This is a genomic window from Brevibacterium sp. Lmc1, from assembly GCF_057654315.1.
Map to the genome: position 1 here is coordinate 516,400 of NZ_CM172803.1, position 57,671 is coordinate 574,070.

Sequence of the window (57,671 nt, forward strand, 5' to 3'; positions counted from 1 at the left end):
CGTGCGACTCTCGAGCTCGGAGTCCGCCTCTATCGGGCGGTCGTCGGAGGCGATGGGGCTGCCGACGTCGATGACGCCGGTGGCGCTGGAGGCACCGATGGCGCTGGTGGCTCCGATGGCACCAACGGTGAGGTCGCAACTGCGTGGGCGATGCGGATGATCGCCTTGGGCAAGGGGTTGGCTCAGGAGGTCATGCTCGATGAGCGCAGCGCCGCCTCGGCGAAGGCGATCCTCGAAGCGGAACTGGCACCACTGGTCGCACCCTGACCTCACATTCTGGAAACGGCCCGGCGCCGTACCGTCGGAGGAGATTGTTGAGGCGATTGTTGGGTCGATCCACGGTGTTCTGGAGGTCGAAAACACCGTGGATCGACCCAGCAATTCAGTCGGAAGGTACGGCGGGGCAGTCTTCGGCTGTCACGTCGCCGCCGGGCGCTATTCGCCGTCGACGACCTCGAGCTGGGTGAAGGTCAGTCCGGGGGAGTGGACATCGGCTGCGCGGCGGATGCGTTCGGCGGTGAGTTCGCTGATCGTAGGGAATTCGACTCCGCCACCAGCTGCCGTCACCACGGCCCGGGCCGTCTTCGACCGCAGCGGTTCCGGGGTCTGCACGAGCACGAACGACCGCGACCCCTGATCCCGTTCGTTCGCGGCCATCACGGCCTGTGCCGTGGTCCCGGACCCGGCGAAGAAGTCGAGGACTATGGCATCGGAGTCGAAGAATGTCTGCGAGGCTACGAGCGCCTTCACCAGCTCGACCGGCTTCGGATAGCTGAACACTCCCGCCAGGCCCAGCGGCTCCAGATCGTTCTGCCCGCCGAGCGCCTTGATGATCGAGTACAGCTTCGAACTCGCCTTCTCCGCCGGGGTCACCCGCACCACCGCATGCTTGCCCTCTGTGCCCCAGGGCCGCAGGATGTACTCGCCCGATGCCAACTTCGCATCCACCTCGGCGAGTTTCCCCTCACCCTTGACGGCGACGATGTCCTCGTACATCAGCCGCCGCTCGGACCCGCGGGCATAGCGGCCGAAGCCGGCGCGCAGCACATCGGTCTCCACGAGCATCCGCCTGCCGTTGATGACCTCGAGCTTCGCCGGTGACTTCTTCTCCGTGAGGAACGGCCCGACCCGGCTCGCATCGCGGGCCCACACGTGCACATAGTCGTGCCCGCGCACGAAGGAGCGGGCGTTGCCGCCGCCCTTCGCGCGCTGATGGATGAGCGTGCCCAGCGAATTGTCCTCACCGAAGATCTCGTGCCCGAGCAGCTGAGCCCACGCGCTCTCCTTGTCGTCGAGATGGAGGAAAAGCACCCCGTCCTCACGCATGAGCTCACGGGCGAGCAGTAGTCGCGGGGTCATGAATGACAGCCAACTGGCGTGATCGTGCCCGTGATCTTTGTAGGTGTGCGCGTTGCCCGTGTTGTACGGCGGATCGATGTAGACGACCTTGACCTGCCGGCGGTGCGTGGCCAGCAGGGCGGTCAGCGCGGGCAGATTGTCCCCGACGACGAGCAGATTCTCGTGTGGATCGGGAACGTGAGCGGTGCCGTCGACGTCCCACAGATGCGGACGACCATCACCGAGGTGGCCCTCCCGTTCAGGGGCACCGTCCACGAGGCGGCGACCGAGGTCGAAGGCGGCGGCCTTGCCGGTCCACTCCAAGACGGTCGTCATCCTTCTCCTTCATCCCGAACGGTGCCAAGATTGCTGTATGAGTATTTCACGAGTGGCCGTGGTCGGTGCCGGTATCCTCGGTGTCGCCGCCGCCCGCGAAGTCATCAAGCGGTTCCCCGACGCCGAGATCACCGTCTTCGACAAAGCTGAGAACGTCGCTGCACATCAGAGCGGTCACACCTCCGGAATCGTCGACTCCGGGCTCGGCCAGAAGCCCGGCTCGGCGGAGGCGAAGCTCACCCGCCGCGGCCTCGAGCTGCTCATTCCCTATATGGCTGAGGCAGGCGTTCCCTACCGGGAATGCGGGCAGCTGCTCATCGCCCAGAACACCGATGAGGCCGAACGCCTCGAAGAGATCTTCGCCCGCGCCAAAGACAACGAGGTTCCAGGCGCCAGACTGCTCGAGCGTCACGAGATCGGAGCCGTCGAACCGGCCGTCAGGGGAGTCCTCGGGCTCTTCTCACCCCATGCGGCCATCGCCGACTTCTCGGCGCTCACCGCAGCGCTCGCCTCCGATGTGCGCGCCGCCGGAGGGACATTCCGCTTCGGAACCGAGGTCACCGGATTCGACACCATGAGCAACGAAGTCCGCCTGCGTGGGCGCCCGGTTCCGAAGGACGACCCACCGGCAGGGGATGGGACCGCAGCCGGAGAGTCCGATGAGGACGACCGTGGTGTGAGCGCGGCCGGCGAACGGGGCGGGTCGGGCAAGGATGCTGTCGATGACCGAGGCAGCCGCGACGATCAGGTCCATGACCGTGACCATCGCGACGATCAGGTCCACGACCGGCCGCGGACATATCGCGGTGAGGAGGGCCGCGAACCTGTCATCGGCATTGCAGATGAGCTGCGCGATCGCTTCGGACAGCAGGACTGGTTCAAACAGGCCGAATCGACGCTCGGCGAGTGGACGCAGAAGGTCTCTGACGCGTGGGCGAACCGCGACGGCTCGCGCAGCGGCGACTCTGGCTCACGCACTGGTGGCGCAGGATCGCGCGCTGGTGACGCTCCCGGCGGCAGCGCGCGCAGCGAAGCGCCAGTTGAGGAAGTGCTCGGCACCTTCGACATCGTCATCGTCTGCGCTGGTCTCCAGGCCGATCGCCTCGCCGTCTCTGCGGGACTCGACGCCGAACCGAGGATCGTACCCTTCACCAGCGACTTCTACCGAAGCCCGGCCACCGACACCGAGGTGGTCCGCGGCATCATCGGGTCCGTTCCCGACCCGCAGTCCCCGTTCGCCGAAACCTCGATCGTCCGAGGACTCGACGACGGACTCATCCTCGGACCGAACACCTTCGTCGCCCTCGGCCGCGAGTCCTATGATCGGCACGGATTCGACCTGGCCGACATCACATCGACCGCCCGGTCCAAGGGGTTCTGGAAGTTCGCCGCACAGACTGCGAAGACAGCGGCCCGCGGAGTGAAGCCTATTGTGAGCAAGACTGCTTTCGTCGACGGAATCCGCCGCTTCGTTCCCGAGCTCGACCAGAACGACGTGGCGCCCGGGGCCCGCGGTGTCCGAGCTCAGGCGATGACCGCCGAAGGCGAACTCATCGATGAACTCACCATGACCAGGCGCGGCAGGCTGACCGTGGTCAGGTCCGTGCCGAAGTGGGCGGCCACCTCGGCGCTGGCGATTGCCGAAACGATCGTCGATCGGGCCTTCGAGAACGCGGCCCGCTGAGATCGCCCCGCCGCGGACCGTGCCGCGCTGACGTTCCCAGCTGACCTGCACCGCCGCTCTGGGACGCAGACAGCTGCTATGGTAATTTAGCTTAGGCTAACCAAACTATGAGCGAAAGTGACGATGCCCGTGCCCGCGATTCGACCCGCCTCCACCTCGACGTCTCCGACATTGGCGGTCCGCCGGCGCCGATTGCCGGCACTGACCTTCGCGTTCGCCCTCGCGCTCACCGGGTGCGGGGGAGGCTCCGCCGACGGGACCGATGCAGAACGGGCGAGTGCAGGCAGCGTCGACGACGCCTTCGGCTCCGTTGACATCCGGAAGGCCGAACGCGTGGTCGCTCTCTCCGTCTCCGATGCGGACGTTGCTCTTTCCGTAGGTGTGGTCCCCGTGGCGATGACCGAAGCTCCGGTCGAACCCGTGATGCCGTGGGCGGAGGAGACGATCGATGAGCTCGGCGGCGACGATCCGGAGCTCTTCCACTGGTCGACCGAAGACACGATCCCATTCGAGGACATCGCAGCGTGGGAACCCGATCTGATCCTGGCGACCGGGACCATCATCGGCAAGGATACCCACGACCAGCTCAGCGAAATCGCGCCGACCCTGGGCACGGCCAAGGAGAATACCCCCGACAGCTGGCAGTCACAGGCCGAACGGGTCTCGACCGTTCTCGACGCGAAGGACCAGGGCGACAAAGCGATCGACACGGCGCAGACAGCGATCGACGATGCGGCAAAGGATCACCCGGACCTCACCGACAGGTCCTTCCTCGTCGCGCTCTTCCACAGCCCCGACGAGGTGGGAGTGCTGACCGATCGGGACTCGGCCACCGTCCAATTCTTCAGCGAACTCGGGCTGACGCTCGACCCCGTGGCTGACAAGATGGCCGACGGGTCGGTCCCCGACAGCCTGTCCCTGGAGAAGCTCGACGTCCTGCAGAGCGATATCCTCGTCGGTTACTTCCCCGATCCGGAGCTGCGGAAGAAGTACGACGGAGTCCCCACGTTCTCGAGCCTGCCAGCCGTTGAAGGCGGCCACTTCTACCAGCCGACCGATGAGGAATGGCGCGGGCTGCGCTCCGTCTCCGCGCTCGCGCTGCCCGAGATCGTCGGCCCCATCGCAGAGAAGCTCGACACGGCGGCGGTCGGATCATGACCGGGACCAGCGCGATCAATTCGTCGGCGGAGCAGACCGGTTCGGCCTCTGCCCTGTGCACCTGGACAGAGATCGGCCCGGACGAGAGCTGGAGGCTGCAGGTGGAACTTCCGGCCACAGCCATCCCCGCCGAGGCGGCTCCCGGAGACGAGCAGGAGATCTTCGTCGACCTCAACGGAGTCACCGACCGACGGAATGTGCCCGGCGGGATCATGACCCGGCGCCCTGCCCGGGACGAGGGCGGCGACAGTGCCGACGGTGCCGACGCGACGAGGTATTCGATCGAGCTGCCGGTTCCGCGAGGGTATCGCGGGGCGCTTCGCTTCCTGCCCGTGCCACGAGGACTCCAAGTTGCCGACCGTCCGACATGGCTCGATGTCCTCGAACGGGGGTTCGTCCCCGCCGGTGACCATGATCTGCTCACGATCACGGACATGCGCAGGAAACAGGTCCTCGAGCTCGCCGCACCCGATGCCCGGCCCCTGATCTGGACCGGTGGGGACCGGCCGGCGACCGACTCCCGCAGCGGGGCAGGCGAAGGTCGGACCGACGTCGACGAACAGGTCATCACCCTCGGTTCCGCGCCGAGGCGGATCTGGACCCACCGGCCGCAGCGAGGTCCCGCCTCGGCGCCGGTGCTCGTCGTCTTCGACGGGGAGAGGTTCATCCGCGGGGGACTGCTCGCAGCGATCGACGAGCTGGTGTCCCCGCCGTCAGCGGTCATCGCCATCGACCATGCACCCGTCGTGGACGCCGGCCCCGACGAGGACGCGGCCGTCGGCCAGCGCGCCGACGACCTCGTGATGAACTCTCGGTTCTGCGACGACGTGCTCGCGCTAGTTCGTCAGATGGCGCCGGAGGTCTCGGCCCGCACGATCGTCGCGGGCGCCTCCTACGGCGGACTGGCCGCGGCGTACTTCTCCCTGCGGCACCCGGAAGCGTTCCGCGGGATCTGCCTTTCGCCGTCGTTCTGGGAATCCGACGATCAGGGGCGCAGGATCTGGGATCTCGCGCCGAGCAGCACCGACGACGGTCCGGACGGACGCGCAGGGGCGCCGGAGTCTCGGACGGTGGAAACCCGGCCGGCGACCGCCGCAGATCCGACGTTCAGTGTCGACCACGGGATCCTCGAGACTGTCATTGCGGACTCTGTCGCCGAGGCGACCGAGGAGTTCGCGGCTCGCGGCATCGACTTCGTGCCCCGACCGTTCGTGGGCGGGCACGAGTATCTGTGGTGGCGCGAACTCATGCTCGTCCGCCTGGCCGAAGTCCTGGCGGAATGACCCAAACGTCAGTCAACGTGGGTCGGGGAGCACCCGAAGTGGGGGAGCCGCCTCGGCGAGGGTCTTCTGCACCGTCGATCGATGTCGACGATCAGTCGGAATGGCGTTCGAGGAACTCGTAGACCTCGGTGTCGTCGACGCCGGGAACCGCTCCGGGCGGGACCGCGGCGAGTAGGGAGGCGTGCATGCGGGCCGACGGCAGCGCCTGATCCTCCCATTTCTCGGCCAGGTCATCCGGGGCCTGCCGGCAGCAGGACGGATCCGGGCATCCGGACTGCGAGCGGATCGGTGACTCCCGTCCTTCGAACCAGCGGACGTGGGAGAACGGGACGCCGACGCTGATGGCGTAGTCGCCGCCGGGCAGCACTCGGGCGGTGCACCAGAACGATCCGTGCGGGGTATCGGTGTACTGGTAGTAAGGGCTGAATCGGTCGGCGACACGGAAGACGGTGCGCGACGTGAAGCGCTTGCACGCGAACTGTCCCTCGATCGCGCCGAGCGGATCGGTGGGGAACGGCAGCCCGTCGTTCGAGTACGCCTTGTGGATCGTGCCGGAATTGTGGACCTTCATGAAGTGCACAGGCAGTCCGAGGTGCTCGGTGGCGAGGTTCGTGAACCGGTGGGCGGCCATCTCGTAGCCGACGCCGAACATATCGCGCAGATGCTCGACGGAGAGCACCCGCTTCTTCTTCTCCTCCTCGAGCATCGGCACGGCCGCGGACTCGGGCAGCAGGATCGCGGCCGCCAGATAGTTCGCCTCGACGCGCTGCTGGAGGAATTCGTGGAAGTCCTTCGGGGAGTCATAGCCGAGCACATGCGGAGCCAGGCTCATGAGCAGGTGCGACCGCGGATCGAAGGCGGCGTCGGCGTTGGGCAGATACAGCCGCTTGTTCGCAGTGTCCGAGATCGACCGGGTCGATTCGGGCAGGTCGGAGACGTAATGGAGACTGAAGCCGAGCTTCTCGGCGATGAGCGCCGTCTGCCGCTGTGACACCGTTCCGGATTCGTAGCCGACGAGGTCGAGCAGCTCGGCAGCAGTGGCCTCGAGGTCGGCGAAGTAGTTGTTCTTCTCCTTCATCCGATCCCGCAGCTCACGGTTGGCCCGCCTGGCCTCCTCCGGTGTGGCCGCACGCCGTTCCAGGGCTTCGCCGAGCTGGCGCTGGAGGCCCACGATCGCCTCGAGGGCATCGGCCGGCAGCGACTTGATCCGCACCTGCGGCAGGCCGAGGGCCGAGTACATGGGCGAGGCCTGATTGCGTTCGGCCTCCAACTCGAGGGCCTGTCGTTCGTCGATCGGAGCGGGGTCGATGAGCTCGGAGACATCCGTCTTCAGCGCCTTGGCAATCGCGGCCAGGAGCGTGACAGAAGTTTCTCGCTTGCCGTTCTCGATCGTCGAGATCTGCGAGGCCGCACGCCCTACTTCCTGCCCCAGCTCGTTGAGGGTCAAACCGCGCTTCTTTCGAAAAAAGCGGATTCTTCTGCCGATGCTGAGCGGGTCGGTCTGCTGCTCTTCGCTCTCAACTTCCGCGCCAACGCTGTTCAAGGCGCCTCCCTCGGTTTCTGTGTGCTGGTTCACATGGTTGAAAAACAGTATGACAGAACCGCGAAATTTCTGAAACCGGAAATATCGAGATTATTCATCCAGAAATTCAGTGCGAGAGCCCTTGCAGCCCCCGCAGACTGGATACATCAACAACCCCGAGAGATCGAGAAAGAGAAGGACAATGACTGAGAACACCACGCAGAACAGCTTGCACGATGCTGAAGCCATCCGCCGCGACTGGGCGACCAACGCCCGCTGGTCGGGAATCGCTCGCGACTACGAGCCCGAGGATGTCGTCAAACTGCGCGGTTCGCTGATCGAGGAGCACACGCTGGCCCGTCACGGAGCCGAGCGCCTCTGGAACCAGATCACCGCCGGCGACATCCACTCCGGTGACTACGTCAACGCCCTCGGTGCGCTGACCGGCAACCAGGCAGTCGAGCAGGTCAAGGCCGGCCTCAACGCCATCTACCTCTCCGGTTGGCAGGTCGCCGCCGACGCGAACGCCGCCGGCCAGACCTACCCCGACCAGTCGATCTACCCGGCCAACTCGGTGCCGCAGGTCGTCCGCCGCATCAACAACGCTCTGATGCGCGCCGACCAGATCGAGACCTCGGAAGGCAACAAGCAGGTCGATGACTGGTTCGCTCCGATCGTCGCTGACGCGGAAGCAGGCTTCGGCGGCACGATCAACGTCTACGAGCTCATGCGCTCGATGATCGCTGCCGGCGCAGCCGGTGTGCACTTCGAGGATCAGCTCGGATCCGAGAAGAAGTGCGGCCACCTCGGCGGCAAGGTCCTCGTTCCGACCTCGCAGCACATCCGCACCCTCAACGCCGCCCGCCTCGCGGCCGACGTCGAGAACGTGCCCAGCCTCGTCATCGCCCGCACCGACGCCGAGGCAGCCACGCTGATGACCTCGGACATCGACGAGCGCGACCAGCAGTTCGTCACCGGTGAGCGCACCGCCGAAGGCTTCTACAAGATCACGAACGGACTCGAAGCCGGCATCGCCCGCGGCCTGTCCTACGCTCCCTACGCGGATCTGCTGTGGATGGAGACCTCGACGCCCGACCTCGAAGCTGCGAAGAAGTTCGCCGAGGCGATCCACGCCGAGTACCCGGACCAGATGCTGTCCTACAACTGCTCGCCGTCGTTCAACTGGCGCAAGCACCTCGACGATGCGACCATCGCGAAGTTCCAGCGCGAGCTCGGAGCCATGGGCTACAAGTTCCAGTTCATCACCCTGGCCGGCTTCCACGCGCTCAACTACTCGATGTTCGATCTGGCTCACGGCTACGCCCGCGAACAGATGAAGGCATACGTCGACCTGCAGGAACGCGAGTTCGCAGCCGAAGAACGCGGATACACCGCGACCCGCCACCAGCGCGAGGTCGGCACCGGATACTTCGACCTGGTTTCGACCGCGGTCAACCCGGAGTCCTCGACCACCGCGCTGGCCGGCTCCACCGAAACCGCTCAGTTCCACTGAGCCGCACCGGGTTCACGCCCCACTGACCAGCGGGGATGAACCCACCTAGAACCCGGGGCGGATCGGCAGTGTTTTCACGGGGTTTACATTGTCGATCCGCTCCGTCACACCACAGACGAATCGAAACCCCGCCACGATCCCACGGGAACGCTCACGCTCACGGCAGAGCCGCCTCGGCGAGGATCACCCACAGAACCAGCCACACATTCCAGGCACACACTACGACGGGTGAGGAGAAGCCCATGTCTTACATCAAGATCAACGCGCCGCTCGAAACCGGCTTCGGCACCGTCCTTTCGGAGCCTGCTCTGACGTTCATCGCCAAGCTGCACGACGAGTTCGCCGGCACCATCTGCGACGTGCTGCGCACGCGCCGGGCCCGCGCGGCCGAGATGAACGGCGGAACCCTCCCCCGTTTCAAGCCCGAGACCGCGCGCATCCGCGCCGACCGCTCCTGGTCGGTCGCCGGATCCGCCGGCGCCCCCGGCCTCGAAGACCGCCGCGTGGAGCTCACCGGCCCGGTCACCGAGGATGAGGTCGTGGCGGCGCTGAACTCGCAGGCGAAGGTGTGGCTGGCCGATCTCGAAGACGCCACGAGCCCCACCTGGGCCAATGTCATCGGCGGGCAGGTCAACCTCTTCCGCGCCATCCGCGGACAGCTGCCCGGCGTCAACAACGACAACCAGCCGACCATCGGACTGCGCCCCCGCGGTTGGCACCTGCCCGAGAAGCACCTGATCTACGTCGATGACAACGGCCAGGAGTTCTCGACCTCCGGTGCTCTCGTCGACTTCGGTCTGTACTTCTTCCACAACGCCCGCCACCTCATCGACAACGGCTCCGGCCCGTACTTCTACCTGCCGAAGCTCGAGTCCTCGCAGGAAGCACGCCTGTGGAACAAGGTGTTCGTCCTGGCGCAGAACATGCTGGGCATCCCGCACGGCACCATCCGGGCCACCGCTCACATCGAGACGATCACCGCGGTGTTCCAGATGGAAGAGATCCTCTTCGAGCTGCGCGAGCACTGCGCAGGCCTCGAGGCCGCCGGTTGGGACTACCTGTTCTCCGTGGTGAAGAACCTGCGCAACACCACCGACTACGTTCTGCCCGACCGTGAGCGTCTGACGATGGACCTGCCGCTGATGAAGGCGTTCACCGACCGCCTCGTGGCCACCTGCCACCGTCGCGGAGCACACGCGATCGGCACGATGTCCAACCTCATGGCCGATCACCCGGACCAGGAGTTCGTGGCCGCCGAGTTCGAGCGCATGCGAGAGGACAAGGCCCGCGAGGCCTGGCAGGGCTTCGACGGCACCTGGGTGGCCGACCCGGCTCTGGTTCCGGCGGCTCTGGCCGTGTTCGACGCCGCCCTGGGTTCGCAGCCGCACCAGCTGGAGAACAAGCGCCCCGATGTGCAGGTGACCAGCGAGAACATCCTCGACATCACCGGCCTCGAACCGGTCGTGACCGAAGAGGGTGTGCGGGTGAACATCCGCGTGGCCATCGGGTACATCAACGTTTGGCTCGGCGGCAACGGGCACGTGGCTCTGGAGAACCAGCTCGAAGACGTGTCGACGGCTGAGATCTGCCGCTCGCAGATCTGGCAGTGGATCCGCCACGAGGTGACTCTGGACAACGGGCAGCAGCTGACCTCGCGTCTGGTGGAGCGCTACCTCGGCGAGGAGCTGGCTCTGATGGAGCGCACCGCCGACGATCACTTCGATGAGGCCGTGGAGATCTTCCGCGAGACGGCACTGGGCGAGGAGTTCGCCGAGTTCCTCACCATGCCGGCCTACACCGACCACCTGGTCGACCGGGTGTCCAAGGCCAGCGAAGCCTTCGTCGCCTAACAATTGCTACCTGACGGCGGCCCAGCAACCTCGCGCGAGGTTGCTGGGCCGCCGTCAGGTAGTTTTGGGCGGGATCGTGTGGGGACTCAGCTCCAGTCCATGCCCTCGGGCGGCCACGGTTCGCCGTCCGCCTGAGCGTTGAGCTGGTAGGCGATCGCGCCGTCGATCGATTCGCGGATGATGTCAGCGTGGCCGGCGTGGCGGGCGATCTCGGTGGCCAGGTGCCACAGGATCCACCGCACGGTCATAGTGAAATCGTTGGGCATCCACGGGTTGTACGGCATCGGAACTTCGGTGCCGAGGTCGGTCCCCGCGTCGTCGACTGCGGCCCTCGCGTCCTCGATCCCGTCGATGACCTTGTCGAAGATTGCGACCGCCTCGGTGATGTCGAGGTCGGGGAGAGCGGACCCGTCGAACATCGCTGTCAGCCCCAACTTCTCGTTGACCATCCGGTAGTCATCCTCGCCGACCTCTCGCGTCGGGTCCTTGACTTGAATGAGCCAGTTATTGACCACCTGGGCTCCGTGAACGATGAGGCCGGCGATACTCAAACCACTGGCCGTCGGCGTGCTGCGGGCCTGCTCATCGGTCAGGTCCAGAGCTGTGAGCTTGAGCTGGGTGCACTGCTGGGTGAGGTAGGTGAACGCGGCGTCGGCTTCGCTCGTGACGGAAGGGGTGAAGAACGGCATGATCTCTCCTTTGCAATGTCCGCCGCGGCCGGATGGCTGAAGCGGTGATCCTATCGTCAGGTGCTATGCGGACATATACTGTCCGCATCAATAAGTCGGGCGAAAGTTTCTCATTCGGAGGTGGAATGCGGTCGGAGACGCGACTCTTGAGCCTGCTCGGACTGTTCGCATCCGGCAGGAGCTGCACTGCCCTCGAGCTCGCCGCCCGCTTCGACGTCACCCCACGTACCATCCGTCGAGATATCGCCGAGTTGCGCGATCTCGGCTACATCATCTCCTCGGCACCGGGCCTGACCGGGGGCTATCGCGCCGAATCCCGGACGATGCTTCCGCCTCTGCAGCTCGAGGCAGGCGAGGCGCTGGCCACCGCGGTCGGCCTGGCACTCCTGCGTGGGGCCGGCCTGGACACCGAACACGCGGAATCGGCGACGACGAAGCTGCAGACGATGCTCCCGGCCGCGATGCGCGCGACCGTCGCCGAAATCTCGACGGCTGTGTCTGTGTCCGAAGGCCACGCACCCGGAGTCGACATCAGCGCGGTCATCACGCTCGCCTCGGCGATCAATGCGTCGACGATCGCGACTTTCGACTATCGGAAGATGCAGCGCCCTGCCGTCGACGACCCCACCGTCACGGGCCCGGCCGGCGCCCTGACCACCGACGCGTCCGGCACTGCGATTGCCGAAGCGTCCCCCGGCCCGGCCGGCGACCACCCCTCGACGGCCCGCCGCGTTGAACCAATCCGTCTCGTCGTCTTCGGCGCGCACTGGTACCTCTTCGCGTTCGACCTCGACCGCGATGACCATCGGGTCTTCCGCCTCGACCGGATGAGCCGGGTTCACGCGACGACATTGAGCATCACCCCACGTGAGCACCCCGACGCCGAGGCGGCTGTGTCCGCAGCCGTGACCACCACCGCGTATCCGCACACCGTCGTTCTGCGCACTGCCGCCTCGGCGCGGGAAGCGAAGGAATGGTTCCCCACCCGGAGCGCCACAATCACCGAGGCGGCCGATGGGGTGCGCATCACCTGCGGATTCTGGGACCTCAGATGGGTCGCGGCCACCCTTGCGTCCATCCCCGCCGAGATCGAAGTGCTCGACCCACCTGAGCTCATCGACGCCCTGCGCGACCACGCAGAGAGGGCGCAAGCGGTCGTCGAAGCATCAATTACTACCTGACGGCGGCCCAGCAACCTCGCGCTGGAGTGGTCCCCAATAGTTGGACTGCTGTGGGGTCAGCATGAAGCAGTTGCCGGCTGTTCGGCTGTGGCGGTCTTGGTCCGATACTCCATCGGGGCAAGGCCGCCTAGTCGCATCGAGATCCTCTCAAAGTTATACCAATGAATGTACTCATCGATCGCTTTCTTCAGGTCCTCGACCGAGTCGAATTTCTGCAGATAGAACATCTCGGACTTCAACTGCCCGAAGAAGTTCTCCGCCATCGCGTTATCCCAACAGTTTCCCTTCCGCGACATCGACGGGGTAGCACCGTGTTTGGCCAGGATCGCCGCCCACGACACGTGCTGGTACTGAAACCCTGGTCCGTGTGCACCAACGGTTTCTGTCCCGGCCGCAGCCCCTGACACGCATTCGTCAGTGACTCGTTCGTCAATGCCGTGTTTGGTGACATCGACATCGAGTACGACACCACACTGGTATCGAAGAGATCAATGATCGGCGACAGGTACAGTTTCTGATCCGCCACAGGAAATTCCGTGACGTCAGAAACCCATTTCTCATTCGGTTCATCTGCGGTGAATTCCCGGTTGAGGACGTTGCTGGCAACGCGGCCGATCGTGCCGCGGTGGGAGTTGTACCGCTTCCTGCGCACCTTGGTCTTGATGCCCATGTCCTGCATCAACCGCAGCACAGTCTTCTTCGCGATCGTGATGCCTTCTTTGACCAAGACTGCCCAAATCTTGCGGTGCCCGTAGCATTCGCGGCTGCCGGTGAAGATCTCCCGGATCCGGCCTCTCACCTGCACATACGGGTCAGGCTTCTGACCGAAGCGTTTCTGGTGATAGAAGAACGTCGACCGGGCCAAACCCGCAATTTGCAGCAACACGGGCAGGGGGTAGTTCGCCTTGAGACTGGCAACAATGCGTGCTTTTACAGCTGCCCGTTCTGCCTCAAGGCCTTCAGTTTTTTTAAGTACGCGTTCTCCGCTTCGGCCCGCAGCAGTCGGTCTTGTAACTGGCGGTACTCGGCCAGGCTGATGTCCTCGACACGCGTTTTCTTCGCCAGCACGTCCGGTTTCGCCTGTGCTGGGTCGGCGTCTGGGTCCTGCCCTTTATCGATCGCCCGCATCCGAGTTGTCTTGCCCTTGCCCGTCGCCTGGTGTGGTGTGAAAGCGTCCTCGCCTTTGTTCCGGTATTCCTTCGCCCAGTCCAGGATGGGACGTGACGAGGCTAGACCGAGTTCCTTGGCGAGTTCGACTTTGTGTTCGCCGTTTAGGTACCGTTTCGCGGTCGCGATCTTCGTCTCTTTGGGGATGCGGCGGCGTTGATGCGGTTCCATGACCGATATTGTTCCACGCACTAACCATCGGTCGTGGAGGAGTTTGAGTGTGGGTTTATGGACGTCGAGCTTGGTCGCTGTCGCGGCGTAACCCAGGCCTTGGTTAAAGAGTTCGATCGCGGCTTGAGCTTGATCGTTCGTGATCAGACAGTCCTGACGCATGGAGTGGTCCCTTCAAGTTGGTTTGTGTTGATCACAGTCCAACTTTCGGGGACCACTCCACGCGAGGTTGCTGGGCCGCCGTCAGGTAGCAATTGGGGCAATGGGGGTTGCGGGGTGCTGACCGAAGCGTGATCCCGAAGTGAACGAATCATGGATGAGTCCATATACTGGGGGCCATGACGATTCTCATTGGCTACCTACCCGCTCCCGAGGGTGAGGCTGCTCTGCGTGCGGGATTAGCAGAGGCCAAACTGCGGTCGAGCGCTGCCGTCGTGATCAACTCACAGCGACGAGGTGCCAGTGGAGCTCCGACCGAGATCGGGGAAGACGAGATCAAGCGGATCGTCGACCTCGGCAAGGAATCGGACGTCGACGTCGAGGTGCTCCAACCCGATCACGAAGACGATCTGCCCGGCACACTCAACGACCTCGCCGAGGAGTACGAAGCCCAGCTCATCGTCATCGGCCTGCGCAAACGCTCAGCGATCGGGAAGTTCATCCTCGGCTCGCAGGCACAGCGTATCCTCCTCGAAGCCGAGGTCCCGGTGCTGACGGCCAAGGCCTGAAACCTCGCCGAGGCGGCCCTGACCTCGGCATCATCGCCGCGGTTGGAGCCCCCATCCCCAGGCGAGGAGCTCGGCCAACGACACGCCCTCGGTGTCGCTGAGATCCGTGATCTGCGTGCGGCACGAATACCCGTCGGCAAGAACGACCTGCAACCGGTCGTCCGCACCCGTATCCGTCGCCTGATTCGGCGACACATCTGTACCGGACTCAGTCGCACGATTCGGCGACGCACCTGTACCGGAGCTGGTCCGAGGCTCCGCGCCGGCGGCCCGTCCCCGCTTGCGCAGCGCCGGCAGCAGAGCCACCTCGGCGACGGCGACCGAGGTCTCGAAATGGCCGTCTTCGACGCCGAAGTTCCCGGCCAGACCGCAGCACCCGCCGAGGAACTCCGTGTCCGCTCCCGCCCTGGCCAGCAGCTCCTTATCGGCCGCGTTGCCGAAGATCGCCGACTGGTGACAATGCGGCTGCACGAGCGCCTCGACGCCGGACAGGTCCGGCAGCTCGGCGCCGATGCTCAGCAGATACTGGGCCAGCGTCTGCACCCGGTCGGCCACTCGGTGCGACGCCTCGTCGGCGACGAGTTTGAGCGAATCGTCCTTCAGCGTCGCCAAGCACGAGGGTTCGACTCCGATGATCGGCACATCGTCGGTGGCGTCGAGAGCCGTGATCGTCTCCGAGAGATTCACCTTCGCGGCATCGAGCTGACCGGTGGAGATGAGCGGCAGCCCGCAGCACACGGTCTGATCGATCACCCGCACACGCACACCGGCCTGCTCGAGCACCGCGACGGCCGCGGCGAGGATGCGCGGAGCGAAATGGTTCGACCAGGAATCGGCGAACAGCACGACTTCTGCATTCGGCCGCAGCGAAGCCGCGGCCGGTGACTCGTCGTTCGCACGCGACCGCGGTGCCGCCTCGGCGGTGGTGGTCCACCATTTCCTGAACGTCGTGGACGCGAACTGCGGGATCGAGCGACGAACGTCGATGCCGGCCACCTTCTTCGCCAGGGTCGTCAGCCCCGGCAGCCCCGATACCCGGTTGACGACCGGCGCGAGCGGGGTGACCAGGCGAGCGAGCTGTGGAAGGAACCCGAGCGAATAGTGCTTCATCGGCCGCAGCCGTCCCTGATAGGTCTGGTGCAGGACCTCGGCCTTGTACGTGGACATGTCCGTGCCGGTCGGGCACTCGGTCCCGCAGGCCTTGCACGACAGGCACAGGTCGAGGGCTTCGTGCACCTCGGGGGAGTCCCAACGAGGCTCGAGCAGATCCCCGGACACCATCTCCTGCAGCACGCGTGCCCGACCCCGCGTCGAATGCCGCTCGTCCCGGGTGGCCTGATACGACGGGCACATGATGCCGCCGCCGGCCGCCGAATCCGCGCGGCACTTGCCGACTCCGGTGCACCGGTGCACGGCCGAGGCGAAACCGGCAGACTCGCCTTCATAGGCCATCGCCAGAGTGCCGGGCAGCTCCTGACGCAGAGGCAGCTGAGTCAGACGGATCGATTCGTCAAGAGCGTCGGGGTCGACGATGACACCCGGATTGAGCAGATGCTGAGGATCGAAGAGGCGTTTGACCTGGGCGAACAGATCGAGCGCTGCCGGGGCGTACATGAGCCGCAGCAGTTCGGAGCGTGCCCGACCGTCCCCGTGCTCCCCGGAGACCGACCCGCCGTAGCGGGCGACGAGCTTCGTGGCCGCGACCATGAAATCGCGCATCACCTGCCCGCCGTTCGGATCCTCGAGCGGGAAGTCCACACGCATGTGCAGGCAGCCATCACCGAAGTGGCCATAGGGAATGGCCCACAGTCCGTGCTCCTCGAGCAGCTCCATGAGGTCGTGCAGATAATCGCCGAGGTGGTCCACCGGAACCGCCGAATCCTCCCACCCTGCGTGGGCGTCGCGCCCATCGGGTGTGCGTGAGACCAGGCCGGCGCCATCGGCGCGGATCGCCCACACCTCGGCGGCCGCCTGGGCGTCGAGGACCGCGGAGTCGAGTGACTTCGATTCGGAGATGAGGCGCTGGGTCTCGGCCTCGAGCTTTGCCTCGTCCTCGCCGGTGAGCTCGACGACGAGCCAGCCCGCGCCCTCCGGCAGGGGAGGGACCGCCTCGGCGCCCTTGGTGTCGATGACCCGGTCGAGCATGCGCGAATCGAGCCCCTCGCAGGCGGCGACGGGGAAGTCCTTCAGCAGCGGCGCATCGTGGGCGGCGGCGACCATGTCCGCGTAGCCGAGGACGACCGCCGAGGTGAAGCTCGGATCCTTGACCAGGCGCATCTTCGCCGCCAGGATGACACCCCAGGTGCCCTCGGTGCCGGCGAAGGCGCGCCGGACGTCGAAGCCGTTCTCCGGGAGGAGTGACTCGAGCCCGTACCCGGAGACCTGGCGGGAGAATGTGCCGAAGTTCGTGCGGATGGTGCCGAGGTTCTGTGCCACGAGTTCGTGCAGCCGCGGGAACGTCGTGGAAGCGTCCGAGTCATCGAGGGTGACGACGGTGCCGTCGATGAGCATGATCTTCAGTGCCAGGATATTGTCGCCCGTGCGGCCGTAGCCCAAAGCTCGCGGGCCGCAGGCATTGTTGCCGATCATCCCGCCGATCGTGCAGCGGGTGTGGGTGGACGGGTCCGGGCCGAAGCGCAGACCGTGTGGTTTGGCCTGTTTCTGGAGATGAGCGTGGACGCAGCCGGACTGCACCCAGGCCGACTGTTCCTCCGGGTCGAGGTCGAGAACCGCGTTCATATGGAGAGAGAAGTCGAGGACGATGCCGCGGCCGATGGCATTGCCGGCGATCGATGTGCCGGCGCCACGGCTGGTGATCGGCACGCCGAGGCGGCGGGCAACGGAGAGGACCCGCGCCACTTCGTCTTCGTCGTGAGGAAAGACGATGGCGGCAGGGACGAGCCGGAAGAGCGAAGCGTCGGAGGAGTATGCGGCGCGATCGGTGTCGTCGATGCTGAAATCACGGATGCCCGCGGTGCGGAACTGTTCGGCGAGTGCGGTGGGAAGCGCTGTCTGGGACTCGTCTTCGTCGACGGTCGCCCGATTCGCTCCAGTGGGATGGGCCATAGTCGTCATGTCCGCATTGTGCCACTTGGGTTGCCGGAACACCGATATCTTCCACGGCGGGGATGGCGAGCGAGAGTCATCGTCCAGGATCAGGGAAAGTTATGCGTTCGTTATCTCACGTGCTCAGAACGGTGCTACTCAGTAGCCTGAGTTCCTATATTCGGGAATTCTTGGCGTCTTGACATATTCGTGGTATCTAATGGGACTACACCAATTCGTGGCAACGGGCCACTACATGAATGCAAGGGAAGAAACCATGTCTCGTCGAGCTCGTGAATTGACAGTTGATCAGACTGCATTAGTCGGAGTCGTCCGAAAGGTCGCACGGCAGCGTTCGAAAATCAACACCGACTATGTGATGGCGATTCTGCGCGCCCGCGAAGAAGGCGCGACCTTCGGTGCGATCGCCGAGGCGGCCGGCACCTCCTCGCAGGCCGTTCAGGAGATCGTGCGCAGGCACGGACCGGTCAAGCGCAGCGAGCCGAAAGCCGGAGTCGCCGACCCCGCCTGACCCCAGAGAACACAGGGGCAGAACGACATTTGCCGGTCCCCTCTGTGCTCGCACTTCCCTCGCAGATACCAGGGCGGTGATCCATGCTCGATATGGATCACCGCCCTTGTGCGATTCATGGACGTTTTCTGACGATTCCGTGACCGAATCTTCGCGGAGCCGGAAGCAGGGAATTGCATGAACGGAGGCAACAGGGCTGATGGGCTGAGAAAGCCTTCAGAAAGATTCTGCCCTGCGTGCGGAAATCGCATCACGATTCGACTCTTCGACTGTTTCTGAAATATCAGATGCCGAAGTTCCCTGGCGACAACCTCAGGTGCGTTTCCAGTTCGGCGGAAAAGCCGTGCAATCGGAGTTCCCGACCCCCTCGGACAGCTTAGATACAAGAAGTACATATTCGCCGGTGTATTGCAGTCTTGTTACACGTGTCGCGGATCTGAGTGGTTCCCGGCCGGCGGCGGACACTCGGGCGAGATGCGGAGAGGGTTGTCTAGAGTGGCCGTATGAACTCCGAGCTCGAATCGCTGCCCGCTGAGATCGCCGACCATTCTCTGATCCGCATCGCCTCCGACCTCTCACTCATCGCGTGGGAACAGATGCTCGCCTGGAGGCCGCTGCTCGGCGCGAGCCTCGACGCCAGTGTCGTCGACACGAAGACCTCGCCGAATGACCTCGTCACTCGCGCCGATGCGCAGATCGAGGCGCTTGTGCGCGGCTACCTCAACCGAGTCAGGCCCCATGACCTCATGGTCGGCGAAGAGGGTTCGGACGCCCTCGATCCGGTCGAATTCTTCCCGGCGGACTTCCTGCTCAAACTCAACGCTTTCGATTCGGAGGTCGGTGCACTCAACGAGGCTGCTGACGAGGGTCCGCGTCTGGAATGGCATGTCGACCCGATCGACGGCACCGTCAACTATGTCCGCAACATCGAACACCACGCGTTCTCCGTCGGAGTCTGTGCGGCCGCAGCTGAGGCAGCTGCCGGCCGCGGACTCGGCGACTGGCAGATCGGACTCGTCGCCTCGCCGGGATTGGATGCCACATGGCTGGCAGCTGCCGGTCGCGGTGCCTTTCGGGTCGACGGACGCTTGGCCGACCACCGCAAGGCCGGCTCCGCCGTTCCGGCGCGACGACTGCACGGGACTCCGCCCGGGCTGTCCGGCAGGCTCCTGGCCACCGGATTCGCCTATGCCCTGAGCAACCGCGGCGCCCAACTGGCCAAGCTCGACGACCTCATGAACGGCTACGACGACATCCGCCGCTGCGGATCGGCGGCACTCGACCTGTGCATGGTCGCCGAAGGCCGGGTCAACGGCTACGCCGAACGCGGACTGGGCATCTACGACTACGCCGGTGGGGCGGTCATCGTCGAAGAGGCCGGACTCAAGGTCAGTCGCGGAGGATCCGGCGGACCGACCGCCGCCGCCGACACTCAGGAAGAGGTCGACCGCCTCATCGCCGCCATCTGATCTGAGGCCTACCGCGCGACCACCCCATCACACGCCCACCCGACCTCACTTCAGATGTGATGCAGATAACGTCATACTTTTTTGACTTTATTTTCAAAGCATAGGCTAAGCTTACTTTCAGTGTGCGCACACGTTTTTCTCATACGTACATTCCTGAAAGTGGGACCCCATGGTTTCGACTCGCCTTCAACTGAGCGCCCTGGCAGGCGTTGTCGCTCTGACTCTGGCCGGCTGCGGCTCGGCAGACTCCGATTCGGCTCAGGCCGAAGACTCCGGATCCACGATCGAGGTGGAGGACAACAACGGCAAGCAGACCGTCGCCTCCCCGCCGAAGTCCGTTGTCGCCACCGATAACCGCACGTTCCAGACGCTCAGCGACTGGGGCATCGAACTCAGCGGCGGCGCCGTCTCCCTGATGAGCGACGACCTCGACTACACGCAGGATGATTCCATCCTCGACCTCGGCAGCCACCGCGAACCCGACCTCGAGAAGGTCGTCGAGGCCAAGCCTGATCTCATCGTCAACGGCCAGCGCTTCGCCCAGTTCCATGACGACCTGGCCAAGCTTGCCCCCGACGCAACCGTGCTCGAACTCGATCCCCGCGACGAAGAGGACTTCGACGCCGAGCTGCGCCGCCAGACCGAGGTCCTCGGCGAAGTCTTCGGAAAGCAGGATGAAGCGAAGAAGCTCGTCGACGACTTCGACGCCTCCATCGAGCGCGCCCAGAAGGCCTACGACGACAACGACACGGCCATGGGCCTGATCACCTCGGCCGGCGACATCGGCTATGCCGCACCGTCGGTCGGCCGCACCGTCGGACCGGTCTTCGACATCCTCGACCTCGACCCGGCCCTCGAGGTCGAAGAGGGCAGCGAAGACCACCAGGGCGACGACGTCTCCGTCGAAGCCATCGCGAAGTCGAACCCCGACCTCATGATCGTCCTCGACCGCGACGCCTCCTTCGCCCCTGAAGAACGCGACGAAGGTTCGGCCCCGGCCGCCGAAGTCCTCGAAGACTCCGAAGCGCTCAAGGACGTTCCTGCGATCACGGACGACAAGATCGTCTACTTCCCCGAGGACACCTACCTCAACGAAGGCATCCAGACGTACACCGAGTTCTTCAACGACTTCGCAGACAAGCTCGAAGCTCAGAAGTGATGACCCTCGCCGAGGCGGCCCGACGTCGGAACGAAGCCCGACGCAACCGGACGGCTGAGTCCCGGCAGGGAACGGTCGATCCGTCCCCCAGCGGGACGGCAGTCTCGTCCGTACGTGGGGCCGCCTCGGCGAAGGCACCTCTGTTCGGATGGCCCCTGCTGTTGGGCATCGTCGGGGTCGCCATCCTCCTCGCGCTCTCGCTGCTCACCGGCGTCTACGACATCTTCGGCGGTGTGGGCGGGGCCGAGATGTTCCAGATCACGCGGATCCCGCGCACGATCGCCCTCGTCCTGGCGGGCGCCGCCATGGCGATGTGCGGACTGGTCATGCAGCTGCTGACCCAGAACCGATTCGTCGAGCCGACGACGACCGGCACCACCGAATGGGCGGGGCTCGGCCTCATGCTCACCGTCATCGTCTATCCCGATGCCTCGATCGTCGCGCGAATGGTCGGCGCGATCATCGCCGCGTTCATCGGCACCCTTGTCTTCTTCGTCTTCCTGCGCCGTGTGTCCCTGAAATCCTCGCTCATCGTGCCCATCGTCGGCATCATGCTCGGCGCCGTCGTCGGCGCTGTCTCGACATTCATCGCGGTGCAGACGGACATGCTGCAGTCGCTGGGCATCTGGTTCGCCGGCAGCTTCACGTCGATCCTGCGCGGCCAGTACGAGACCCTGTGGATCGTCGCGGCCGTCGTCGTCGCCATCTTCATCCTCGCCGACCGCTTCACCGTGGCAGGGCTCGGCAAGGAGATCGCCACCAACGTCGGTCTCAACTATAACCAGATCCTGCTGCTGGGCACCGTGTTCGTGGCGATTGCGACCGGAGTGGTCACCGTCGTCGTCGGCAACCTGCCGTTCCTCGGCCTCATCGTGCCGAACATCGTCTCGCTCATCCGCGGCGACGACCTGCGCTCGAACCTGCCCTGGGTGTGTCTGCTCGGCATCGCGATCGTCACCATCTGCGACCTCATCGGCAGGATCATCGTCATGCCCTTCGAACTGCCCGTCTCCCTCATCCTCGGCGTCGTCGGCGCGACCGTGTTCGTCGCCCTGCTCCTGCGTCAGCGAAAGGTCGGGTGAGCTCGGATGCGCGCAAATGATGAAACCGAATCGACCGGGACCGGCACCGAGGCGGCCCACCCGACCGCGGCCACCGTCGTGAACGGCGGGGACCGGTCCGGTGCGGGCGCACGGTACGGTCGGCCGCCTCGGCGAGGGTCTGCGACTGCTCAGCGGTCGTCGGGACCGCTTCCGACGAAACGGTCGCAGCGTCGCTACTGGACGATGATCATCGTGCTGGCGGTCGCCTCGGCGGGGATCGCTCTGGGCATCCTGGCCTGGGACAATCCGATGCCGATCACCGACCCGGGGTTCTGGCTGATCGCCGAGCTGCGGCTGACGAACCTCGTCGTCATCGCCCTGGTGGCACTGTGTCAGTCGTTCGGCACGGTCGCCTTCCAAACGGTGACGAACAACCGGATCATCACCCCATCGATCATGGGATTCGAGTCCCTCTACGTGGCGATCCAGACCTCGGCGATGTACTTCTTCGGAGTCACCGCGATCGTCGAACTCAAGGGGCTAGTGCCCTTCATCGTCCAGCTCGTGCTCATGGTCGGGCTGTCGCTGGCGCTCTACGGGTGGCTGCTGTCGGGACGGCATTCCTCGGTGGCGCTCATGCTGCTCATCGGCGTCGTCATCGGCGGCGGACTCGGCTCGGTCGCGACATTCATGCAGCGGACGCTGACCCCGAGCGAATTCGACGTCCTCTCCGCCCGACTGTTCGGGTCGATCTCGAATTCGGATTCGAGCTACCTGCCGGTGTCGATCCCGCTGTGCCTGCTCGCCTGCCTCGGGCTCTACCTCTGCTCCTCACGCCTGAATGTGGTGGCCCTGGGACGGGACATGACGAGCAACCTGGGACTCAACTATAAGGGCGAACTGCTCAAGGTCCTCTTCTTCGTCTCCATCCTCATGGCAGTGTCCGTCTCGATGATCGGACCGATGGTCTTCCTCGGCTTCCTCGTCGCAATGCTCGCCTACCAGTTCGCTGACACCTTCGACCACAAACGCCTCTTCCCGATGGCCGCGCTCATTGGATTCGTCGTTCTCGGCGGGGCGTACTTCGTCATGAAGAACATCTTCTACGCCGAGGGGGTCGTGTCGATCATCATCGAGATCGTCGGCGGCGGCGCCTTCCTGCTCGTCATCCTGAGAAAGGGGCGCCTGTGATCACGCTCGAATCGGTCCGCAAATCCTACGCCGACGAAGTCTCGATCGGGCCCGTCGATCTGCAGATCCCTGCCGGGGGAGTCACCGCTCTGGTCGGGCCGAACGGCGCCGGAAAGTCGACTCTGCTGACGATGATCGGGCGGCTGCTCGGGATGGATTCCGGCGCGATCTCGGTGGCCGGTTATGACGTCAGCTCGACGAAGTCGAAGGATCTCGCGAAGATCGTGTCCATCCTGCGGCAGGAGAACCACTTCATCACCCGGCTGACGATCCGGCAGCTCGTCGGCTTCGGACGGTTCCCCCATTCGAAAGGTCGACTGACGACCGCCGATGAGGAAGTGATCTCGCAGGCGATCGACTTCCTCGAGCTCGGTGAGCTGGAGAATCGGTTCATCGACGAGCTCTCCGGCGGGCAGCGGCAACGGGCCTATGTGGCGATGGTGCTGGCGCAGGACACCGACTACGTGCTGCTCGATGAGCCGCTGAACAACCTCGATATGAAGCGATCGGTGCAGATGATGCAGCACCTGCGCCGGGCCGCCGCCGAGATGGGGAGGACCATCGTCATCGTCCTCCACGACATCAACTTCGCCGGTCACTACGCAGACCACATCTGTGCGGTCAAAGACGGTGCCGTCATCGAATTCGGTGCGCCCGAGGAGATCATGACCGGCGAGGTGCTCTCACGTGTCTTCGACACTCCAGTCGACGTCATCGACGGACCCCGCGGCCCCCTTGCGGTGTACTTCTGAGTCCGGGTCGGGCTCCGGGGCGTCTGACTGCGGGTGAGTTCTGCCTTTGCGCTGATGTCATGCCGCCGGCGGGGCCGGCGGAGGGTACGTTCCGGGAAGCATGGGGATGGTGAGGAGCCACTTGAGGCGACTCTCGGGCGCTCATCGCCTTTTGACCGAACCATCGAGTTCGAACCAGATGCATCGATCAGAAGGCGATGACAGATGGCCCGTAAGTCGATGGCGGATGGTGCAAAAGCCGATCACCAGACTTGGGCTCCAGTGGACTGAGCGCTCACTTGCGCACCAGACACTGTGGAGTACCTTCTCATTCGGCACCTTTAGAGAATCCAGACAGTCGGCGCGTTCATAGGTTCAACTGGGCTAAACCGTCTCAGCGGTGCCCAGCATCTGCGAGTTCTCAGGGATTCGTGTGCAGAGACGTTCATCGGTGGCCTGTGGAGAATATCTCGACTCGACCGTCGTTGACTTGTGGACGACGAAACGTTGTCCACAACCTCAGCGCAAGGGGTACTAACGGCAGTTCGCTGATGCCGATACTCGCCAGATGAAGAATACGATCTATCGTGAAGAGTTCTCCGCCGCCGGCATCTCTTCCAAAACGATCAAGAGCGCGCTGGATTGTTGTCTGATTCGTCTCTGCCGCGGGGTGTACTCGGTGATCCGTGAGTGCGGAGTGAAAGACCACAGTCGGATTGCGGCATTTATCAGAGACGTCGACTGGATCAGTTTCCACGTCGGCAAAACTCCAGCCGACCTGAAGCGCGATTTCAGGTATCAGACCCAGCTCCGAGCGCTGCGCATTCAGAGTTACCGCTGGTACCGGCCAGAGGACGTGATCGTTGGCAAATCGGCGGCTGTCCTCCACGGAATACCTTTGTACAAGGACGCATCGCAAGCGATCACGGTCAGACACCCAAGGAGCAATTCGCACACTAAGGAGATTATCCGTGTGCGGGATGAGGTACCCGCAGAGGATCAGGTCCGATTCGGTCACCTTGCGGCCACCTCGGCGATCAGGACGGCCTTGGACCTCATTCGGATTTCGGGTCAACACGAAGCTTTTGCAGCACTGGAATGGGTACTGCGTCAGGCGACGGCCGATCATTTCCCTGGCTTCAATCCGAGGTCCGGGTATACAGAAAAGTTTCAGTCCGAGGCACGTCGGATCATCAAGACGGCGTTCTATCCTGCGGTTGCTCGCATGCGATCGGGCCAGGTCACCGCGCAGCGGATGGTTGATGCGATCGGGCCGTTCTCTGAGAGCCCAGCCGAGAGCAAATGCCGACTCAACCTCATCGCTTTGAACCTGACGGGGTTCGAACAGCAGATCGAAGTCCGAGACAGCCGAGGCTTCATTGCTCGAGTCGATTTTCTCAATGAACAGGCACGAACGATCCTCGCGGTCGACGGAAGTGAGAAATACGCTCTGGTGGGTCCCTCGCTGATCCGGAGGGAAGGCGAACAGCACAATCGGCTTCTCAGCTTGGGCTATAAGGTCATCCATCTGAGTTTCGACGACGTGCTCAGACTCAACGACTTTCGGGACAAGATCTTCACACAGGTGCCGGAGCTGAAGCAGATGGTCGGGAGCCCGGACGAATGATGTAGAGTTCGCGCATCGACTTTTGTGCCGGTAACCATCGGCTTTTGTACAGTCGGGTATCGAGTTTTGTGTGGCGCATCGAGTTTTATCCCGATGACCTGATCAGAAGGCGATTGTTCGCCGAAGAGGCCGCTGAGTTGCCATGGCTCGGTGCTCGGTGCTCGGTGCTCGGTGCTCGGTGAAGGCGCGGCCCAGCACCAATCGCTGCGGCGGCCTCGAGTGGCACCTGGAGGAGAACGGCGCCGATGTCCGTGACCGTCGGATCCTCTTCTCAGCTTTCCTCGATCAGGTGAGGGCGCGGAAGGCGGCTGCGGTTTCGGTCTGAGCCGACCCAGCGGCCTCCTCTATCTGTCGTCTGCCGCGACGGCCGGGCGGATCAATACCCAACGGCGCACTGCCATCACGAGTGCGGCAACCAGCCCTACGATGAGCAGTCCGTCGGCGGCAATATAGAGCAGATGCAGGGACGACCCACCCTCGTCGACACCTGCGAGCACGGCATCCGTGCGCTGATTGAGCAGCGGCCGAATGACGACGACCTTGATGATGAGCACTCCGATGAGCCCGCATGCCACACTGCGATAGACGCGATCGACACCCGACTTCAGCAGCGACCACAGCAGGATCACGGCGATGACGAGCTCGACCCAGTTCATCACTCCGAACACCAGCCGACCGATGCCCAGCCCCAGCGGGATCGTGATGCCGGGGGCGGTGAACTTCAGCGGTGCCTCGATGAGCGAGATGCCGATGATGAGTCCGAGCCAGATGGCGGGCAGGATGATCCGAGCGCTCGCCGCCAGCCGCGAGTCATCGGTGCTGAAGAAGTGAGTCGTGCCTTCGATTCTACTCCTCGTAGAAATTCGTCTGCCGCGCCCTCACCTTCACCCACCAATTACTACCTGACGGCGGCGCAGCAACCTCGCGCGAGGTATCTGGGCCGCCGTCAGGTAGCAAGAAGGGGTGGTGGTCGGGACGCTCAGCGCCTTCGCCGGACCCGCTCTAGACTGGTGTCCATGCGTCTGTTCTCCAACGCCGTGGTGCGCACTTTCGCACCCCAAGCCGCCTCGAGTGCCCCCGACTCGAACACCCCTGCGTCGATCGCATCCGACCCGATCGGATCGAACGCAGAAGCGGCCCCAGAAACGGCCCCCGATTCCGACCCCTCGCCCACCTCCGACCCCTCGCGGCCGGCCCCGGATGCGATCCTCGTTGATGGGGAGACCATCGTGGCCATCGGCACCCGGGCCGAACTCCTCGACATCGCCGCCGCGGAATCGTCGACGACGGCGGCGCTCGCCTCGGCGGGTGGGGTCGGTGCCACTGCGGTCATCCCCGGCCTCGAGATCGATGAGATCGACTGCGGCGGGCAGGTCATTCTGCCCGGATTCGTCGACGGCCACATCCACTCGATCCTGTACGCCGACTCCCTGACCGACCTCGATCTGTCTCAGACGAAATCGCTGCCCGAGGCGGTCGCCGCCATCCGCGAACGCGCCGATTCCCTCCCGGTGGGCACCTGGGTGGTCGGCTCCGGGTGGGACCTCAACAAGTGGGAGGACCCGAGCTACCCTGACCGTGAGCTCCTCGACGCCGAGGTCCCCGACCATCCGGTGGCGATGTGGTCACTCGATCTGCACACCTTGTGGGTCAACGCCCACGCTCTCGAGATCGCCGGCATCGACGAGGCGACCCCCGACCCTTCCGGCGGCAGCTTCGTCCGCGACGAGAACGGTCAGCTCACAGGTCTCGTACGCGAAGACGCCACCGATCTCGTCGCCCGCTTCATCCCCGAACCCAGCCGCGAGGACCAAGTCGAACGCCTCGCCGCCACCCAGGAGCTCTTCCTGTCACAGGGGCTGACCGGGATCCATGACTTCGACGGCATCGCCTCGACCTTGGGCTGGAACGACCTGCACGCGGCCGGTCGCCAGGACATGCGCGTGACCTTGTTCCTGCGTTCACCCGAAGTGCCGTGGGCGATCGAAACCGCCTGGCACACCGGTGACGGCGATGATTGGCTGCAATGCGGTGGGCTGAAGCTGTTCTCGGACGGGGCGCTCGGCTCGCATACCTCGCACATGTCCTCAGCGTTTCCCGCAGTCGACGGTGAGGACGAGAACTTCGGTGTCGTGCAGATGACCGAAGACGAGCTCTTCGACCAGGCACACATCGCCACCGAGGCGGGAATATCCGTGGCCATCCACGCCATCGGCGATCAGGCGAACCATCATGTGCTCGCTGTCTACGACCGCTTGCGGGAGACGACGAAGGCCGCGGAGGAGAAGTTCGGCCGACCCATGCGTCACCGCGTCGAACATGCCCAGTTCATCCAACCCGCCGACGTCGCCCGGTTCGCCGAGCTCGAGGTGCTCGCGTCGATGCAGCCGCGCCACTGCATCTCCGACCTGCACCTGCTCCACCTCATCGACGAATCCGCGCAGCTGGCCGCTTATGCTTGGCCGGATCTGCTCGCTGCGGGTGCCCAAGTGGTCTTCGGCTCCGATGGGCCCGTCGAACCTGCCAACCCGTTCGCCGCGATCTACGCGGCGATGACCAGGGCGAACATCTCCGGAGACGCGACGACGAGCTTCCAGCCGCACCGTCGGCTGAGTGCCGTCGAGGCCATCCGCCTGCACACTCAGGGACCGGCCTTCGCCGCCGGGCTCGAGGACCGGCGCGGATATCTGGCGCCGGGCATGGACGCCGACTTCATCGTCGTCGACACCGATCCGTGCGCGGCCGAAGGGCTCGATCCCGAGGTCGCCGCGGCAGAGCGCGACGGCCTCCTCGGCTACGATTCCGAAGAAGCCCTGTTCGCCCACGCCGAGGCGATCCGCGATACCCGAGTCGCGCTCACCGTCGTCGACGGCGAGGTGAAATACCGCGCCTGACCACGCCGAGGCGGTCGACCACCTCGGCGATGGGCGGGACCCGCACTGCCCGCTCCCTCGACCAACTGCTCCCTCGACCAACTGCTCCCTCGACCAACTGCTCCCTCGACCAACCGACAAGGACGTCCCCGCATGCCCCGCTCGTTTCTGGCCCAGGCCCGCAAGGTCGATGAGGCGACCCCGGACTCTCGCAGTCGCGAGGTCGACTTCCTGCGCGCCGCGGCGATCACCGTCGTCGTGCTCGGCCATTGGACGATCATCGCCGTCAGCGCCACCGGCGGCATCAACCCGCACGGACTTCTCGACCAAGCCCGGTGGACGCACCCGCTGACCTGGGTGTTCCAGGTGATGCCGATCTTCTTCCTCGTCGGCGGATACTCCAACGCCCTGTCGTGGCGCTCGGCGAGGCGGCGGAACACCGGGTACGGCGAATGGCTGAGGGCGCGCCTGCGCCGACTCGGTCTGCCGCTCATCCCGCTGCTGCTGACCTGGTTGGTCACCTGCGTCATCGCCTTAGCCGCTGGTGCCGAGCCTGCCGCCGTGCAGCTGGCTTCCCAGATGGCACTGGTGCCGACCTGGTTCCTCGCCGCCTACCTGCTCGTCGTCATCGTCGCCCCGCCGTGCCTGATCCTGTGGGAAAAGTGGGGCTGGTGGTCGATCATCGTCAGCATCGGCATGGCCGGGATCATCGACATCATCAGCATCGCCGCCGACAGCAAGCTCGCCGGATACCCGAACTACCTGCTCGTCTGGGCGAGCTTCCACCAGTTCGGCTACGCCTGGCTCGACGGGCGACTCTCCAACATCAAACGCTGCCTGTTGCTCTTCGTCATCGGCGCCGTCGGCCTCGGGCTTCTCGTCGGGCTCGGCCCGTACCCGGTGTCGATGATCACCGCCGGTACTGACGCGATCTCGAATTCGGCCCCGACCCGCGTGACCATGGCCTTCCTCGGCATGGCGCAGGCCGGAATCGTCCTCATGCTCCAGCGCCCACTGGCGAAACTCCTACGCAGCCCGGGCCTGTGGTTCCTCACCGTCATGGTCAACCAGCGCATCATGACCTGGTTCCTCTGGCACCTGACCGCGCTGACGGCCCTGGCCAATATCCTCATCGCCCTCGACGCACGAGCCCTGCTGCCCACCCCGCTGACCGGCATCTGGTGGGCCACCCGACCGCTGTGGGCCATCGCTCTGCTGGCCATCACCGGAGTGCTCGTGGCGATCTTCGGCCGCTTCGAAACACCCGCGCCCGACGACCGTCCCGCGCCGCCTGTGTGGAAGCCGACCGCCGCGTCTGTCGCAATCTGTGCCGGCCTGGCGATCATGGCCGATACCGGGATGGTCAACGACAACGGGGTCACTTGGATCTGGCCGCTGCTGCCGCTCATCGGCATGTTCGCCTTCGGAGTCGTCCGCTTGCCCGGCCGGCGAACCGCAGAGAACTGACCCTCGCCGAGGCGGTCCGACCGTCACAGCCGGACGTCCCCGCGGGGATGTAAAAGAACCAACCGCACTGACGCGGTCGGGAACTTGCATTGAAACGTCCCCGCGGGACGCCCCCACCCAACGACATCGGCCCGACGTCCCCGCGGGGACGTCGGGCCGATCTGAACGACGTGTCGCCTCGGCGAGGGGACGACGCGAACGGCGCGTCGCCTCGGCGAGGTTCTGCCTGGTCAGATGTTGCGGCCGCCGGAGATCTCGGTGACGGTGCCGGTGAGGTAGCTCGACAGCCCGGAGGCGAGGAACAGCACGACCGAGGCGACTTCCTCGGGTTCGCCGGGACGGCCGAGCGGGATCTCGGCGAGCTTCGAATCGATCGCGTGCTGGGGCATGGCCGCGGTCATGGCGGTGTTGATGAAGCCGGGCTGGATCGCGTTGATGCGAATGTTCTTGAATGCGACCTCCTTGGCCACGGCCTTCGTCATGCCGACGATGCCCGCCTTGGCCGCGGAGTAGTTCGACTGACCGGGGTTGCCGACCTTGCCGCTGATCGAAGACACGTTGATGATCGATCCGCCGCGGTCCTGCTCGCGCATGAGTGCGGTGGCGACCTTGAGCCCGTTCCACGTGCCGCGCAGGTGCACGGAGATGACGTCGTCGAACTGCTGCTCGGTCATCTTCCGGATCGTCGCATCGCGGGTGATGCCGGCGTTGTTGACCCAGATGTCGACGCCGCCGAAAGCGGTCGTGGCCGCCTCGGCGAGCTTCTCGACGGCCTCGAGATCGGAGACGTTGCACACCACGCCGGTGGCCACGCCCTCCCCGCCGAGTTCTGTCACGGCCGCCTGCAGGGTCTCCTCATTCATATCGGCGAGTACGACCTTCGCGCCAGAGTCGACGAGGCTGCGCGCCATCGCCAGGCCGAGGCCTTGACCGCCGCCGGTGACGACGGCGACCTTGCCGGCCAGCAGGCCGGGGATCGCGGTGACTCCGCCGAGTTCGGTGACGGTGATGCCGGTATGCGCGGGCGTGGATTCAGTCATGGGATGCCTTTCGTTCTTTTGTGGCCAAGCGGAGCCGGACCTCGCCGAGGCGGCCCGCCGTTGCGCTTATGCGTGCAGGATACTGCGGCCTGCGTCAGAGGTTGAACTGCGGTTTGTGCGCGCCTTTGAGCAGCTGCTTGGCGACGACGACGCGTTGGACCTCGGAGGTGCCTTCGTAGATGCGGAACAGGCGTGCGTGGCGGTAGAAGCGCTCGACCGCGGACTCGCGCATATAGCCCATTCCACCTTGGATCTGCACGCCCTTGTCGGCGATGCGGGCGAGTGCTTCGGAGGCGAAGAGCTTCGCCGAGGAGGGGCCGAGCTTGCGATCGGTCTCGGCGTCCCAGCGCTGTGCGGCTGAGAGGGCGAGGGCCTTTGCGGCGGCGACGTCGGTGTAGATGTCCGCGAGCATCGCCTGTACGAGCTGGAATCGGGCGATCGGTTCCCCGCCCTGCTTCGCCTCGGCGGCGAAGCGCACCGATTCGTCAAGGATGCGGATCGACTGGCCGACGCAGATCGCGGCGATGTGCAGGCGTCCCTTGTTGAGTGAGGCCATGGCGGCGTAGAAGCCCTTCTCCTCCTCACCGCCGATGAGGTTGGCGGCAGGCACGCGCACGTCGTCGAAGAAGATCTCCGAGGTCCAGGCGCCGGCCTGACCCATCTTGTGATCGTGCGGGCCGACGGTCACGCCTTCGGACTTCGTGGGCACGAGGAAGACGGAGATGCCCTTGGAGCCCGTGGCATTCGGGTCGGTGCGGGCGAAGACCATGAGGACGTCGGACGCCTCGGCGTTGGTGATGAACCGCTTGGAGCCGTTGATGATGTAGTCATCACCGTCGCGTGTGGCCTTCGTCCGCAGGCCCGAGGGGTCGGAGCCGGCTTCGGATTCGGTGAGGGCGAAGGAGGCGACGACCTCTCCGGAAGTCAGTCGAGGCAGCCATTCGGATTTCTGCTCATCGGTGCCGTAGTTGACGAGCACCTGTCCGGCGATGCCGTTGTTCGTGCCGAACAGCGAGCGGAACGACGGGGTCGTGTAGCCGAGTTCCATGGCCAGCAGTGCGTCCTGTTCGGCATTGAGGCCGAGGCCGCCGTACTCCTCGGGCAGGGCCCAGCCGAAGAGTCCCATCTCGGCGGATTCTTTAATGATCGCCTCGGGGAAAGCGTCCTCGTCCTCGACCTGGGTCTCGAGGGGGACGACCTTCTCGCGGACGAATTCTCGGACGGCAGACAGGATGTCGTCGAGTTCTGAGTTGTCCATTGCTGTGTCTCCTTCAGGTGGATGCTGTGCAGAAGTCTGCGTGCAAGTGTCGGGATTGCGGTTCGGTCGGGGTGAGTCCGAAACGGTGCGATCTAGAGGCTGTCGAGCCAGGCGCGGACCTGATCGGAGTCGGCTCCGAGTTCTGGGGGAGCGAGGTCGTAGGAGACCTGCGACTTCGACAGGGTGATCGGGTTGCGGACGGTCGGGATGATGCGGTCGCCGCTGCCGGTGTCCACGACCGGTTCCAAACCGAGGCTCTTGGCGTGTTCGACGCCTTCGGCGATCGTGTTGATCGGGGCGCAGGGCAGGCCCGCGGCTGAGAGCTTGTCGAACCATTCCTGTGCGGTGTGAGCCTGGAGGGCCTCGAGAAGTTCGGGCTCAAGGGAGTCGCGGTTGGCGTTGCGGTTCTTCGCCTGGGCGAATCGTTCGTCGTCGCACCAATCGGGGCGTCCGACCACCTCGGCGAGGATCCGGAATTGGCCGTCATTGGCCGCGGCGACGATGATCTCACCGGACTTCGCGACCATCGGCTGGTAGGGGTAGAGGCTCGGGTGGGCGTTGCCCATCCGGGTCGGATTCACGCCTGCGGCGGCGTAGGCACCGGACTGGTTGGCCAGGCCGGACATCGCCGAGGACATGAGGTTGGTTTCGACGAGCTGGCCCTCGCCGGTGAGCGTGCGGTGCTGGATCGCGGCGAGGACGCCGATCGTCGTGTGCAGACCGGTCATGACGTCGAAGACGGCGACACCGGCGCGGTACGGCGAGCCGTCGGGGCTGCCGGTGACCGACATGAAACCGGACAGCGCCTGCATGAGGAGGTCGTATCCGGGCAGTGGGTTCTCACGTCCGAACCCGGTCACCGAGGCATAGATGACCGTCGGGTTGGCAGCGGAGACGCTGTCGTAGTCGAGTCCGTACTTCGCCAGCCCGCCCGGTTTGAAGTTCTCGACGACGATATCGGCTTCGGCCGCGAGCTTCTGTGCGGTGGCGAGGTCGTCGGGGTCGGTGAAGTCGAGGACGATGTCGTATTTGTTGCGGTTGATCGACAGATAGTAGGTGGCATCCTCGTCGCGCACCGGCGGCGCCCAGTGCCGGGTGTCATCGCCTTTGGGTCCTTCGACCTTGATGACGGTGGCGCCGAGGTCGGCGAGCATCATCGTCGAGTACGGTCCGGCCAGCACGCGGGAGAAGTCGACGACGATCTGTCCCGACAGGGGACCCGAGCCGGCGCGGGGGAGGAACTCCTCGAGGCGGTCGTGGGCAGGTGACCGATGGTGGTCGTGGGCAGAGCCGCTGTCGTGGGGCTCAGAAGTGGTCGACTGCTTCATCGTCGAATGTCTTCCTCTCGTCGGGCCGGCGGCGCTGCTGTGTGCTGACAGTGCTGTCAGTGGAGTCGAGCTCGGCATCCCGGGCCCGTGCTTGGGCAGCGGGCGCGTGGTCCGTCCCACCATATAACAGGATCAGCAATAATGTACATGGATTATTATCGGAACAGGTATTGGCTGGGATGTCGGTCGGGGCAACGGCAGAGGCTCCAGCGCGGATTCGGAAAAGGAGCAGTCGATGGAGATTCAGCAGGTCAAAGCGTTCCTCGCAGTCGCCGAAGAGCTGCACTTCGGTCGTGCAGCCGAACGGCTCGGAATGCTGCAGCCGCCGCTCAGCCGCACGATCCGCGCGCTCGAGGACCACCTCGGCGTCGATCTGTTCCGACGCACGACCCGCAATGTGGCGCTGACCGCGGCGGGAGAGGCGCTGGTGGAGCCGGCGCGGAAGATGATCGAGTACCGAACCTTGGCCGCCGAGGCGGTGCGCCGGGCCGCCGATGGGCAGACCGGACACATCGAATTCGGATTCGCCCACTCGTCATCGCGCAGACTGGCCGCGGCGCTCGTGACTGCATCCGCCGCGCACAGGCCGGGGGTCAGCTTCGGGCTCCACTCCGATGTCTACGCCGAGGAGGGGATCACCCGCCTCGTCGACGGCTCGCTCGACCTCGCGCTTGTGAGGTGGGCGAAGCAGCCACCCGGGGTCACAGGTCGGCCGGTGATGGTCGAGCGTCTCTCGGCAGCCCTGCCGGTGGGTCATCGTCTGGCGGGACGTGCCTCGGTGCGGGTGGACGAGCTTGCCGACGAGGATTTCATCGCTCTTCCCGGGCATCCTTCCTCGACGTTGCGGGAGGCGACGCTGCGTCTGTGCCACGAAGCGGGGTTCGCACCGCGCGTAGTCCAGAGCGCGCCGGATTCGCAGACGATCGGAGCTCTGGTCGCGGCCGGCCTCGGCATCTCGATCACCTTCGACTCGGTGTCCGCCGCCACCCGTGAGGTCGGCACCGTGGCCGTGCCCCTCGATATCCCGGAGGAGCCCACGATGCTCTACCTCGCCCACCGCACCGACCACGGAAAAGCCTCCGTGGAAGCGGTGCTCACCCTCGCCGAGGTGGTCCTGCCGACCGTGGAATGAGAGCGGTGGCGGGGCGGCTCACAGGTGAGCGTTCCAGTCATCGAGGCGGCGGCGGAGATCCTCGGCGGTCATGTCGGTGAGGCCGATCCCGTGATAGTTCGGCAGCCAGGTCTCGACGCGATCATGGGCACGTGCCGCAGCTTGGACGTCCCAGGCGCGGATGTCATGGATGCGGCGGCCGAGGAGTCGTTCGTACTCGTCGAGAAAGTCGGCGGCCGCCTCGGGGGAACCGAGCAGCACGAGATCCTGACGGCACCAAGCGAGGTCGACTCCGCGAGGTCCGCGGCTCGCGCCCGACCAGTCGACGACTCCGGTGAGGCGCCCGCCCGTCCACAAGGCATTGCCTGCCCAGAAATCCGTGTGCGTGAGGACCTCTTCGTCGCGGTCGAGGTTCGCCCACTCCCGTTGGGCGCGAATTGCGATGGCAGAGTCTCCAGGCGGCGGGGACTGCGGAGCCAGAGGCAGACCGGTACCGTCGAGTTCGTGGACGCGCACCAGTGCCGCGGCCATCTCGCGGGCGATGGTGGTCAGAGGTATCGCCGGATCCGGTGGTGAGCCCGGGACGCGGGTCGTGACGATGACCGGGTCGTTGGTGTCGGCGCTGTGGGCGATGAGGCGGGGGACAAGATCGCCGAGCGGTCTCAGCCGATCGAGCACTGCGGCCTCTTTGACCGCCGCATCATGGCCGGCGGGGAATGCGCGGACGACGAGCTCCGCGTCTCCGTCGCGGGCGGACATGGTCAGCGCGTGCTGACCGCCGGCAAGGGTCTCGACGAATCTCAGCTCCCGGCCGATCAGCGCCGAAGCTGTCGCGAGGGCGCGTGCGCGGCGGCTTCGCTCGGCCGTCCTGAGCTGTCTCTTCAGCCCCTCGGCATAGCGCCTGGCCATCAACTTCTGTGCCGCCACGGTCACCGGAGCGCCCAAACGGAGGAGAGGATGTGCGGGGACGGAATCGGCGCTGATGGTCACGCCGAGGCGGCCGTCAGTGCCGATGGACACGAGGAAAGTCTCCTCACCGTTCTCGAGGTGGCCCGGCAGGGTGCGATAGGTGAATCCGGCGCGATCCCTCTCATCGATCACCCGTGTGACGACGCACGAACCGACGGGCACGAGCAGATCGCGACCGCGCAGCCGCCTCGGCGAGGCTGGCCAAACGGGATTGAGTCCCAAGCTGACGATCCGACCTTCGGCCACTCGGCGAGCCGGGTGGACGACGACGCCGGCGAGGTCCTGCAGCACCCAGGAGAAGATCGCTTCCCGGGCGAGCGGGAACTGGTCGCCCGAGCCGAGATCGAGATGGAACTCGAGATGATTCATGACTCCATTCTCGTCTTATGCCCTCGCGTGATGATGTGTAGTCCTTGTCTTCTTCGAACGGCTATGCCTACGATGAGAAGCGAACGCTGAACGAACGCTCGCTTCACGGCGTTTCGCGAGGTCAGCGCCGAACGCTCACGTCACCGCACGAACACTGGAGTTCATCAATGTCAGACAGCACCTCAGCCACTCAGTCGGCAGCCACCTCGGCGGCTCCGCAATCCGGTCGTCGTTTCGAAGGCCAGGTCGCCGTCATCACGGGCGCCAGTCGCGGCATCGGCCTCGGAATCGCTCGGCGGCTCAACGCGGAGGGGGCCACCGTCGTGCTCACCGCGCGCAAGCCCGAAGCGCTGGGTGAGGCGGTCGCCGAGTTCCCCGAAGGCACGGCGCTCGCCATCGCCGGCAAGGCCGACGACCCGGCTCACAGGGCAGAGGTATTCGACACGGTCGCTGAGAAGTTCGGTCGCCTCGATGTGCTCGTGGCCAACGCCGGAATCAACCCGGTCTACGGCCCGCTCGTCGATATGGAACTCGATGCCGCGCGGAAGATCTTCGATGTCAACGTCCTCGGCACACTGGCCTGGGTGCAGGATGCCGTCCACCATGAGGGCCTGAACTTCCGTGAGAACAAGGGCCGCGTCGTCACCCTGTCGTCGGTCGCCGGACAGATCCCGAGCGAAGGCATCGGCTTCTACGGAATCTCGAAGGCCGCGGTCTCGCATCTGACGAAGACGCTCGCCGTGGAGCTCGGGCCGGACATCCGCGTCAATGCCGTCGCTCCGGCAGTGGTCAAGACGAAGTTCGCCACCGCGCTCTACGAAGGCAGGGAGGAAGAAGTCGCTTCCGCGTACCCGGTCAAGCGCCTCGGTACTCCTGAGGACATTGCCGGTGCCGTCGCCTATCTCGCCTCGGACGACGCCGACTGGATCACCGCTCAGGTGCTCACAGCCGATGGGGGAGTTGTCACCGCCGGCGGCAGCGCCTGACACCGAGGCTGAGCCTGCGGCTGAACCTTGGTTGCCGATAAACGGCAGCCCGAAACATAGGTCGCCATCGGACATCTGCACCCGAATCCATGTCGCCACCGGATACTTCTCTTGACGGAAAGTATCCGATGGCGACCTAAGTTCTTTGCGGCACCGTTCTGAGGCGCATTGTTGGGTCGATCCATGGTGTTTCAGGCGTGGAAACCACCGTGGATCGACCCAACAATCCTGTGCAGGCGGGGTTTGCGGAACAGTTCGCGGGCTGCTGGCCCCTACTTCACCGGGAGGCCGGCGGCGTGCGCACAGATCTCGCCGTAGCGTTCGGCCACACCAGCTGGGTCGAGTTCGCCGCCGGCCCGGTACCACTGCGAGACGCCCGTGCAGATCGTCGTGATCGCACGTGAGGCGTCCCGCGGGAACTCCGTGGTGAAGCTGCCGTCGGCAACGCACTCCTCGACCACCGCGTCGAGGAGTTTCTGCTGCCGGTCACGAGCGGCGATATGAGCATCCCGGTGCTGATCCTTCAACGCTCGGATCTCGCTGAAGGCGATGAAGGCGAGATCGGACTGGTGCGCGTGGAAGAGCAGCAGGCATTCGATGAGCCTGTCGAAGCGCGCGGTCGGCTCCTGCCCGCCGTCGGCGAGTGCCGCGACGCTGCGCTGCCACAGATCCTCCATCGCCAGACGGTCGATCTCGGCGAGGATCGCATGCTTCGACGCGAAATGGTGATAGAGGCCGGGCACTGACAGCCCGGCTGCGCCGGCCAGCTGCCGGATGCTCGTGCCGTGGAAGCCGCCCGTGACGAAGCTGTCGAGAGCGGCCTGGAGGATCGGCGAGAGCAACGGGGCGTCGTAGTCCCGCCAATCGATCATGGGTGCATTGCTCACGAGTTGTCCCTGCCTGCTCCGTCTCACTGTCTTCTCATCCCTAATCTACGGCCATTCCTGCCCCGCAGTTCCATTCGACCCCCGAAGCGTCCCTCCATCTCTGAGTTCGATCGCTTTGCTGCCCGAGCGGTCGACAGTCATGCCGGGCCGCCCTTGCGCCCGGTCATCGTGTGACCTACGATACAGAACTAACCGAGCGAGCGCTCGGTCGGCCGAAGCTGAGATGCTCCGGTCCCGACACGATGAAGGGCGACAGTCAGATGGCAGCCGACAGCACTTCCACCACCACGCGGCATGTGTGGACGCGGCTCTACCCCGCCGGAGTCGGTGAGACGCCGGAGATCCACGACGCATCCACGGCTCATGCGTGGAACGCCCGCGTCGAGGCGGCCCCCAGTCAGATCGCCGTGACCTACCGTGGCCGCAGGTTCACCACCGCCGACATCGACCGTGAAGCCGAGGCGCTCGCCGCCGGGTTCCTCTCCCGCGGCCTGCAGAAGTCGAATATCGTCGGCGTCTACCTTCAGAACGTCCCGCAGTTCGCCGTGGCGCTGCTCGCGGCCTGGAAGATCGGCGTAGTCCCCCTCGTCCTCAACCCCATGTACCGCGGCCGCGAACTGCGCGCGCTCATCGACGATTCGGCTGCCTCGGCGATCATCTGCGACGAAGCAGACCTCGGCCAGGTTCGTGAGACCCTCGCCGGTGGCTCCCTGACCTGGGTGCTCATCACCGATGACGACGAATACGATCGGGACCCCTCCGACCTCACCGGCGACGCCCAGACCGCAGCTGTCCGTGAGTCAGAAACCACTCCCGCCGAGGCGACCCCCGCCGAGTCCGGGATCGCCGTTTATTCGTGGGGTCCCTTCCTCGCCTCCCAGCGCACCGACGCGCCCGATCACCGCACCGAACTGCTGCCGGGCCTCGACGACGCCGCCCTGCTCACCTACACATCGGGCACGACCGGACCGGCCAAAGGCGCCGTCGGCACCCATCGCAATGTGCTCGCCGTGGCCCGGTCGTATGGAGAGTGGCTGAACCTCGGCGAAGGCGACGTCATGCTCGCCATCGCCCCGCTCTTCCACATCACCGGAGCCGTCGCCTGCGCGGCGACCTCGCTGATCTTTCCGATCACGCTCGACTTCATCGGCCGCGTGAACGCGGACAAGATCGTCGCCGCCATCCGTGATGACAAGGTCACCGTGACCATCGGCTCGATCACCGTCTACAACGCCCTGCTCGAACACGAGTCCGCCACAGCCGAGGACCTGCAGAGCATTCGCTACCTCTATTCCGGTGGAGCCCCCGTGCCGCCGGCCACGGTCGAGCGTTTCCGGAAGCGGTTCGGCCACTACATCCACAACATCTACGGGATGACCGAAACCGCCTCGGCGGTCATCGGAGTCCCGCCGAACACGGAGGCGCCTGTCGACCCGGCCACGGACACCCTGGCCATCGGCGTGCCGTTCCCCGGACTCGAAGCCCGCATCGTCGACATCGCCGACGGGACCGTCATCACCGATTCCAGTGCCGGCGAACTCGAGTTGCGTGGGCCTCAGATTACGCCCGGCTACCTCGGCAAGCCCGAAGCCAACGAGGCGGCATTCGACGAGGGCTGGTTGCGCACCGGCGATGTCGGAGTCATGGACGCAGCCGGCTGGATCTATCTCGTCGATCGGATCAAGGACCAGATCAACGCCTCCGGCTACAAGGTGTGGCCGCGCGAGGTCGAAGACGTCCTCTATGAACACCCTGCCGTGCTCGAAGCCGCCGTCGTCGGCCAGCCCGACGACTACCGCGGTGAGACCGTCGTCGCCTACGTCTCCCTGCGCACCGGCCAAGACGTCAGCGCCGAGGAGCTCATCGCCTTCGCGAAAGAACGCCTCGCTGCGTACAAGTACCCGCGCATCGTCCACGTCATGTCCGACCTGCCGAAGACGCATACCGGAAAGATCCAACGCAGGCTGCTGCGCGACTCGGCTAGAGAAGCAGCGTCGAACAAATAGGCACCACTGACAGACAACTAAGCAACACAGGAGAAGCAATGAGCGAATCATCGTTCGGACGCCGTTTCGAGGGACAGGTCGCCCTCGTGACGGGATCGAGCCGCGGCATCGGCCTCGGCATCGCCAAGCGGCTGCAGGCCGAAGGCGCGACCGTCGTCCTCACCGCTCGCAAGCCCGAGCCCTTGGCCGAGACGGTCGCCGAATTCCCCGAAGGCACCGCAATCGGCATCGCCGGCAAGGCCGATGACTCGGCTCACCGGGCCGAAGTATTCGACACAATCGAGAAGAAGTACGGCCGCCTCGACGTCCTCGTCACGAACGTCGGCATCAACCCGGTCTACGGTGACACCGTCGACATTGAGCTCGATGCCGCCCGCAAGATCCTCGAGGTCAACGTGCTCGGAACCCTGGCCTGGATCCAGGGCGCGGTCAACCACGAGGGTCTGCACTTCCGTGAGAACAAGGGCCGGATCCTCTCGATCTCCTCGGTCGCCGGACAGAACCCCAGCGAAGGCATCGGCATGTACGGAGTCTCGAAGGCCGCCGTGTCCCACCTCGTGAAGACTCTCGCCGTCGAACTCGGCCCTGATATCCGCGTCAACGGCATCGCTCCGGCCGTCGTCAAGACCCGTTTCGCCACCGCCCTCTACGAAGGCAAAGAGGCAGAAGTCACCGCCGCCTACCCGGCCGGCCGCCTCGGCACACCTGAAGACATCGGCGCAGCTGCGGCCTACCTTACGTCGTCCGACTCGGACTGGATCACCGCCCAGATCCTCACCGCCGACGGCGGACTCATCACAGCAGGAGGCACAGCATGAGCCGGATTCCCGCAGAGGTCGAGGAGCTGCGCCAGCGCACCCGCACCTTCATCCGCGAGGTCGTCATCCCCGCCGAGCCCCATCCCGGGGACTACCTCGACGAAGCGGTCCTGACCGACCTCAAGGCCAAAGCCAAGGAGTCCGGAGTCTTCGCTCCACACGTGCCCACCGAGTGGGGCGGCCAGGGCGTGCCGGTCGAATTCTGGTCCCCGGTGTTCCAGGAGGCAGGATACTCGCCGATCGGGCCCGCCGTTCTCAACTGCATGGCACCCGATGAGGGCAATATGCACATGCTCGCCCAGATCGCCACGCAGGAGCAGAAGGAGCGGTTCCTCGCCCCGCTGGCCGCCGGCGACGTCCGCTCGTCGTTCGCCATGACCGAACCACATCCGGGCACCGGCTCCGACCCGTCGGCGTTGTCCACCCGCGCCGTCAAGGACGGCGACGAGTGGGTCATCAACGGTGACAAGCGCTTCATCTCCGGTGCTGAACTGAGCAGCTTCTTCATCGTCATGGCCGCCACCGACGCCGAGGAGTCGGCCGCTGCGACCGAGGGGTCGGGCTCCGCGCAGGCTCGCAAGGGCCAGGCCGCCACGATGTTCCTCGTGCCCAAAGACACCCCCGGCGTCAGTGTCGGCCGGTCGATCCACACTGTCGATCGCACCATCGCCGGAGGCCACCCCTACGTCCACTTCGACGATGTCCGCGTCCCCGCCTCGGCGATCCTCGGCGAACCGGGGAAGGGCTTCGCCTACGCCCAGGTGCGCTTGGCACCGGCCCGCCTCACGCACTGCATGCGGTGGCTGGGACTGGCCCGCCGGGCGCTGGACACGGCTCTCGACCGTGCCGAACATCGCGAGGCATTCGGCGACGTCCTGGCACGTCAGGGGCTCGCGCAGGAACTCATTGCGCAGTCAGTCATCGACATCGAGACCTCTGACGCGATGATCACGAAGACCTCCGAGGTGCTCGCCACCGACGCAAAGGAAGCGAACTCCAGATCTTCGATCGCGAAGGTCTACTGCTCCGAAGCCGTCTACCGCGTCATCGACCGCGCCATCCAGATCACCGGCGGCGACGGAGTCTCCGACCAGCTGCCGCTGATCCAGTACCTCAACGACGTCCGCCCGTTCCGCATCTACGACGGCGCCACCGAGACGCACAAGTTCGCGATCTCCCGCCGCGCGTCATCGAAGCGCCGCAAGGAAGTCGCCGCAGGTGCACCTCGTCTCGACATCGTGGGGGAGGCCCGGTGACCGAGAAGCTCGTCGACGTCGTCGACACCGCCGCCGAGGCGCAGGCACTGTCCGCACCGCCGTTGCTCATCGTCGACGTCCTCACCGACTACCTCGACACGCACGGCCTCGGGTCCGGTCCCGTCCGCTGGGATCGCATCGGCGAGGGCCAGTCGAACGTCACCTTCCGGATCCGGCGTGATGACCTCGATGTGGTGCTGCGCCGCGGACCACGCCCGCCGATCCCGAAATCGACCCATGACATGGTCCGCGAAGCGAAGATCCAGAAGGTCCTCGGCGCCCAGGGAGTGGCCGTGCCCACGATCCTCCACGTCTGCGAGGACGAATCGGTCCTCGGCGTGCCGTTCTACATCATGGACTTCGTCCCCGGCACTGTTGTCACCGACACTCTGCCGGACTTCCTCGCCGAGGTGGCTGACCGTCGCGCACTGAGCGAAGCCCTCGTCGACCGCCTCGTCGACCTCCACTCGGTCGACGTCGCAGTTCCCGAGGTGGCCGCGCTCGGTCGTCCGGACGGGTACCTGGAGCGCCAGGTGAAGTTGTTCGCCTCCCTCTGGGGGAAGAACACTCAGCGGTCGCTGCCCCAGGTCAGCCGCCTCGGTGAGTGGTTGGCTGCGAACATTCCGGCCACTCAGCGGCACGCGGTCGTCCATGGCGACTACCGTGCCGGCAACGCGATGATCGCGTCCTCGACGCCGGTCGAGGTCGCAGCGATCCTCGACTGGGAGATGTCGACCCTCGGCGATCCGCTCGCCGACCTCGGCTACTTCCTCGTCACCTACACCGACCGCGAGAATCCGCGCACGGTCATGGACCTCACCCCGGTCACTGCGGGGGAGGGGTTCCTCACCCGTTCCGACCTCGCCGAGCGCTACCAGCAGAAGACGGGCCTCGACCTGTCCGTATTGCCTTGGTACGAGGCCTTCGCGCTGTGGAAGGCCGCGATCTTCAGCGAAGCCATCTACACCAGATGGCTCAACGGAGAGGCGCCGTCGGCCGGTAACTTCACCGGCAGCCTCGAGACCGGGGTCCCCGAACTCATCGCAGCCGCCGAAGCCGTCGCCTCCACCGTCGTGTGACGGCGAGCGAGATAGGAGTATCCGCACCACCGAACACCACCACAGAGATATACAGCATCACCACCTCCAATGAAGCAGTGGAAAGGAAGCCATGACCGATACGATCGCAGAGACAAAGGTGCCTCTGCAGCTGAAACGGCGATCCGTCGTCGCGAGCACCATCGGCAATATCCTCGAATGGTACGAGTGGAGCGCCTACGCGGTGTTCACGCCCTTCATCGCCGCCGCGATGTTCAACAGCGAGGACACAGTCTCCTCCGTCCTCGCGACCCTCGGCGTCTTCGCCGTCGGGTTCCTCATGAGACCCCTGGGCGGCATCGTGTTCGGGAAGATCGCCGATGTGAAGGGGCGCAAGTTCGTTCTCATCGTCACGATGCTCATCATGGCAGGCGGTTCGTTCCTCATCGCCGTCCTGCCGACCTATGGTCAGATCGGCGTCTTCGCCTCACTCATCCTCCTTCTCATCCGAGTGGCACAGGGCTTCGCCCACGGAGGGGAGTCGGCAACTGCGAACTCCTATATCGCTGAGATCGCTCCGGCCCACAAGCGCGGTTTCTGGGGCTCAATCGTCTTCGTCGCCATCTTCGGCGGTTCGGTCGTCGCTTACACGATTGGGGGCGTGATCACGAACGTCTTCTCCGAGGCAGCAGTTTCCGACTGGGCATGGAGGATTCCGTTCGCGCTCGGCGGTCTGCTCGCGCTCGTCGCGCTGTGGATGCGGCGCGGAATGGTCGAAAGCGATGTCTTCGAAGCCGATGAAGCGGAAGAAGTTGTCGACCCGACCCCGCTGGATCGCGGCCGCGTGGCCCGTGCGATCGTCCTCGTCGTGCTCATGACCTCCGGTATCACCGCGGCTCACTACACCTGGACGTCGTACGCGTCGACCTTGGCGATCACCGAGCGCGGTATGGATGCGCAGACCGCTTACTGGGCGACCGTCGGTGCGCAGATCATCGCACTCGCGTCGCTGCCCTTCTGGGGATTCCTCTCCGACCGGATCGGTCGTCGGCCGGTGCTCATCGGCTTCGGAGTGCTCATGGCGATCCTGCAGTATCCGCTCATGGGCATGATCACGGACACCGGCTGGACGTTGTTCGTTGCGTCGACGCTGGCACTGCTCGTGGTCTCGATGGCAGGAGCCTTGTTGTCGGCAGTCCTGTCCGAGGCCTTCCCGACGAAGGTCCGCACCCAGGGAATCGGCTTCGCCTACTCGGTCTCTGTGGCTGTGTTCGGCGGAACGGCACCATATCTCAATGGACTGTTCAACTCGCTCGACCTCAGCTGGCTCTCCAGCGGCTGGGTGGTCCTGCTCTGCTTGGCAACGATCGTCGCCGTGGTCAAGCTGCCCGAGACCAAGGGCAAGGACCTCAACGCGATCTGAACATCGCGGCGGGACCGCAGCGCCGCCTCGGCGAATCTAGGTCGCTAACGGGCTTCGGCGCCCGAATCTAGGTCGCTATCGGATACTTCTGAGCAAGGAAAGTATCCGATAGCGACCTATTTCTGCATTGGAGTCACAGAGGATCTGCCGTGGGGAGCTGGTCCTCGCGGCGGTTGGAAGAGTGGCCACAGCGAGGGGGCCAGCAGGGGGTTTGTCGGGGGTGATTTCATTCACTAGAATCGGAGGCGCAGTCTCAGCCGGGGGCTTCAGAGGCCCAACTGGTTCTGCACATAACTTCATACGCCGCTAAGACAAGACGTGGGAGAGCTGCCGCAGTCGGGCCGAATCGAGCCGGACTTCCGAGCAGCGCCGTAGGTGCAATTCCCTCCCCGGGAAACTCTCAGGCCCAGTACCACCGATTGCAGGCATATCTGAAGGACGCGAGTTCGCCGCACACGTGCGGTGCGACCACGCATCCGACAGATCGGGGAGGACACTCAGCGATCGCTGCGTCCTCCAATTCGGTGGGCGCGACACCGACCCAAGGACGGCAATTGACCAGTTCACTCGCCCATACGACGCAGGCAACAGGGGACACCGCGCGCCCCTTCTCCGACCGCCACATCGGCCCCCGCGCCGACGACGTGCAGGCCATGCTCGCCGAACTCGGCTATGACTCCCTGGAAGCGCTCTCTTCCGCTGCCGTCCCGGAATCCATCCAGAACACCGAGCTCAACCTGCCCGCCGGCCGCTCCGAATTCGATGTGCTGGGCGACCTGCGCGACCTCGCCGAACAGAACGTCATGCGCACCCAGCTCATCGGCCAGGGCTACTACGACACGATCACCCCGGCCGTCATCCGCCGCAACCTCGTCGAGAACCCCGCCTGGTACACCGCCTACACCCCGTACCAGCCCGAGATCTCCCAGGGCCGGCTCGAAGCGCTGCTGAACTTCCAGCAGGTCGTCCAGGACCTCACCGGCCTCGACATCGCCAATGCCTCCCTCCTCGATGAGGCCACCGCCGTCGCCGAGGCGGTCCTGCTCATGCGTCGAGCCGTGAAGAAGGGGACAACCGTCGTCCTCGACTCCGAACTCCACCCGCAGACCATTGCCGTTGTCCGCGCCCGGGCGAAGGCCATGGACTTCCGCGTCACCGTCGCCGACCTCGCCGAGGGCCTCGTCGGCGAAGACATCTTCGGCATCGTCTGCGCCCAGCCCGGCACCACCGGCGCCATCCGCGACTTCACCGAAGCCGTCGACGGAGCGCACGACCGCGGTGCGCTGGTCACTTTCGACGCCGACCTGCTGGCCCTGACCCTGCTCAAGGACTGCGCCTCCCAGGGTGCGGACATCGCCGTCGGCTCGGCCCAGCGCTTCGGTGTGCCCCTGTTCTTCGGCGGCCCCCACGCCGGCTTCATGGCCGTGAAGTCCGGACTCCAGCGCCAGCTGCCCGGCCGCCTCGTCGGAGTGTCCAAGGACGCCCAGGGCAAGCCCGGCTACCGTCTGGCCCTGCAGACCCGCGAACAGCACATCCGCCGCCAGAAGGCGACGTCGAACATCTGCACCGCGCAGGCCCTGCTCGCCAACGTCGCCTCGATGTACGCCGTCTACCACGGCCCGGTCGGTCTGACCCGCATCGCCTCCCGCGTCCACCGCCTCGCCCACGCGTTCGCAGGTGCCGCGGACACCGCCCCCGGCGCCGAGGTTCTCACCTGGGAATTCTTCGATACCGTGGCCCTGCGCGTGGCCGATGCCGAAGCCGCCCGCTACGTCGCCGACCAGGCTGGATACAACATCCGCGTCATCGATAGCACCACAGTCGGCGTCTCCTTCGGCGAACCCCACACCGTCGCCGATGCCAACGGCCTGCTCGAAGCCCTCGGCATCCTTGCCCGGGTCGACGCGGACGACTTCGAAGCCGCCTCGGCGGGAACCTTCGGAGCCAACGCCGTTCCGGAGCCCGCATTCGCGGCGTCGTTCCACCGGGACACCGAATTCCTCACCCACCCCGTCTTCAGCGCCCACGGCTCCGAGACCTCGATGATGCGCTACCTGCGCACCCTGGCCGACCGTGACCTCGCACTCGACCGGACGATGATTCCGCTGGGTTCGTGCACGATGAAGCTCAACGCCGCCGCCGAGATGGAACCCATCACCTGGCCGGAATTCGCCTCCATCCACCCCTTCGCCCCCGTCGAACAGACCAAGGGTTGGCGCGCACTCATCGGTCGCCTCGAGGACTCCCTCGTCGAGGTCACCGGCTACGACCGTGTGTCCCTGCAGCCCAACGCCGGCTCGCAGGGTGAGCTGGCCGGACTGCTCGCCATCCGCGCCTACCATGTGGCCAATGGGGACGATGCCCGCACCGTCGTACTCATCCCGCAGTCCGCGCACGGCACGAACGCCGCCTCCGCGGTGCTCGCCGGACTCCAGGTGCAGGTCGTCGCGACGGCCGATGACGGCTCCGTGGACATGGACGACCTCGATGCGAAGATCGCCAAGCACGAAGGCAAGATCGCCGGCATCATGATCACCTACCCGTCGACCCACGGAGTCTTCGAACCGCAGATCCGCGAGGTCTGCGACAAGGTTCACGCCGCCGGCGGCCAGGTCTACGTCGACGGTGCGAACCTCAACGCCATGGTCGGACTCGCCAAGCCCGGCGAATTCGGCGGCGACGTCTCCCACCTCAACCTGCACAAGACCTTCTGCATCCCCCACGGAGGAGGCGGCCCCGGAGTCGGCCCTGTGGCGGTTCGCGAACACCTCGCTCCGTACCTGCCCGGCGATGCCACGCTGCCGGAGCTCGTCGCCGGTGACCCGGATGCCAAGGAGCTGCCGATCTCCGCATCGATGTTCGGCTCCGCAGGAGTCCTGCCCATCAGCTTCGCCTACCTCGAACTCATGGGTGCCGAAGGGCTGCGCGAGGCCTCGCGCTCGGCTCTGCTCGGTGCGAACTACCTGGCGAAGAAGCTCGGCGACGTCTACCCGATCCTCTACTCGGGAGAGAACGGACTCGTCGGCCACGAAACAATCCTCGACCTCCGCGCGATCACCTCGGCGACGGGAGTCACCGCCGAGGATGTCTGCAAGCGCCTCGTCGACTTCGGTTTCCACGCCCCGACCCTGGCCTTCCCGGTGCCCGGCACCCTCATGGTCGAACCCACCGAGTCCGAGGACAAGGACGAGCTCGACCGCTTCATCGAGGCCATGCGCACCATCCGCGCCGAGATCGACGAGATCGGCAAGTCGTATACCTACGAAGAGTCGCCGCTGGCCCTCGCGCCGCACCCAGCGACCGCAGTGATGGACGACTGGGACGGCAAGTACAGCCGCGAGACCGCGGTGTTCCCCGTTCCCGGGCTGCGCCTCACGAAGTACTTCCCGCCGGTCAGCCGCATCGACGGAGCCTACGGCGACCGCAACCTGGTGTGCTCCTGCCCGCCGCCAGAGGCCTTCGAAGAGTTCGAGGAAGAGGACAAGTGATGACCGATAAGACCGCGAACACACCGAAAGAGACCCCGCTGCACAGCATCCACGCCGAGCTCGGTGCCTCGTTCACCGACTTCGGCGGCTGGGACATGCCGCTGAAGTACGGTTCGGAACTCGCCGAACACCGTGCCGTGCGTGAGGCCGCAGGCCTCTTCGACCTCTCCCACATGGGAGAGGTGCGCATCAGCGGAACCGACGCCGCAGCCTTCCTCGACTACGCGCTCGTCGCGAAGTACTCGAAGATGAAGATCGGCAAGGCCAAGTACGGAGTCATCGTCAACGAGTCAGGCGGCCTGCTCGACGACCTCATCACCTACCGCATCGGCGACGAAGAGTTCCTCATCGTCCCCAACGCCTCGAACACGCCCCCCGTGGTCGCCGCGCTCAAGGAACGCGTGCACCAGTTCGTGCAGACCGTCGCACCCGGCTCCGATGTGCACCTGACCGACGAATCCGACGCCACCGCGCTCATCGCAGTGCAGGGACCGAACTCGGAGGCGATCATCCTGCGCGCCCTCGACGAGTCCGGCCACGGCGAATTCGGACCCCGCACCGGCGCCGGCGACCAGGCGAAAGCCCAGGTCACCGACGAGGCCAACGGGGGAGCCACCTCGGCGGGGGATGCGAAGATCACCATCGGTCAGGCGGTGCGCGAACTCAAGTACTACGCGTGGATGCCGCTGACGATCGCCGGGATCGACCTCATGCTCGCTCGCACCGGATACACCGGTGAGGACGGGTTCGAGCTCTACGTCCCCAACATCGGCGCCTCCCGCCTGTGGAACACGCTCGTGACCTCGGGTGCGGACTACGGACTCGTTCCCTGCGGTCTGGCCGCACGCGATTCGCTGCGCCTCGAAGCCGGAATGCCGCTCTACGGCAACGAACTCGATCAGAACACCACCCCGTACGATGCGGGACTGGGCCGGATGATCGGGTTCAACACGAAGGACGACTTCTTCGCCCGTGAGGCGCTGGCGAAGCTCGGAGAGACCGAACCGCCGCGCGTGCTCGTCGGCCTGAGCTCGGAAGGACGCCGTGCCGCCCGTTCCGGTGCCGCCGTATCGATCGACGGCGCTGAGGTCGGCACCGTCACCTCCGGTCAGCCCTCGCCGACGCTCGGCCACCCGATCGCCCTGGCCTACATCGATCGGGACCGCACCGAGGTGGGCACCGCCGTGACCGTGGACATCCGCGGCAAGGCACACGACTTCACCGTCACACAGCTGCCGTTCTACAAGCGCCAGGCCGACTGAAGCTCTCACCCACAATTCATCCTGGTGGGACCGGCGACTCGTAGACTGGTCCCACCTGGCACAACAACGTCGTGACCGCCCCTTCCGGCGGCAGTCACAGTAAGGAAGACATATGGCACAGCTGCCCCCGCTCCCGCAGAACTTCACCTACTCCGCCGAACACGAATGGGTCGACGGCGCTGCCGATGAGCTCGTCGGCAAGACCGTCAAGGTCGGCATCACCGCCGTCGCCGCCGATGCCCTCGGCGAGGTCGTCTACGTCGACCTGCCAGCGGTCGGCGACACCGTCACCGCAGGTGAGACCTGCGGCGAGGTCGAATCCACGAAGTCCGTGTCCGACCTCTACACCCCGGTCACCGGCGAGGTCGTCACGATCAACGAGGCGGCCGTGGACTCACCCGGACTGCTCAACTCCGACCCCTACGGTGAGGGCTGGCTGTTCGAGGTCGCCGTGACCGAGGTCGGCGAAGTCATGGACGCCGCCGGCTACGCCGAGGCGAACTCCCTCTGAGCCTCACCCTCCGGGCGGAGGATATAAACCCTGAAGCGGGGTCGGTCGAGGTCGGTGCCGACACATCGTCGGCATCGGCTTGCCATGCACGTGAGTGCACGGCTGTTCGGTCGGCCCCGTCGTCATCTCATCAGAAACGAAGTGATTGCCATGCCATTGAGTGTCTTCGATCTCTTCACGGTCGGCATCGGACCGTCGAGCTCCCACACCGTCGGACCGATGCGTGCCGGCGCGAGCTTCATCGACCTCCTTAGCGATTCGCTGAGCTCCGTGGCGGATCTGCGCGTCGACGTGTTCGGTTCCCTGGCCGCCACCGGCGCCGGTCACGGGACCTTCGACGCCATCCTCATCGGCCTCGAAGGCTGCCGCCCCGATCTCATCGAAGCCAACGAACTGACCGCCCGGCGGACACGGATGTCCGAGACCGGGACGATCATCCTCGGCGACTCGACCGGCAACGGCGTCGAACTCAAGTTCACCGAGGATGACATGGTCAAACGACCGCTGACCGTCCTCCCGCGCCATACGAACGCCATGACCGTGACCGCCTACGACGCTGCCGGGGAGACTCTCGCCGAGGAGACCTATTACTCCGTCGGCGGCGGATTCGTGACTTCGGAGACCGAATTCCTCGAGAAAGAGAAGACCGCCGAGGATGGTGCAGCTGCCGACGGCGGCGGTGCAGGCGCGGGCGTCGAGTTCGCGGTCGCGGATTCTGTCGTCGATGCCGAACTCGAGTCCTACGACGAAGAGCTGCCCTACCCCTTCCACTCCGGAGTCGAGCTGCTTCAGCGCTGCCGCGAGAACGATCTGTCCATCGCCGAGATCATGCACGCCAACGAACTGTCGATGCGCGACGAGGATGAGATCCGGCACGGACTGCTCCACATCTACTCGGTGATGGAGGAATGCGCTTCGGCGTCCCTGGACCGCTCCGGTTATCTGCCCGGAGGGCTCAAGGTCCGCCGCCGCGCACACGACTGGTACCTCAAACTCAAGGCCGAGGACCCCGACCGGGATCCCGGCTACTACCTCGAATGGGTCAACCTCATCGCGATGGCCGTGAACGAGGAGAACGCCTCGGGAGGCCGCGTCGTCACCGCGCCGACGAATGGGGCGGCCGGCATCATCCCCGCCGTGCTGCACTATGCGCTCAACTACGTTCCCGCAGTCAAGGAAGGCGGCGAGTCCGCGAAGCATCGAGCCATCGTCGACTTCCTGCTCACCGCGGCAGCCATCGGAGTCCTCTACAAGGAGCGGGCGTCGATCTCCGGCGCCGAGGTGGGCTGTCAGGGAGAGGTCGGATCCGCCTCGTCGATGGCGGCCGGGGGACTGGCTGCCGTTATGGGCGGAACACCCGAGCAGGTGGAGAACGCCGCCGAGATCGCGATGGAGCACAACCTCGGACTGACCTGCGACCCGATCTCCGGGCTCGTGCAGGTCCCCTGCATCGAACGCAATGCGATCGCCGCCGGCAAGGCCATCAACGCCTCCCGCATGGCTCTGTGGGGCGATGGCCAGCACCGGGTCAGCCTCGACGAGGTGATCGAGACGATGCGCCAGACCGGCGCGGACATGTCCTCGAAGTACAAGGAGACAGCGATGGGCGGCCTCGCCGTCAACGTCGTCGAGTGCTGAGGCAGGACGGGTCGTCGAGTGCTGAGGTCAGTGCGTCTGAGGTTCGGAGCCAGGCAAGCGGCGCTCACCTGAGTCGCGGCCTCTCGAGCCGGCTTTGCGCACTCATCTACTTCCGTACCTCTGCCGCGGCCTGAAGCAGCGGGGAGAAAGGGTTAAGTGTGCGAAGAATGCCGAAAATCGGCGGTGGGCTCAGTGTTCTAGTGCAACAGTGGGCTGGTCTCAGGCTACCTGCTCATGCAACAGATCAGCCAGGACCTCGGCCGGGGTCGCGAACCCGAGGACCTTCCGCGGCCTGCGGTTGAGCTGATCCTGCATCGCCTGGATCTCCTCGTCAGTAACCGACTCATCGAAGACCGTGCCCTTCGGGTAGTAGTCCCGAACGAGACCGTTGGAGTTCTCATTCGTCGGTCGTTGCCAGGGTGAGTGCGGGTCGCAGAAGTACACCTGGCAATCGGTGGCGACAGTGATCCGCAGATGCTCAGCCATCTCCTGACCCTGGTCCCACGTGAGAGTCGAGAACAACGCTTCCGGCAGGGAAGCGATCATGTCCTGGACTAGTCCGGTGACGGTGACCGATTCGCGGTTGTTCGGCAGTTTCCGGATCAAGGAGAACCGGGACCGGCGTTCGAAGACGGTCACCAGGCCACCGGCGTGGGAATCGACGACGAGATCACCCTCCCAGTGGCCAGGAACAGTGCGGTCGGCAGCTTGTGAGGGACGGTCGGTCAACAAGGCACCATCGAGCCAGGGACGGTTGGACCGACGCGGCAGCTTCGACTGTGGCTTCCTTCCCGTCTGTCCCGATCGGAGGGCTTTGACCACGGCCAGCTCGTGACGCAGGGATCCGCGTCCTTGGACGTAGAGAGCTTGGTAGACCGTTTCGTGGCTCACGTGCAGGTCCTTCCGGTCAGGGTAGTCACGCCGAAGCCTACCGGCGACCTGTTCGGGCGAGCACTTGTCGTTGAGCCCGTTGATCACGTGAGCCCGCAGCCACGGATCCTCGAGACGTGTGCGACGGTGTTTCTTGCGTGCCTGTCGGGCATAGGTGCGGCCGTGGGCGCCGGCGGCACTGTAGACCGGGTGTGGGCTGATTCTGTCGTATTGGATGAGTCGGTTGCGGCGGATCTCTCGGGACACGGTTGACGGAGCAACACCGAGTTGAGTCGCGATGGTTCTCATCGACAATGGCGGATCTGATTGCAGGCCAGCCTGGATCGTCATTCGGTCGGCGATCGTCAGGTGGCGGTAGGCAGGTGGTCGTGGTGGTGCCGGGGCAGCAACGATGGTGGTCGGCATGGACAGTATTCTGCCGGTCCTGCCTTTGGGCAGGCCGAGTCGCCGCGCCCACCGGGTGACGGTGTTGAGGTTGATGCCGAGGTGGTCAGCGATCGCTGATCGTGGTCTGCCTTCGAGGAGGAGCCAGAAGAGTTCGTCGAGGACGTGGAAGGGCAGCCGTGGACGTCTGTAGTGCGTGGTCATGGGGGTGTTCCTTCGTTCAGTGGAAACACCCGGTCTGATAGTGCTGGTCAGACCGGGTGTTGCACTAGAACCTAGAAACCGCCGGCCTCAAGGCGACATTCTTCGCACACTTAACTCGTGTCGGCGGCGGCGGGCGCGCAGCATCCGGCTGATGGCGGCGCTGCGCGAACACCTTCGCGCCTGCGCGAACTACTTCGCAGCCGCCTCGATCCCGCCCGCAGAGCCTCAGACGGCAACCTCGGGCAACAGGACACCTTGCTATCCAAATTCAAGCGAAGTGACATGGAACACGTGGAACCTTTGTTCCAACTCCAGTCAAATGTAACGAAACGATAACGAACCTCTGGCGCGGTATGAGCGCGAAGGAGCGCCCCGTCGCATCCCAGAGATGCCATGGGGAAAGCCGGGTCCGTTACATGTCGGTAGCTCGGGACGATCGTTGCGGAAGTACCCCGGAATCGGCACTTTCGAGGTTGACGCTCGATCTCAGCCCGTTAGGTTTGTTGGCGTGATTAACGCACTCGCTGAACCGAAGACGCAAATCGACGTCCGGACTCCAGAACTGGAGGACGGACAACATCTATGGCGGCTCGCGAAAGACACAGCCGTGCTCGACCTGAACTCCTCATACTCGTACCTGCTGTGGTGCCGCGACTTCGCGGACACCTCGGTGATCGCACGAATCGACGGAGAACCCGCCGGCTTCATCACCGGTTACACCCGTCCGGAGAATCCGGACACCCTGATGATCTGGCAGGTCGCCGTCAACGAGAACTTCCGTGGACACGGACTCGCATCGACCATGCTCCATGAACTGGCCGACCGGACCGGCGCTCTCCGCATGGAGACGACGATCACCGACGACAATGCGGCGTCCAACCGCCTGTTCCAGGCGTTCGCTGAGAAGCGCGGCGCCGGATTCGACCGTCGCCCGCTGTTCACCCCGGACCTCTACCCGGACGGCCACGACACCGAGTACCTCTACGAGATCGCACCCCTATAACGAGCCTCACCCCGGCGCCGCGCGGCCCCCTGTTCCAAGGGCGTGGACGCGCCAGGTGCCAGGAGGCGGAAGAGATCGCCCGCAGTGAGCGGCAGCGGCCACCGCCTCGGCGACTGCATCCGATGCAGACGCAGAACTTAAAGAAGTCGAAAGGACTCAAGTCATGACTGAAAGCGCTAAGCCCACACCCACTGACAAGCCCGACATCTTCGAAACTCGCGAGTCTGCCGTGCGCAGCTACTGCCGTTCCTGGCCCGCGACCTTCGCCCGTTCGCAGGGCGCAAAGCAGTGGGACGAGGACGGCAACGAGTACCTCGATTTCTTCTCCGGTGCCGGTGCCCTCAACTACGGCCACAACAACCCGGTCGTGATGGGCCCGCTCATCGAGTACCTGCAGTCGGGCGCCGTTCTGCACTCGATGGATATGAAGACCCCGGCCAAGCGTGAGTTCCTGCAGACCTTCCAGGACCTCATCCTCAAGCCGCGCGGACTCGACTACTCCGTCATGTTCCCCGGACCGACGGGAACCAACACCGTCGAGGCGGCTCTCAAGCTTGCTCGCAAGGTGACCGGCCGTCAGCACATGCTCTCGTTCACCAACGCGTTCCACGGCATGACGCTGGGATCGCTGTCGGTGACCGGCAACTCGATGAAGCGCGAAGGCGCAGGCATCCCGCTGACCAACAGCTCGAAGATCCCGTACGACGACTACTTCGACGGAGAGGTCCCGGATTTCCTGTGGCTGGAGAAGGTCCTCGAGGACTCCGGCTCGGGCGTCGACAAGCCCGCCGCTGTCATCGTCGAGACCGTGCAGGGCGAGGGCGGACTGCGTGCCGCTCGCGCCGAATGGTTGCGCGCACTGTCCGACCTGTGCAAGAAGCATGACATCCTCCTCATCGTCGATGACGTGCAGGCAGGCTGCGGCCGTACCGGTTCGTTCTTCAGCTTCGAAGAGGCTGGTATCGAGCCCGACATCGTCTGCCTGTCGAAGTCGATCTCCGGTTCGGGTCTGCCGCTGGCTCTGACCCTGTTCCGTCCCGAGCTCGACGTCTGGGAGCCCGGCGAGCACAACGGCACCTTCCGCGGAAACAACCCTGCGTTCGTGACCGCGACCGCCGCTATCAAGACTTTCTGGGCCGACAATGAGTTCCAGAACCAGCTCGCCGACACCATTGCCGAGCTGCACCAGCGCCTCGACGCGATCGTCGAGAAGGCTGAAGGTGCTTCGATCCGTGGACGTGGCCTGCTGGCCGGCGTCTGCTTCGAAGACCTCGAGGTGGCCGAGAAGGTCGCCGCCTACGCCTTCGAGAACGGTCTCCTGCTCGAGACCTCGGGCGCCGATGACGAAGTCATCAAGATCATGCCGCCGCTGACGATCGACTCGCGCGATCTGCAGGCGGGCCTGGACATCATCGAGGCCGGGGTGGCCAAGTTCGCTCCCGCCGCCGCGAAGGCCGCATTGGCCTGACCCACCTCTGCCGGGCCGGCGTCGCAACTGTGGCGTCGGCCCGAGCTTTGGGCGGATTCGAGCTCACCCGCTCGATCGCCCACCCGGGCCGACGGGAGCCGTCGAAATGAGACGGAAGTCCGCGGCCCACCCTGAACACTTTCACCGACCTTTTGCGAAAGGACCACAGATGTACGTAGTCAACCGCGATGACCTCAACGACACCGACCGTGATGTGAAGTCCGAGACCTGGCGCTCACGCCGCATGGTGCTCGGCAAGGAACGCGTCGGATTCTCGTTCCACGACACCGTGATCTACGCCGGAACCACCTCGACGTTCCATTACCAGAACCACGTTGAAGCCGTGTACTGCGTGCAGGGTAAGGGAACGCTGACCGACGAGGAGACCGGCAAGGTCTACCCGCTCCACGATGGCGTCATGTACCTGCTCGACGGAAATGAGAAGCACACCGTCGTGGCCGAGGAAGAGCTGCGCATGGCCTGCGTGTTCAATCCGCCGGTCACCGGCCGTGAGGTCCACGACGAGAACGGCGTGTACCCGCTCATCCTCGAGGATGAAGCGGCACCCGCGAACTGAATCAGTTCCCCTCGCCGAGGCGGCCCGAGCATTGCGCTCGGGCCGCCTTTTTCGTGTGGTTGAGTTGTGCGCTTGGACGGCAAAGTTGAGCCGAAGCCGGTCGCACTGCAGGTGTGATAATCTTCGGTCATACAAATTTCAAGTTCGTGACTTCTCGTTGCCGATTACACATTCGTTGACTCCGACTCAGGCATCCTCTTCCATCCCATCTTCAGTTGGAGTCTCCATGAAGTTCCTCAAGCGCGCCCTCGTGGCGTCCGTTGCCGCTCTTGCTCTTGCCATCGGTCCTGCCGTGTCAGCCGAGGCGGCGAGTGCGAAATTTGATGTCACCAAGCTTTCAGGTAAAAACATCGTCGTGTCTGACTGGAACTGCCGAAACGTAGATGTCTACATGTCTCACAAAAAGTCAGGCGTTTCAGAGTGGGATGTATATGTCGATGTCACCCGCAAAGGCGGGATCGTAGACGGCGCTATCTTCTCTCACGCTGGAAACTCGAAGCGCGATCGAGTCATGGTCTGCCCGGATTGGTCTGGTCTCGGGAAATATACACTCGGTCCATCTGACGTCTATGCGAACAACAAGAGCTATTCGAAGTTCGTCAGCCGTACCGACTACACGAAGGGTTCGTTCTACGTCCGTGGCAAGGCTTATGCCTCGCTTTCGTCGAAGCGCGGCGGAAGTACGGTTACGTTGACCTCGTCGACAAAGGTGTACAACCCGGAGAAGTACGGCAAGGTCAACTACAACCCGAAGGTGAAGTTCCAAGTCAAGTCCGGCAGCAAGTGGAAGACCCTGAAGACGGCCAGCGCGAAAAAGGGCAAGGCCGTCTACAAGGTGAAGTCGAAGAGCAAGCGGTACTACCGTGTCACGTTCAGCCAGGTCAGCTGGGCCACCGGGGCGACATCGAAGTCGGTGAAGAAGTAACCGCGAGCATCCCACAGGGACGCTCGCGGCCGATGGCTGCAGAGGCGGCTTCAGGCGATGCGCTCCAGTAGATGGTCACCCATCACCGCATCTTCACGCTCGAGTTCACGGATCACGTCAACCATCGTCTGGAGCTTCTGTGCGGAGATTCCGTGCGCTTCGGCGATGCGCAGGACCGGCTTGTAGTGGGCAGGAACTTCGGTGGGGCGTCTGCGGACGTTGATGTCCCTCCAGATTCCGGAGCGTGTCTTCGTTTGTCCGGCGAGCCACCCACAGAGTGAATCGAAGGCTTCGTCGACAGTGCTTGCCGGCGTGGTCTTTCGATAATCGTCTGGGGCGAAGGCGTCGAAGCCTTCGAGCCGGAGTCCAAGAGCGTCCGAGATCGCGAAGACCTCGCGAGCGAGCTCGAGCATGGGGGTACGGTTCTCGCTGATCACCGTCGACATATCCTTGTCGATGAACGAGCTGGCCGTCAGCATTGCACCGAACGCCAGTTTGGACCAGAGGAAACCGCTGACATTGTCACTGACGATAGGCGTTCCCCAATGGGAGAGTGCGTCGGCCAGGTCGTGTACTCGATTGCTCGTGCCCCCTGCGAATTCGCCGACGGCGATGGTTCCAATGCCGCCGTCTTTGACAACTCCTGGTTCGACGAGATCAGCGAAGAGATCGACGAATGCGATCACTGTGCGATCGCGGCCGACACAGTCGGCGATCTTCGCTTCGTTGAGGCCGTTCTGCATCGAGGCCACATAGCCGTCGGCGCGGAGTCGAGGGGCGATCCAACCCATGGCGGCTTCGGTTGCCTGAGACTTCACCGCAAGCATTACAGGCCCCACCTCGTCGGGGGCATCGTCGGGAGTGAAAGCTGGAACGCGAGTTTCAAGGGTTCCGTCGGGACTGTCGATCTTCAATCCGTTCTGACGGATAGCTGCGACGTGGGTAGCATCGGTATCGACGATCTGCACGGGGTGGCCCCCCGCAGAGAGGTGCGCAGCAAGCGTGCCTCCGATGGCACCTCCTCCGACGACTGTATAAACCGCTTTTGCAAGGGAAGGGGGTGTGGTCATTCGAT

48 protein-coding genes and 1 riboswitch (1 of these 49 running past the window's edge) are annotated in these 57,671 nt (G+C 64.8%); of the genes, 33 read left to right on the forward strand and 15 right to left on the reverse strand.

The genetic code is table 11. The annotated features are described in order from the left end of the window. Positions 1-267, forward strand: the final stretch of a protein-coding gene (locus tag AC239G_RS02285) for a TetR/AcrR family transcriptional regulator (protein WP_139469401.1). Its footprint begins 399 nt before the window's first position; the window shows 267 of its 666 coding nt (coding positions 400-666); its start codon lies off the left edge, out of view; its stop codon occupies positions 265-267. 168 nt (positions 268-435) lie between these two features. Here AC239G_RS02285 and AC239G_RS02290 read toward each other — a convergent pair whose 3' ends face one another. Beyond that, positions 436-1,674 carry a site-specific DNA-methyltransferase gene (locus AC239G_RS02290; protein WP_139469400.1) on the reverse strand — a complete coding sequence of 413 codons (1,239 nt, stop codon included), beginning with the start codon at positions 1,672-1,674 and terminating at the stop codon, positions 436-438. Positions 1,675-1,711: 37 nt separating this feature from the next. Between AC239G_RS02290 and AC239G_RS02295 the strand changes: the two genes are divergently transcribed. The 3 genes from AC239G_RS02295 to AC239G_RS02305 all read left to right on the forward strand — a co-directional run bounded on the left by AC239G_RS02295 (position 1,712) and on the right by AC239G_RS02305 (position 5,799). Beyond that, a complete protein-coding gene (locus tag AC239G_RS02295) occupies positions 1,712-3,358 on the forward strand; it encodes an FAD-dependent oxidoreductase (protein WP_248284029.1) in 1,647 nt (548 codons plus the stop codon). A gap of 123 nt (positions 3,359-3,481) precedes the next feature. Then, positions 3,482-4,516 carry an ABC transporter substrate-binding protein gene (locus AC239G_RS02300; protein ID WP_487490099.1) on the forward strand — a complete coding sequence of 345 codons (1,035 nt, stop codon included), beginning with the start codon at positions 3,482-3,484 and terminating at the stop codon, positions 4,514-4,516. Continuing rightward, complete coding sequence (locus AC239G_RS02305) at positions 4,513-5,799, forward strand: alpha/beta hydrolase (protein WP_180345652.1); 1,287 nt, start codon at positions 4,513-4,515, stop codon at positions 5,797-5,799. The genes AC239G_RS02300 and AC239G_RS02305 overlap by 4 nt, the downstream gene beginning before the upstream one ends. Before the next feature lie 91 nt (positions 5,800-5,890). On the opposite strand, the gene AC239G_RS02310 is transcribed toward AC239G_RS02305, so the two are convergent. After that, positions 5,891-7,285 (reverse strand): helix-turn-helix domain-containing protein, encoded by a 1,395-nt coding sequence (locus AC239G_RS02310; RefSeq protein ID WP_427846185.1) that lies wholly within the window; start codon positions 7,283-7,285, stop codon positions 5,891-5,893. Between the two features lie 238 nt (positions 7,286-7,523). On the opposite strand from AC239G_RS02310, the gene aceA reads away from it, so the two are divergent. Next, positions 7,524-8,834 (forward strand): isocitrate lyase, encoded by a 1,311-nt coding sequence (aceA, locus tag AC239G_RS02315; protein ID WP_172172442.1) that lies wholly within the window; start codon positions 7,524-7,526, stop codon positions 8,832-8,834. 242 nt (positions 8,835-9,076) lie between these two features. Continuing rightward, entirely contained in the window at positions 9,077-10,684 is a 1,608-nt protein-coding gene (gene aceB / locus AC239G_RS02320) for a malate synthase A (RefSeq protein ID WP_487489705.1), read from the forward strand. A gap of 86 nt (positions 10,685-10,770) precedes the next feature. Here the strand turns inward: aceB and AC239G_RS02325 are convergent, their stop codons facing one another. Further along, positions 10,771-11,373, reverse strand: coding sequence for a mycothiol transferase (locus AC239G_RS02325; protein WP_139906740.1), 603 nt, complete (start codon positions 11,371-11,373; stop codon positions 10,771-10,773). Positions 11,374-11,498: 125 nt separating this feature from the next. On the opposite strand from AC239G_RS02325, the gene AC239G_RS02330 reads away from it, so the two are divergent. Then, positions 11,499-12,554: a helix-turn-helix transcriptional regulator gene (locus AC239G_RS02330; RefSeq protein ID WP_487489706.1), complete on the forward strand. Its 1,056-nt coding sequence runs from the start codon at positions 11,499-11,501 to the stop codon at positions 12,552-12,554. A gap of 56 nt (positions 12,555-12,610) precedes the next feature. On the opposite strand, the gene AC239G_RS02335 is transcribed toward AC239G_RS02330, so the two are convergent. Genes AC239G_RS02335 through AC239G_RS02345 form a run of 3 tightly spaced genes read right to left on the reverse strand, consistent with a single transcriptional unit; the run spans position 12,611 to position 14,054 of the window. Then, a complete protein-coding gene (locus AC239G_RS02335) occupies positions 12,611-12,817 on the reverse strand; it encodes an IS3 family transposase (RefSeq protein WP_487489707.1) in 207 nt (68 codons plus the stop codon). After that, the gene (locus tag AC239G_RS02340; RefSeq protein WP_487490100.1) at positions 12,790-13,476 is read right to left on the reverse strand and encodes an IS3 family transposase; all 687 of its coding nucleotides are present in this window, start codon (positions 13,474-13,476) and stop codon (positions 12,790-12,792) included. The genes AC239G_RS02335 and AC239G_RS02340 overlap by 28 nt, the downstream gene beginning before the upstream one ends. Before the next feature lie 8 nt (positions 13,477-13,484). Next, positions 13,485-14,054, reverse strand: coding sequence for a hypothetical protein (locus tag AC239G_RS02345; RefSeq protein WP_487489708.1), 570 nt, complete (start codon positions 14,052-14,054; stop codon positions 13,485-13,487). 176 nt (positions 14,055-14,230) lie between these two features. On the opposite strand from AC239G_RS02345, the gene AC239G_RS02350 reads away from it, so the two are divergent. Then, entirely contained in the window at positions 14,231-14,620 is a 390-nt protein-coding gene (locus AC239G_RS02350; RefSeq protein WP_139470383.1) for a universal stress protein, read from the forward strand. A gap of 30 nt (positions 14,621-14,650) precedes the next feature. Here the strand turns inward: AC239G_RS02350 and AC239G_RS02355 are convergent, their stop codons facing one another. Continuing rightward, entirely contained in the window at positions 14,651-17,686 is a 3,036-nt protein-coding gene (locus tag AC239G_RS02355) for an FAD-binding and (Fe-S)-binding domain-containing protein (RefSeq protein WP_487490101.1), read from the reverse strand. Between the two features lie 358 nt (positions 17,687-18,044). Between AC239G_RS02355 and AC239G_RS02360 the strand changes: the two genes are divergently transcribed. The 7 genes from AC239G_RS02360 to AC239G_RS02390 all read left to right on the forward strand — a co-directional run bounded on the left by AC239G_RS02360 (position 18,045) and on the right by AC239G_RS02390 (position 25,417). Further along, the gene (locus tag AC239G_RS02360; protein ID WP_164742748.1) at positions 18,045-18,197 is read left to right on the forward strand and encodes a hypothetical protein; all 153 of its coding nucleotides are present in this window, start codon (positions 18,045-18,047) and stop codon (positions 18,195-18,197) included. 503 nt (positions 18,198-18,700) lie between these two features. Beyond that, entirely contained in the window at positions 18,701-19,666 is a 966-nt protein-coding gene (locus AC239G_RS02365; protein ID WP_487489709.1) for an inositol monophosphatase family protein, read from the forward strand. Between the two features lie 169 nt (positions 19,667-19,835). Continuing rightward, entirely contained in the window at positions 19,836-20,825 is a 990-nt protein-coding gene (locus tag AC239G_RS02370; protein WP_487489710.1) for a siderophore ABC transporter substrate-binding protein, read from the forward strand. Further along, positions 20,825-21,907, forward strand: a complete 1,083-nt coding sequence (locus tag AC239G_RS02375) for an ABC transporter permease (protein WP_487489711.1) — start codon at positions 20,825-20,827, stop codon at positions 21,905-21,907. Before AC239G_RS02370 ends, AC239G_RS02375 begins: the two co-directional genes overlap by 1 nt. A 6-nt stretch (positions 21,908-21,913) precedes the next feature. Then, positions 21,914-23,059, forward strand: a complete 1,146-nt coding sequence (locus AC239G_RS02380; protein ID WP_139470387.1) for an iron chelate uptake ABC transporter family permease subunit — start codon at positions 21,914-21,916, stop codon at positions 23,057-23,059. Next, positions 23,056-23,811 carry an iron ABC transporter ATP-binding protein gene (locus AC239G_RS02385; protein WP_139470388.1) on the forward strand — a complete coding sequence of 252 codons (756 nt, stop codon included), beginning with the start codon at positions 23,056-23,058 and terminating at the stop codon, positions 23,809-23,811. Before AC239G_RS02380 ends, AC239G_RS02385 begins: the two co-directional genes overlap by 4 nt. Positions 23,812-24,358: 547 nt before the next feature. Then, entirely contained in the window at positions 24,359-25,417 is a 1,059-nt protein-coding gene (locus AC239G_RS02390) for an RAP domain-containing protein (RefSeq protein WP_139470389.1), read from the forward strand. A gap of 344 nt (positions 25,418-25,761) precedes the next feature. On the opposite strand, the gene AC239G_RS02395 is transcribed toward AC239G_RS02390, so the two are convergent. Further along, positions 25,762-26,073 (reverse strand): hypothetical protein, encoded by a 312-nt coding sequence (locus AC239G_RS02395; RefSeq protein ID WP_487489712.1) that lies wholly within the window; start codon positions 26,071-26,073, stop codon positions 25,762-25,764. Between AC239G_RS02395 and AC239G_RS02400 the strand changes: the two genes are divergently transcribed. The 3 genes from AC239G_RS02400 to AC239G_RS02410 all read left to right on the forward strand — a co-directional run bounded on the left by AC239G_RS02400 (position 26,051) and on the right by AC239G_RS02410 (position 29,757). Continuing rightward, positions 26,051-26,248: a hypothetical protein gene (locus AC239G_RS02400; protein ID WP_345788954.1), complete on the forward strand. Its 198-nt coding sequence runs from the start codon at positions 26,051-26,053 to the stop codon at positions 26,246-26,248. The genes AC239G_RS02395 and AC239G_RS02400 overlap by 23 nt on opposite strands. Positions 26,249-26,433: 185 nt before the next feature. Further along, the gene (locus tag AC239G_RS02405) at positions 26,434-28,311 is read left to right on the forward strand and encodes an amidohydrolase (RefSeq protein ID WP_487489713.1); all 1,878 of its coding nucleotides are present in this window, start codon (positions 26,434-26,436) and stop codon (positions 28,309-28,311) included. 132 nt (positions 28,312-28,443) lie between these two features. Continuing rightward, a complete protein-coding gene (locus AC239G_RS02410; protein WP_139470392.1) occupies positions 28,444-29,757 on the forward strand; it encodes an acyltransferase family protein in 1,314 nt (437 codons plus the stop codon). A gap of 230 nt (positions 29,758-29,987) precedes the next feature. Here AC239G_RS02410 and fabG read toward each other — a convergent pair whose 3' ends face one another. The 3 genes from fabG to AC239G_RS02425 form a co-directional block, all read right to left on the reverse strand. Then, a complete protein-coding gene (gene fabG / locus AC239G_RS02415) occupies positions 29,988-30,797 on the reverse strand; it encodes a 3-oxoacyl-ACP reductase FabG (RefSeq protein ID WP_139470393.1) in 810 nt (269 codons plus the stop codon). A 94-nt stretch (positions 30,798-30,891) separates the two neighbouring features. Further along, positions 30,892-32,055, reverse strand: a complete 1,164-nt coding sequence (locus AC239G_RS02420; protein ID WP_487489714.1) for an acyl-CoA dehydrogenase family protein — start codon at positions 32,053-32,055, stop codon at positions 30,892-30,894. A gap of 92 nt (positions 32,056-32,147) precedes the next feature. After that, complete coding sequence (locus AC239G_RS02425) at positions 32,148-33,383, reverse strand: CaiB/BaiF CoA transferase family protein (protein WP_487489715.1); 1,236 nt, start codon at positions 33,381-33,383, stop codon at positions 32,148-32,150. A 235-nt stretch (positions 33,384-33,618) separates the two neighbouring features. Between AC239G_RS02425 and AC239G_RS02430 the strand changes: the two genes are divergently transcribed. Beyond that, on the forward strand, positions 33,619-34,515 hold the full coding sequence (locus tag AC239G_RS02430; protein ID WP_482401297.1) for a LysR substrate-binding domain-containing protein: 897 nt from the start codon (positions 33,619-33,621) through the stop codon (positions 34,513-34,515). Positions 34,516-34,533: 18 nt separating this feature from the next. Here AC239G_RS02430 and AC239G_RS02435 read toward each other — a convergent pair whose 3' ends face one another. Continuing rightward, entirely contained in the window at positions 34,534-35,832 is a 1,299-nt protein-coding gene (locus tag AC239G_RS02435) for a DUF1990 family protein (RefSeq protein ID WP_487489716.1), read from the reverse strand. A 167-nt stretch (positions 35,833-35,999) separates the two neighbouring features. Between AC239G_RS02435 and AC239G_RS02440 the strand changes: the two genes are divergently transcribed. Beyond that, on the forward strand, positions 36,000-36,818 hold the full coding sequence (locus AC239G_RS02440) for an SDR family oxidoreductase (RefSeq protein WP_487489717.1): 819 nt from the start codon (positions 36,000-36,002) through the stop codon (positions 36,816-36,818). 272 nt (positions 36,819-37,090) lie between these two features. On the opposite strand, the gene AC239G_RS02445 is transcribed toward AC239G_RS02440, so the two are convergent. After that, positions 37,091-37,705 (reverse strand): TetR/AcrR family transcriptional regulator, encoded by a 615-nt coding sequence (locus AC239G_RS02445; RefSeq protein WP_248284106.1) that lies wholly within the window; start codon positions 37,703-37,705, stop codon positions 37,091-37,093. 260 nt (positions 37,706-37,965) lie between these two features. Here AC239G_RS02445 and AC239G_RS02450 point away from each other — a divergent pair, with 260 nt between their 5' ends. The 9 genes from AC239G_RS02450 to AC239G_RS02490 all read left to right on the forward strand — a co-directional run bounded on the left by AC239G_RS02450 (position 37,966) and on the right by AC239G_RS02490 (position 51,144). Next, positions 37,966-39,711: a class I adenylate-forming enzyme family protein gene (locus AC239G_RS02450; RefSeq protein WP_487489718.1), complete on the forward strand. Its 1,746-nt coding sequence runs from the start codon at positions 37,966-37,968 to the stop codon at positions 39,709-39,711. Between the two features lie 38 nt (positions 39,712-39,749). Beyond that, positions 39,750-40,529 (forward strand): SDR family oxidoreductase, encoded by a 780-nt coding sequence (locus AC239G_RS02455; protein ID WP_139470399.1) that lies wholly within the window; start codon positions 39,750-39,752, stop codon positions 40,527-40,529. Then, on the forward strand, positions 40,526-41,785 hold the full coding sequence (locus AC239G_RS02460; protein WP_139470400.1) for an acyl-CoA dehydrogenase family protein: 1,260 nt from the start codon (positions 40,526-40,528) through the stop codon (positions 41,783-41,785). Before AC239G_RS02455 ends, AC239G_RS02460 begins: the two co-directional genes overlap by 4 nt. Continuing rightward, a complete protein-coding gene (locus AC239G_RS02465; RefSeq protein ID WP_139470401.1) occupies positions 41,782-42,864 on the forward strand; it encodes a phosphotransferase family protein in 1,083 nt (360 codons plus the stop codon). Before AC239G_RS02460 ends, AC239G_RS02465 begins: the two co-directional genes overlap by 4 nt. A gap of 91 nt (positions 42,865-42,955) precedes the next feature. Beyond that, positions 42,956-44,245 carry an MFS transporter gene (locus tag AC239G_RS02470; protein WP_139470402.1) on the forward strand — a complete coding sequence of 430 codons (1,290 nt, stop codon included), beginning with the start codon at positions 42,956-42,958 and terminating at the stop codon, positions 44,243-44,245. A gap of 309 nt (positions 44,246-44,554) precedes the next feature. Further along, positions 44,555-44,670, forward strand: a riboswitch (glycine riboswitch). A 129-nt stretch (positions 44,671-44,799) separates the two neighbouring features. After that, positions 44,800-47,733, forward strand: a complete 2,934-nt coding sequence (gene gcvP, locus AC239G_RS02475) for an aminomethyl-transferring glycine dehydrogenase (RefSeq protein ID WP_139906779.1) — start codon at positions 44,800-44,802, stop codon at positions 47,731-47,733. Then, on the forward strand, positions 47,733-48,995 hold the full coding sequence (locus tag AC239G_RS02480) for a glycine cleavage system aminomethyltransferase GcvT (RefSeq protein ID WP_482401306.1): 1,263 nt from the start codon (positions 47,733-47,735) through the stop codon (positions 48,993-48,995). Before gcvP ends, AC239G_RS02480 begins: the two co-directional genes overlap by 1 nt. Before the next feature lie 112 nt (positions 48,996-49,107). Next, positions 49,108-49,506 (forward strand): glycine cleavage system protein GcvH, encoded by a 399-nt coding sequence (gcvH, locus tag AC239G_RS02485; protein WP_172172378.1) that lies wholly within the window; start codon positions 49,108-49,110, stop codon positions 49,504-49,506. Between the two features lie 150 nt (positions 49,507-49,656). Beyond that, positions 49,657-51,144: an L-serine ammonia-lyase gene (locus AC239G_RS02490; RefSeq protein WP_376906639.1), complete on the forward strand. Its 1,488-nt coding sequence runs from the start codon at positions 49,657-49,659 to the stop codon at positions 51,142-51,144. A gap of 219 nt (positions 51,145-51,363) precedes the next feature. Here AC239G_RS02490 and AC239G_RS02495 read toward each other — a convergent pair whose 3' ends face one another. Beyond that, a complete protein-coding gene (locus AC239G_RS02495) occupies positions 51,364-52,623 on the reverse strand; it encodes an IS30 family transposase (RefSeq protein WP_139470450.1) in 1,260 nt (419 codons plus the stop codon). Positions 52,624-53,230: 607 nt separating this feature from the next. Here AC239G_RS02495 and ectA point away from each other — a divergent pair. From ectA to AC239G_RS02515, 4 genes are all read left to right on the forward strand, one after another. Next, positions 53,231-53,626, forward strand: a complete 396-nt coding sequence (gene ectA / locus AC239G_RS02500) for a diaminobutyrate acetyltransferase (RefSeq protein WP_229664249.1) — start codon at positions 53,231-53,233, stop codon at positions 53,624-53,626. Positions 53,627-53,789: 163 nt separating this feature from the next. Continuing rightward, positions 53,790-55,094 (forward strand): diaminobutyrate--2-oxoglutarate transaminase, encoded by a 1,305-nt coding sequence (gene ectB / locus AC239G_RS02505; protein ID WP_487489719.1) that lies wholly within the window; start codon positions 53,790-53,792, stop codon positions 55,092-55,094. A gap of 169 nt (positions 55,095-55,263) precedes the next feature. After that, entirely contained in the window at positions 55,264-55,671 is a 408-nt protein-coding gene (locus AC239G_RS02510) for an ectoine synthase (RefSeq protein WP_135810511.1), read from the forward strand. A gap of 226 nt (positions 55,672-55,897) precedes the next feature. Continuing rightward, positions 55,898-56,596: a hypothetical protein gene (locus AC239G_RS02515; RefSeq protein ID WP_139470349.1), complete on the forward strand. Its 699-nt coding sequence runs from the start codon at positions 55,898-55,900 to the stop codon at positions 56,594-56,596. A gap of 50 nt (positions 56,597-56,646) precedes the next feature. Here the strand turns inward: AC239G_RS02515 and AC239G_RS02520 are convergent, their stop codons facing one another. Then, positions 56,647-57,666: a ketopantoate reductase family protein gene (locus AC239G_RS02520; protein WP_139470348.1), complete on the reverse strand. Its 1,020-nt coding sequence runs from the start codon at positions 57,664-57,666 to the stop codon at positions 56,647-56,649. Positions 57,667-57,671: the final 5 nt, after the last annotated feature.

Bases quoted from the DNA above. Each gene is read 5' to 3' on its own strand.
- ectB (WP_487489719.1), top strand. From the start codon at position 53,790: ATGACTGAAAGCGCTAAGCCCACACCCACTGACAAGCCCGACATCTTC.
- AC239G_RS02420 (WP_487489714.1), bottom strand. From the start codon at position 32,055: ATGGACAACTCAGAACTCGACGACATCCTGTCTGCCGTCCGAGAATTC.
- AC239G_RS02400 (WP_345788954.1), top strand. From the start codon at position 26,051: ATGACGAGCTCGACCCAGTTCATCACTCCGAACACCAGCCGACCGATG.
- AC239G_RS02390 (WP_139470389.1), top strand. From the start codon at position 24,359: ATGAAGAATACGATCTATCGTGAAGAGTTCTCCGCCGCCGGCATCTCT.
- AC239G_RS02455 (WP_139470399.1), top strand. From the start codon at position 39,750: ATGAGCGAATCATCGTTCGGACGCCGTTTCGAGGGACAGGTCGCCCTC.
- fabG (WP_139470393.1), bottom strand. From the start codon at position 30,797: ATGACTGAATCCACGCCCGCGCATACCGGCATCACCGTCACCGAACTC.
- AC239G_RS02440 (WP_487489717.1), top strand. From the start codon at position 36,000: ATGTCAGACAGCACCTCAGCCACTCAGTCGGCAGCCACCTCGGCGGCT.
- AC239G_RS02305 (WP_180345652.1), top strand. From the start codon at position 4,513: ATGACCGGGACCAGCGCGATCAATTCGTCGGCGGAGCAGACCGGTTCG.
- AC239G_RS02435 (WP_487489716.1), bottom strand. From the start codon at position 35,832: ATGAATCATCTCGAGTTCCATCTCGATCTCGGCTCGGGCGACCAGTTC.
- AC239G_RS02520 (WP_139470348.1), bottom strand. From the start codon at position 57,666: ATGACCACACCCCCTTCCCTTGCAAAAGCGGTTTATACAGTCGTCGGA.
- AC239G_RS02345 (WP_487489708.1), bottom strand. From the start codon at position 14,054: ATGCGTCAGGACTGTCTGATCACGAACGATCAAGCTCAAGCCGCGATC.
- AC239G_RS02495 (WP_139470450.1), bottom strand. From the start codon at position 52,623: ATGACCACGCACTACAGACGTCCACGGCTGCCCTTCCACGTCCTCGAC.
- AC239G_RS02330 (WP_487489706.1), top strand. From the start codon at position 11,499: ATGCGGTCGGAGACGCGACTCTTGAGCCTGCTCGGACTGTTCGCATCC.
- aceB (WP_487489705.1), top strand. From the start codon at position 9,077: ATGTCTTACATCAAGATCAACGCGCCGCTCGAAACCGGCTTCGGCACC.
- AC239G_RS02375 (WP_487489711.1), top strand. From the start codon at position 20,825: ATGACCCTCGCCGAGGCGGCCCGACGTCGGAACGAAGCCCGACGCAAC.
- AC239G_RS02380 (WP_139470387.1), top strand. From the start codon at position 21,914: ATGCGCGCAAATGATGAAACCGAATCGACCGGGACCGGCACCGAGGCG.
- AC239G_RS02350 (WP_139470383.1), top strand. From the start codon at position 14,231: ATGACGATTCTCATTGGCTACCTACCCGCTCCCGAGGGTGAGGCTGCT.
- AC239G_RS02450 (WP_487489718.1), top strand. From the start codon at position 37,966: ATGGCAGCCGACAGCACTTCCACCACCACGCGGCATGTGTGGACGCGG.
- AC239G_RS02295 (WP_248284029.1), top strand. From the start codon at position 1,712: ATGAGTATTTCACGAGTGGCCGTGGTCGGTGCCGGTATCCTCGGTGTC.
- AC239G_RS02370 (WP_487489710.1), top strand. From the start codon at position 19,836: ATGGTTTCGACTCGCCTTCAACTGAGCGCCCTGGCAGGCGTTGTCGCT.
- AC239G_RS02470 (WP_139470402.1), top strand. From the start codon at position 42,956: ATGACCGATACGATCGCAGAGACAAAGGTGCCTCTGCAGCTGAAACGG.
- AC239G_RS02405 (WP_487489713.1), top strand. From the start codon at position 26,434: ATGCGTCTGTTCTCCAACGCCGTGGTGCGCACTTTCGCACCCCAAGCC.
- AC239G_RS02395 (WP_487489712.1), bottom strand. From the start codon at position 26,073: ATGAACTGGGTCGAGCTCGTCATCGCCGTGATCCTGCTGTGGTCGCTG.
- aceA (WP_172172442.1), top strand. From the start codon at position 7,524: ATGACTGAGAACACCACGCAGAACAGCTTGCACGATGCTGAAGCCATC.
- AC239G_RS02425 (WP_487489715.1), bottom strand. From the start codon at position 33,383: ATGAAGCAGTCGACCACTTCTGAGCCCCACGACAGCGGCTCTGCCCAC.
- AC239G_RS02290 (WP_139469400.1), bottom strand. From the start codon at position 1,674: ATGACGACCGTCTTGGAGTGGACCGGCAAGGCCGCCGCCTTCGACCTC.
- AC239G_RS02300 (WP_487490099.1), top strand. From the start codon at position 3,482: ATGCCCGTGCCCGCGATTCGACCCGCCTCCACCTCGACGTCTCCGACA.
- AC239G_RS02355 (WP_487490101.1), bottom strand. From the start codon at position 17,686: ATGGCCCATCCCACTGGAGCGAATCGGGCGACCGTCGACGAAGACGAG.
- AC239G_RS02480 (WP_482401306.1), top strand. From the start codon at position 47,733: ATGACCGATAAGACCGCGAACACACCGAAAGAGACCCCGCTGCACAGC.
- AC239G_RS02430 (WP_482401297.1), top strand. From the start codon at position 33,619: ATGGAGATTCAGCAGGTCAAAGCGTTCCTCGCAGTCGCCGAAGAGCTG.
- AC239G_RS02490 (WP_376906639.1), top strand. From the start codon at position 49,657: ATGCCATTGAGTGTCTTCGATCTCTTCACGGTCGGCATCGGACCGTCG.
- AC239G_RS02335 (WP_487489707.1), bottom strand. From the start codon at position 12,817: ATGGCGGAGAACTTCTTCGGGCAGTTGAAGTCCGAGATGTTCTATCTG.
- AC239G_RS02365 (WP_487489709.1), top strand. From the start codon at position 18,701: ATGAACTCCGAGCTCGAATCGCTGCCCGCTGAGATCGCCGACCATTCT.
- AC239G_RS02410 (WP_139470392.1), top strand. From the start codon at position 28,444: ATGCCCCGCTCGTTTCTGGCCCAGGCCCGCAAGGTCGATGAGGCGACC.
- AC239G_RS02460 (WP_139470400.1), top strand. From the start codon at position 40,526: ATGAGCCGGATTCCCGCAGAGGTCGAGGAGCTGCGCCAGCGCACCCGC.
- gcvH (WP_172172378.1), top strand. From the start codon at position 49,108: ATGGCACAGCTGCCCCCGCTCCCGCAGAACTTCACCTACTCCGCCGAA.
- AC239G_RS02360 (WP_164742748.1), top strand. From the start codon at position 18,045: ATGGCGATTCTGCGCGCCCGCGAAGAAGGCGCGACCTTCGGTGCGATC.
- AC239G_RS02515 (WP_139470349.1), top strand. From the start codon at position 55,898: ATGAAGTTCCTCAAGCGCGCCCTCGTGGCGTCCGTTGCCGCTCTTGCT.
- AC239G_RS02325 (WP_139906740.1), bottom strand. From the start codon at position 11,373: ATGCCGTTCTTCACCCCTTCCGTCACGAGCGAAGCCGACGCCGCGTTC.
- AC239G_RS02510 (WP_135810511.1), top strand. From the start codon at position 55,264: ATGTACGTAGTCAACCGCGATGACCTCAACGACACCGACCGTGATGTG.